The organism is Halochromatium glycolicum, from assembly GCF_016584085.1.
Lineage (GTDB): Bacteria > Pseudomonadota > Gammaproteobacteria > Chromatiales > Chromatiaceae > Lamprobacter > Lamprobacter glycolicus.
Genome location: NZ_NRSJ01000025.1, coordinates 1 through 57,500 on the forward strand (window position 1 = coordinate 1; position 57,500 = coordinate 57,500).

General features: G+C 65.5%; 49 protein-coding genes and 1 tRNA gene (1 of these 50 running past the window's edge). 22 read left to right on the forward strand and 28 right to left on the reverse strand.

The features are described 5' to 3' along the window. Positions 1-354: 354 nt before the first annotated feature. The 6 genes from CKO40_RS13850 to CKO40_RS13875 all read left to right on the forward strand — a co-directional run bounded on the left by CKO40_RS13850 (position 355) and on the right by CKO40_RS13875 (position 6,098). Complete coding sequence (locus CKO40_RS13850; RefSeq protein WP_200346822.1) at positions 355-840, forward strand: methylated-DNA--[protein]-cysteine S-methyltransferase; 486 nt, start codon at positions 355-357, stop codon at positions 838-840. Further along, positions 821-1,762, forward strand: a complete 942-nt coding sequence (gene xerD / locus CKO40_RS13855) for a site-specific tyrosine recombinase XerD (protein ID WP_200346823.1) — start codon at positions 821-823, stop codon at positions 1,760-1,762. Before CKO40_RS13850 ends, xerD begins: the two co-directional genes overlap by 20 nt. A 184-nt stretch (positions 1,763-1,946) precedes the next feature. Then, positions 1,947-2,663, forward strand: a complete 717-nt coding sequence (locus CKO40_RS13860; RefSeq protein WP_200346824.1) for a DsbC family protein — start codon at positions 1,947-1,949, stop codon at positions 2,661-2,663. A 15-nt stretch (positions 2,664-2,678) separates the two neighbouring features. Beyond that, positions 2,679-3,170 carry a disulfide bond formation protein B gene (locus CKO40_RS13865; protein WP_200346825.1) on the forward strand — a complete coding sequence of 164 codons (492 nt, stop codon included), beginning with the start codon at positions 2,679-2,681 and terminating at the stop codon, positions 3,168-3,170. 134 nt (positions 3,171-3,304) lie between these two features. Continuing rightward, positions 3,305-3,973: a thiol:disulfide interchange protein DsbA/DsbL gene (locus tag CKO40_RS13870; RefSeq protein WP_200346826.1), complete on the forward strand. Its 669-nt coding sequence runs from the start codon at positions 3,305-3,307 to the stop codon at positions 3,971-3,973. 58 nt (positions 3,974-4,031) lie between these two features. Continuing rightward, the gene (locus tag CKO40_RS13875) at positions 4,032-6,098 is read left to right on the forward strand and encodes a S9 family peptidase (protein ID WP_207173652.1); all 2,067 of its coding nucleotides are present in this window, start codon (positions 4,032-4,034) and stop codon (positions 6,096-6,098) included. 22 nt (positions 6,099-6,120) lie between these two features. Here CKO40_RS13875 and mutS read toward each other — a convergent pair whose 3' ends face one another. Further along, positions 6,121-8,850 (reverse strand): DNA mismatch repair protein MutS, encoded by a 2,730-nt coding sequence (gene mutS, locus CKO40_RS13880; protein WP_200346869.1) that lies wholly within the window; start codon positions 8,848-8,850, stop codon positions 6,121-6,123. A gap of 101 nt (positions 8,851-8,951) precedes the next feature. Between mutS and CKO40_RS13885 the strand changes: the two genes are divergently transcribed. Next, positions 8,952-9,515, forward strand: a complete 564-nt coding sequence (locus tag CKO40_RS13885) for a Uma2 family endonuclease (RefSeq protein ID WP_200346828.1) — start codon at positions 8,952-8,954, stop codon at positions 9,513-9,515. Positions 9,516-9,655: 140 nt separating this feature from the next. Beyond that, positions 9,656-13,240, forward strand: a complete 3,585-nt coding sequence (locus CKO40_RS13890; protein ID WP_200346829.1) for a DEAD/DEAH box helicase — start codon at positions 9,656-9,658, stop codon at positions 13,238-13,240. Between the two features lie 488 nt (positions 13,241-13,728). Here the strand turns inward: CKO40_RS13890 and CKO40_RS13895 are convergent, their stop codons facing one another. The 7 genes from CKO40_RS13895 to CKO40_RS13925 all read right to left on the reverse strand — a co-directional run bounded on the left by CKO40_RS13895 (position 13,729) and on the right by CKO40_RS13925 (position 21,156). Then, on the reverse strand, positions 13,729-14,421 hold the full coding sequence (locus CKO40_RS13895; protein ID WP_242477040.1) for a hypothetical protein: 693 nt from the start codon (positions 14,419-14,421) through the stop codon (positions 13,729-13,731). Positions 14,422-14,510: 89 nt separating this feature from the next. Continuing rightward, the gene (locus tag CKO40_RS13900) at positions 14,511-15,065 is read right to left on the reverse strand and encodes a cyclin-dependent kinase inhibitor 3 family protein (RefSeq protein ID WP_200346830.1); all 555 of its coding nucleotides are present in this window, start codon (positions 15,063-15,065) and stop codon (positions 14,511-14,513) included. 31 nt (positions 15,066-15,096) lie between these two features. Further along, entirely contained in the window at positions 15,097-15,534 is a 438-nt protein-coding gene (locus CKO40_RS13905; protein WP_200346831.1) for an ACT domain-containing protein, read from the reverse strand. 174 nt (positions 15,535-15,708) lie between these two features. Next, positions 15,709-17,043, reverse strand: a complete 1,335-nt coding sequence (locus CKO40_RS13910) for a phenylacetate--CoA ligase family protein (protein WP_200346832.1) — start codon at positions 17,041-17,043, stop codon at positions 15,709-15,711. Positions 17,044-17,274: 231 nt separating this feature from the next. Further along, on the reverse strand, positions 17,275-17,796 hold the full coding sequence (locus tag CKO40_RS13915; RefSeq protein ID WP_200346833.1) for a 2-oxoacid:acceptor oxidoreductase family protein: 522 nt from the start codon (positions 17,794-17,796) through the stop codon (positions 17,275-17,277). A gap of 161 nt (positions 17,797-17,957) precedes the next feature. After that, positions 17,958-19,679, reverse strand: a complete 1,722-nt coding sequence (locus CKO40_RS13920; RefSeq protein WP_200346834.1) for a thiamine pyrophosphate-dependent enzyme — start codon at positions 19,677-19,679, stop codon at positions 17,958-17,960. Positions 19,680-19,722: 43 nt separating this feature from the next. Continuing rightward, positions 19,723-21,156: an alginate export family protein gene (locus CKO40_RS13925; RefSeq protein WP_242477041.1), complete on the reverse strand. Its 1,434-nt coding sequence runs from the start codon at positions 21,154-21,156 to the stop codon at positions 19,723-19,725. 256 nt (positions 21,157-21,412) lie between these two features. Here CKO40_RS13925 and CKO40_RS13930 point away from each other — a divergent pair, with 256 nt between their 5' ends. Then, positions 21,413-22,492, forward strand: coding sequence for a glycoside hydrolase family protein (locus CKO40_RS13930; RefSeq protein ID WP_200346835.1), 1,080 nt, complete (start codon positions 21,413-21,415; stop codon positions 22,490-22,492). Here CKO40_RS13930 and CKO40_RS13935 read toward each other — a convergent pair. The 3 genes from CKO40_RS13935 to CKO40_RS13945 form a co-directional block, all read right to left on the reverse strand. After that, positions 22,437-25,304, reverse strand: a complete 2,868-nt coding sequence (locus tag CKO40_RS13935) for a UPF0182 family protein (protein ID WP_200346836.1) — start codon at positions 25,302-25,304, stop codon at positions 22,437-22,439. The genes CKO40_RS13930 and CKO40_RS13935 overlap by 56 nt on opposite strands. A 29-nt stretch (positions 25,305-25,333) precedes the next feature. Continuing rightward, entirely contained in the window at positions 25,334-27,076 is a 1,743-nt protein-coding gene (locus tag CKO40_RS13940) for a fused MFS/spermidine synthase (protein WP_200346837.1), read from the reverse strand. 153 nt (positions 27,077-27,229) lie between these two features. After that, positions 27,230-27,979 carry a TSUP family transporter gene (locus CKO40_RS13945; RefSeq protein ID WP_200346838.1) on the reverse strand — a complete coding sequence of 250 codons (750 nt, stop codon included), beginning with the start codon at positions 27,977-27,979 and terminating at the stop codon, positions 27,230-27,232. A 145-nt stretch (positions 27,980-28,124) separates the two neighbouring features. On the opposite strand from CKO40_RS13945, the gene CKO40_RS13950 reads away from it, so the two are divergent. Then, entirely contained in the window at positions 28,125-28,859 is a 735-nt protein-coding gene (locus CKO40_RS13950; RefSeq protein WP_200346839.1) for an HAD hydrolase-like protein, read from the forward strand. A 63-nt stretch (positions 28,860-28,922) separates the two neighbouring features. On the opposite strand, the gene lon is transcribed toward CKO40_RS13950, so the two are convergent. Further along, positions 28,923-31,316: an endopeptidase La gene (gene lon, locus CKO40_RS13955; protein WP_242477042.1), complete on the reverse strand. Its 2,394-nt coding sequence runs from the start codon at positions 31,314-31,316 to the stop codon at positions 28,923-28,925. A 43-nt stretch (positions 31,317-31,359) separates the two neighbouring features. Beyond that, on the reverse strand, positions 31,360-32,226 hold the full coding sequence (gene rsmA / locus CKO40_RS13960; RefSeq protein ID WP_200346841.1) for a 16S rRNA (adenine(1518)-N(6)/adenine(1519)-N(6))-dimethyltransferase RsmA: 867 nt from the start codon (positions 32,224-32,226) through the stop codon (positions 31,360-31,362). Positions 32,227-32,594: 368 nt separating this feature from the next. Between rsmA and CKO40_RS13970 the strand changes: the two genes are divergently transcribed. The 3 genes from CKO40_RS13970 to CKO40_RS13980 all read left to right on the forward strand — a co-directional run bounded on the left by CKO40_RS13970 (position 32,595) and on the right by CKO40_RS13980 (position 33,787). After that, positions 32,595-32,876, forward strand: a complete 282-nt coding sequence (locus tag CKO40_RS13970) for a type II toxin-antitoxin system ParD family antitoxin (RefSeq protein ID WP_242477043.1) — start codon at positions 32,595-32,597, stop codon at positions 32,874-32,876. Between the two features lie 41 nt (positions 32,877-32,917). Next, on the forward strand, positions 32,918-33,157 hold the full coding sequence (locus CKO40_RS25370) for a type II toxin-antitoxin system RelE/ParE family toxin (protein WP_420827382.1): 240 nt from the start codon (positions 32,918-32,920) through the stop codon (positions 33,155-33,157). A gap of 240 nt (positions 33,158-33,397) precedes the next feature. Then, complete coding sequence (locus CKO40_RS13980; RefSeq protein ID WP_200346844.1) at positions 33,398-33,787, forward strand: hypothetical protein; 390 nt, start codon at positions 33,398-33,400, stop codon at positions 33,785-33,787. Positions 33,788-33,911: 124 nt separating this feature from the next. Here the strand turns inward: CKO40_RS13980 and radA are convergent, their stop codons facing one another. From radA to CKO40_RS14000, 4 genes are all read right to left on the reverse strand, one after another. Beyond that, positions 33,912-35,318, reverse strand: coding sequence for a DNA repair protein RadA (gene radA, locus CKO40_RS13985; protein ID WP_200346845.1), 1,407 nt, complete (start codon positions 35,316-35,318; stop codon positions 33,912-33,914). Beyond that, positions 35,315-36,448 carry an alanine racemase gene (alr, locus tag CKO40_RS13990; protein WP_200346846.1) on the reverse strand — a complete coding sequence of 378 codons (1,134 nt, stop codon included), beginning with the start codon at positions 36,446-36,448 and terminating at the stop codon, positions 35,315-35,317. The genes radA and alr overlap by 4 nt, the downstream gene beginning before the upstream one ends. Continuing rightward, positions 36,445-39,075, reverse strand: a complete 2,631-nt coding sequence (locus CKO40_RS13995; protein WP_200346873.1) for a replicative DNA helicase — start codon at positions 39,073-39,075, stop codon at positions 36,445-36,447. Before CKO40_RS13995 ends, alr begins: the two co-directional genes overlap by 4 nt. 685 nt (positions 39,076-39,760) lie before the next feature. Continuing rightward, positions 39,761-40,303, reverse strand: coding sequence for a glutathione peroxidase (locus CKO40_RS14000; protein ID WP_200346847.1), 543 nt, complete (start codon positions 40,301-40,303; stop codon positions 39,761-39,763). 261 nt (positions 40,304-40,564) lie between these two features. Here CKO40_RS14000 and CKO40_RS14005 point away from each other — a divergent pair, with 261 nt between their 5' ends. The 7 genes from CKO40_RS14005 to CKO40_RS14035 all read left to right on the forward strand — a co-directional run bounded on the left by CKO40_RS14005 (position 40,565) and on the right by CKO40_RS14035 (position 48,004). Continuing rightward, the gene (locus CKO40_RS14005) at positions 40,565-41,308 is read left to right on the forward strand and encodes a ferredoxin--NADP reductase (RefSeq protein ID WP_200346848.1); all 744 of its coding nucleotides are present in this window, start codon (positions 40,565-40,567) and stop codon (positions 41,306-41,308) included. Between the two features lie 42 nt (positions 41,309-41,350). Further along, a complete protein-coding gene (locus CKO40_RS14010; RefSeq protein ID WP_200346849.1) occupies positions 41,351-42,913 on the forward strand; it encodes an ATP-dependent DNA ligase in 1,563 nt (520 codons plus the stop codon). Beyond that, entirely contained in the window at positions 42,910-44,466 is a 1,557-nt protein-coding gene (locus CKO40_RS14015) for a cryptochrome/photolyase family protein (protein ID WP_200346850.1), read from the forward strand. The genes CKO40_RS14010 and CKO40_RS14015 overlap by 4 nt, the downstream gene beginning before the upstream one ends. A gap of 67 nt (positions 44,467-44,533) precedes the next feature. After that, the gene (locus CKO40_RS14020; protein WP_200346851.1) at positions 44,534-45,808 is read left to right on the forward strand and encodes a protoporphyrinogen/coproporphyrinogen oxidase; all 1,275 of its coding nucleotides are present in this window, start codon (positions 44,534-44,536) and stop codon (positions 45,806-45,808) included. Further along, positions 45,805-46,560, forward strand: coding sequence for a DUF429 domain-containing protein (locus CKO40_RS14025; RefSeq protein WP_200346852.1), 756 nt, complete (start codon positions 45,805-45,807; stop codon positions 46,558-46,560). Before CKO40_RS14020 ends, CKO40_RS14025 begins: the two co-directional genes overlap by 4 nt. A 10-nt stretch (positions 46,561-46,570) precedes the next feature. Continuing rightward, positions 46,571-47,398: a c-type cytochrome gene (locus CKO40_RS14030; protein WP_200346853.1), complete on the forward strand. Its 828-nt coding sequence runs from the start codon at positions 46,571-46,573 to the stop codon at positions 47,396-47,398. 78 nt (positions 47,399-47,476) lie between these two features. After that, positions 47,477-48,004 (forward strand): DUF302 domain-containing protein, encoded by a 528-nt coding sequence (locus CKO40_RS14035; RefSeq protein ID WP_200346854.1) that lies wholly within the window; start codon positions 47,477-47,479, stop codon positions 48,002-48,004. A 132-nt stretch (positions 48,005-48,136) separates the two neighbouring features. Here CKO40_RS14035 and CKO40_RS14040 read toward each other — a convergent pair whose 3' ends face one another. The 6 genes from CKO40_RS14040 to CKO40_RS14065 form a co-directional block, all read right to left on the reverse strand. Further along, on the reverse strand, positions 48,137-48,646 hold the full coding sequence (locus tag CKO40_RS14040) for a GlcG/HbpS family heme-binding protein (RefSeq protein WP_242477044.1): 510 nt from the start codon (positions 48,644-48,646) through the stop codon (positions 48,137-48,139). A 238-nt stretch (positions 48,647-48,884) separates the two neighbouring features. Then, positions 48,885-50,114 carry a flavodoxin-dependent (E)-4-hydroxy-3-methylbut-2-enyl-diphosphate synthase gene (gene ispG / locus CKO40_RS14045; RefSeq protein WP_200346855.1) on the reverse strand — a complete coding sequence of 410 codons (1,230 nt, stop codon included), beginning with the start codon at positions 50,112-50,114 and terminating at the stop codon, positions 48,885-48,887. A gap of 54 nt (positions 50,115-50,168) precedes the next feature. Beyond that, positions 50,169-51,020 carry a DUF4743 domain-containing protein gene (locus CKO40_RS14050; RefSeq protein ID WP_200346856.1) on the reverse strand — a complete coding sequence of 284 codons (852 nt, stop codon included), beginning with the start codon at positions 51,018-51,020 and terminating at the stop codon, positions 50,169-50,171. A 102-nt stretch (positions 51,021-51,122) separates the two neighbouring features. Then, the gene (locus CKO40_RS14055; protein WP_200346857.1) at positions 51,123-51,536 is read right to left on the reverse strand and encodes a secondary thiamine-phosphate synthase enzyme YjbQ; all 414 of its coding nucleotides are present in this window, start codon (positions 51,534-51,536) and stop codon (positions 51,123-51,125) included. Continuing rightward, the gene (mazG, locus tag CKO40_RS14060) at positions 51,536-52,351 is read right to left on the reverse strand and encodes a nucleoside triphosphate pyrophosphohydrolase (protein ID WP_200346858.1); all 816 of its coding nucleotides are present in this window, start codon (positions 52,349-52,351) and stop codon (positions 51,536-51,538) included. Before mazG ends, CKO40_RS14055 begins: the two co-directional genes overlap by 1 nt. Before the next feature lie 57 nt (positions 52,352-52,408). Then, complete coding sequence (locus CKO40_RS14065; RefSeq protein ID WP_200346859.1) at positions 52,409-52,765, reverse strand: hypothetical protein; 357 nt, start codon at positions 52,763-52,765, stop codon at positions 52,409-52,411. A 189-nt stretch (positions 52,766-52,954) separates the two neighbouring features. Here CKO40_RS14065 and CKO40_RS14070 point away from each other — a divergent pair. After that, a tRNA-Arg gene (locus tag CKO40_RS14070) sits at positions 52,955-53,031 on the forward strand. A 412-nt stretch (positions 53,032-53,443) separates the two neighbouring features. Here the strand turns inward: CKO40_RS14070 and CKO40_RS14075 are convergent. From CKO40_RS14075 to CKO40_RS14090, 4 genes are all read right to left on the reverse strand, one after another. Further along, positions 53,444-53,665: a putative motility protein gene (locus CKO40_RS14075; protein ID WP_200346860.1), complete on the reverse strand. Its 222-nt coding sequence runs from the start codon at positions 53,663-53,665 to the stop codon at positions 53,444-53,446. Positions 53,666-53,954: 289 nt separating this feature from the next. Then, complete coding sequence (locus CKO40_RS14080; RefSeq protein ID WP_200346861.1) at positions 53,955-54,863, reverse strand: homocysteine S-methyltransferase family protein; 909 nt, start codon at positions 54,861-54,863, stop codon at positions 53,955-53,957. Between the two features lie 233 nt (positions 54,864-55,096). Further along, positions 55,097-55,423 carry a hypothetical protein gene (locus tag CKO40_RS14085; RefSeq protein WP_200346862.1) on the reverse strand — a complete coding sequence of 109 codons (327 nt, stop codon included), beginning with the start codon at positions 55,421-55,423 and terminating at the stop codon, positions 55,097-55,099. Continuing rightward, positions 55,420-55,839 carry a BLUF domain-containing protein gene (locus CKO40_RS14090; protein ID WP_200346863.1) on the reverse strand — a complete coding sequence of 140 codons (420 nt, stop codon included), beginning with the start codon at positions 55,837-55,839 and terminating at the stop codon, positions 55,420-55,422. The genes CKO40_RS14085 and CKO40_RS14090 overlap by 4 nt, the downstream gene beginning before the upstream one ends. Positions 55,840-56,425: 586 nt before the next feature. Between CKO40_RS14090 and CKO40_RS14095 the strand changes: the two genes are divergently transcribed. Beyond that, the gene (locus tag CKO40_RS14095) at positions 56,426-56,911 is read left to right on the forward strand and encodes a hypothetical protein (protein WP_200346864.1); all 486 of its coding nucleotides are present in this window, start codon (positions 56,426-56,428) and stop codon (positions 56,909-56,911) included. A gap of 173 nt (positions 56,912-57,084) precedes the next feature. On the opposite strand, the gene CKO40_RS14100 is transcribed toward CKO40_RS14095, so the two are convergent. Next, positions 57,085-57,500: the 3' portion of a hypothetical protein gene (locus CKO40_RS14100; RefSeq protein WP_200346865.1), read on the reverse strand. Its footprint extends 175 nt past the window's final position; only the last 416 of its 591 coding nucleotides appear in the window; its start codon lies beyond the right edge, outside the window; its stop codon occupies positions 57,085-57,087.

A 57,500-nucleotide genomic window follows, 5' to 3' on the forward strand; every position in this document is an offset into this window, starting at 1 on the left:
TCGGGGAGGGCATCTGGGGGTTGGCCATCATCGCAGGCTGGTCGATACTCGCAGGCTCGCTACCATAACCGGTTCCGCGGCATGAGTTACAGTGAAGTCGTGACCCCATTCGGCCCCATCGGCCTCCATTGGCAGGCAGAGCGATTGCTGCGCGTCCTGCTGACACCGCAGGCGGGCGCCGTCGCGCCCCGCGCCGAGAACGCTACCGCTGCTGCGGCTCCTGGCGCTATCGCCGCTGCTGCTGCGGCTCCTGGTGCTGCCGCTGCTACCGCCGCCGCTGCTGCTACGGCCACTACTAGCGCTGCCATCGCTACCGCCACTGCTGCCGACGCTGTCGCTGCCGAGCCGTCTCCGATGCCGACCCGACACCAGAACCCGACGCCGGCACCGCGCTGGATCAGCGAGGCGTTCGACGCCTACTTCGCCGATCCCGCGCAGCCGATCGACTGCCCGATCGAGCCGGCGGGCACCGCGTTCCAGCGCCGGGTCTGGGCGCGCATCGCGGTGATCCCGCCGGGCCAAACGGTTACCTACGGCGCGCTCGCCAGCGCGCTCGGCAGCTCGGCGCGCGCCGTCGGCAACGCCTGCCGGGCCAACCCGGTGCCGCTGCGCGTGCCGTGCCATCGGGTGGTCGCAGCAAACGGGCTCGGCGGCTTCGCCGGTGATCGCGACGGCCGGCTGCTCGCGATCAAGCGCTGGCTGCTGGCGCACGAGGGGACGCTCGGCACGGAGGGGACGTTCGGCACGGAGCGGGCGCTCGGCACGGAGGAGACCGGCGCGCGGCGCATGCGCCGTCCGGCAGCACAGGAGGACAGCGCTGATGACGCAAGCCGGCCCTGAGCATCAAGCCGACCCCGAGGGCGGTGATCGCAGGGGCCTGCGGATCATCGAGGCCTTCGCCGATGCGCTCTGGATGGAGCGCGGGCTGAGCGAGAACACGCTCGCGGCCTACCAATCCGACCTGCGCGCCTTCCAGCATTGGCTGAGCCATGAGCGTGGACGCGCCCTCGACGCCGCCGAGCGTGCCGATCTGCTCGACTATCTCGCGCTGCTCGCCCAGCAAGGGCGCAAGCCGCGCTCCTCGGCGCGGGTGCTGTCCTGCCTGCGGCAGTTCTACCGGCACCTGCTGCGCCAGGGGCTGGTTACCGAGGACCCGAGCGAGCGGGTCGATGCGCCGCGCCTCGGCCGGCCGCTGCCGAAGACGCTGACCGAGGCCGATGTCGAGGCCCTGCTGGCGGCACCGGACGCCGATGATCCACGCGGCCACCGTGATCGCACGATGCTCGAGGTGCTCTACGCCAGCGGTCTGCGGGTGACCGAGCTGGTGACCCTGCGCCCGGATGCGGTGAGTCTGACCCAGGGCGTGGTCCGGATCACCGGCAAGGGCGGCAAGGAGCGCTTGGTGCCGCTCGGCGAGGAGGCCACGAGCTGGATCGCGAGCTATGTGCGCGGCCCGCGTGCCGTCTTGCTCGGCAGCCGCGCCTGTGATTATCTGTTTCCGACCCAGCGCAGCGACTGCATGACGCGCCAGGCCTTCTGGCAGCTGATCAAACGCTATGCGGCCGAGGCCGGCATCCTGAAACCGCTGTCGCCGCATACGGTCCGCCATGCCTTCGCCACGCACCTGCTGAACCATGGCGCCGATCTGCGTGTCGTACAGATGCTGCTCGGCCACAGCGATCTCTCGACGACCCAGATCTACACCCATGTCGCGCGTGAGCGCCTGAAGCAGCTGCATGCGACGCACCATCCACGTGCCTGAATCCGGTCTCGAGCTCGCTGATGCACTATCGCCCCGTCACACGGCATGACGGGGATCTGTCTGGATCGTAACCGGCGGACTGTGGACCTGGTCGCCCGCATGCTCTATGTTGCCATCCCTCACATTCTGAGCCGTCTGATCGCGACAGGCTCAGTGTTATTGATACTGAAGCGAGGACAACAGGATGACAAAACCTATCGGAATCGGCCTCGTCGCCGCAGTGCTGCTCGCGGCGGGCGCGCTGGCCCATGCCAGTGAGGCGAAGACCATCCGCGAGGCACTGGCCAAGGTCTTGCCCGGCGAGAAGCCGACCAGCGTGCAGCCGACGCCGATCGACGGCCTGTATCAGGTCGAGATGGGCCCGCAGGTGATGTACATGACCGGCGATGGCCGGTATCTGTTCGACGGCGCGATCGTCGATCTCGAGACCCGGGAGAACCTCGCCGAGACCGCGCAGAACAAGGCCCGACTGCGCGCGATCGAGGCCGTCGGCGAAGACGAGATGATCGTCTTCGAGGCCCCGGATGCCGAGCACGAGATCACCGTCTTCACCGATATCGACTGCGGCTATTGCCGCAAGCTGCATCAGAACATCGATGCCTATGCGGAAGAGGGCATCAGCGTCCGTTACCTGTTCTATCCGCGCACCGGTGTCGACACGCCGTCATATCAGAAGGCCGTCGCGGTCTGGTGCGCGGACGATCAGCAGAAGGCGATGACCGCGGCCAAGAACGGCCAACCGGTCGAGAGCGAATCCTGCACCAATCCGGTCGAGCGGCACATGGAGCTCGGCGAGCTGATGGGCATCCGCGGCACGCCGGCGATCGTGCTCGATAACGGCCAGATGGTGCCGGGCTTCGTCGAGCCGAAGCGCCTCGCGCAGGTGCTGGAGCAGCAGTAGTCAAGCGTTTCATCCGTGAACCATTTGCTCTGGCTGACAGCGGCGGCCGTCTCGGCCGTCCTCGCGATCGCCAGCGTCTTGTTGACCGTCTGGTTGCAGCTGCAGCCCTGCCATCTGTGCATCTTCCAGCGGCTGCTCTTCATGATGATCGCGGTCTTCGCGCTCGTCGCGGCCTTCACGCCCGCGCTGCTGCGCCGGGTCGCCGGCGTCTCGGTCGGCCTGCTGGCGGCTGCCGGGGCCTGGACTGCGGCCTACCAGTCCTGGCTGCAGCAACAGCCGCCTGGCAGCGTCTCCTGCATCGGCGGCGAGCTCGGCCCGATCGAGCAATTGGTCGAATGGCTCGGCCAGCGCCTGCCGTCGTTGTTCCTGGCGACCGGCTTCTGTGAGGACGAGGCGCTGGTGATCCTGGGGCTCTCACTGGTCAATTGGTCCCTGATCTGTTTCCTGGCCGTGCTCGGGCTGGCGCTCTGGCTCACGGCTAATGCGGCACGTCGATCACACTGGTGAGTCAACCCCGGCTCGATGATCAACCGAAGCGCTTGCTCGCAAACGACTGGAACCGTCTGCACAGCAGCGGACCGGGGCGGCTTGGCGGACGCCCCCTCACCCCTCTCGAACTGATGATTCTCGGAGATTGAACAATGGATGCGATTCGCCGTCGCTCGACCGTCGTGATGCTGAGCCTGTTCGCGTTCCTGGCGCTCCCTTGGGCGCCGCTGCTCGCGGCCCCGTCGGAACTGATCGAGGGCCGCCACTGGCAACCGGTCAAGACGGGGCCGGCGCAGACCGATACCCCTGAGATCGAGGTCTTGGAATTCTTCTCCTACGGCTGCCCGCACTGCGGTGATCTGAACCCGCTGATCAAGGCTTGGGCCGCGGAGCTGCCGGAGGATGTCCGCTTCGAGCGGGTGCCGGTGACCTTCGGCCGTGCCGCTTGGGAGAGCTTGGCGCGACTGTTCTTCACCCTCGAACTCGCCGGCGAGCTCGAGCGGCTCGACCAGAACGTCTTCAATGCCGTCACCAAGCAGCGGGCCAATCTCTACACCAAGAAGGCGATCCTGGACTGGGTCGGGGAGCGAGAGGTCGAGCGAGCCAAGTTCGAGGGGCTCTTCGAGAGCTTTGCGGTCGAAGCGGCACTGGCGCGCGCCAGTACGCTCGCTGCGCGCTACCGGGTCAATGCCGTCCCGATGATCATCGTCGACGGGCGCTATCAGGTGCTCGGCGAGGGCGCCAAGACCCATCGCGAGCTGCTCGGGATTGCCGACCGCCTGATCGAGAAGGCGCGGGCCGCGCGGACCGCGGATCAATAACCGCCTGAGACCGCCGAGGCCCGTTCCAATGCCAAGGTTCATGCGCATGGGATTACTCATGCTCTGGAGTCTGCTGATGACCATCACCGCACTGGGATTCGCGACTGAGTCCTCGCCCGAGTCCGCCGATGGCGGCGGGCACGTCACCATCGGCTCGACGCCAGCGGACGCGTCATCCCGAGCGCAGGCCCGAGCGCAGGAGGCCCCCGCAGCCCGTGCGACCGGGCCCGCGGGGAGCAGCCAGGAGTTGCCGCCGCTGATCCCGCGCGAGGTCCTGTTCGGGAATCCGACCCGGACCCAGGCGCAGCTCTCGCCCGATGGCGCGCAGCTGAGCTGGCTCGCACCCTCGGCCGATGGGGTGCTCAACGTTTGGGTACAGCCGGCCGACCGCAGCCGCGAGCCGCGTCAGATCACCGATGATCGCAAGCGCGGTATCCGCCGCTACGGCTGGAGCGAGGACGGCTCCCAGGTGCTCTATCTGCAGGACGTCGGTGGCGACGAGAACTGGCACCTCTACGCCACACCGCTCGATGGCGGCAAGACGCGCGACCTGACGCCGTTCGAGGGCGTACGCGCGCAGAACCTGATGACCGATCCCGAGCATCCGAACGAGCTCTTGGTCGGCCTCAATCGTCGCGATCCGAGCGTGTTCGACCTCTACCGGATCAGGCTCGACAGTGGCGAGGTGACACTGGACACCGAGAACCCTGGCGATGTCGTCAGTTGGCTGACCGACCCGGACTTCCGCATCCGTGCCGCCGAGGCCATGGACCCGACCAGTGGGGACAGCATCGTGCGGGTGCGCGCGGACGAGGATCAGCCCTGGCGCGAGCTGGTGCGCTTCCCGTTCGGCGAGAACGGTGGCGCGTTGGATTTCGATGCCGACGGCGACAAGCTCTATCTGACCAGCTCGCTCGGTTCCGATACCACCCGGCTGCTGCTGATGGACATCGAAAGCGGTGAGGTCAGTGACACGCTTGCGGTGCATGACAAGGCCGATGTCGGCGCAGTGATGATGCACCCGACCGCGCATCGGGTGCAGGCGGTCGAGTTCGACTACCTGCAGCCCGAGTGGGAGGTGCTCGATCCGGCCATCGCCGACGATCTCGCCTTCTTGGAAGAACAGACCACCGGCAGCCTGTCGGTGGTCAGCCGCACCCTGGCCGATGAGCGCTGGATCATCGCCGATCAGCCCGACGACGGGCCGGTGACCTATTCGCTCTATGAGCGCGAGCCGCGCAGGCTCGAGACCCTGTTCGTCACCCGCCCCGAGCTGCTCGACTACGAATTGGCGGCGATGCAGCCGCGCCTGATCGAGGCCCGCGACGGCCTGACCCTGCCGGCCTACCTGACGCTGCCGCCGGGGATTGCGCCCGAGGCGCTGCCGATGGTGCTGCTGGTCCACGGCGGCCCCTGGGCACGCGATGACTGGGGCTACGACGCCCAGGCGCAATGGCTCGCCAACCGCGGCTATGCGGTCTTGCAGGTCAACTTCCGCGGCTCGACCGGCTTCGGCAAGGCCTTCCTGAACGCCGGCAACGGCGAGTGGGGCGTCGGCGCGATGCAGCATGACCTGACCGACGCGGTGCGCTGGGCCATCGAGCAGGGCCTCGCCGACCCGGAGCGGGTCTGCATCTACGGCGGCTCCTACGGCGGCTATGCGACGCTCGCCGGCCTGACCTTCACCCCCGAGCTCTATGCCTGCGGCGTCGATATCGTCGGCCCGTCCAACATCCAGACCCTGTTCGCATCGATCCCGCCGTATTGGGCGCCGATGAAGAGGCAGCTGGTCAAGCGCGTCGGCGATGTCGAGAACGATGCCGAGCTCAACCGCCGCATCTCGCCGCTGTTCCATGCCGAGCAGATCCAGGCACCGCTGATGGTGCTGCAGGGCGCCAATGATCCGCGGGTCAAGATCGCCGAGGCGGACCAGATCGTCAATGCAATGCGCGACAAGGATCTACCGGTGACCTACATCGTCTTCCCGGACGAGGGCCATGGCTTCGCCCGCCCCGAGAACCGGCTCGACGCCAATGCCCGGATCGAGCAGTTCCTCGCCGAACAGCTCGGCGGCCGCGCCGAGCCGCTCACGCCGATCGAGGGGAGCTCGGCCGAGGTGCGTTAGCGGAACTCTGGTTGATCGCTTGTCACCCGTTGCGGTCCAACGCCTGTAACCGATAGAGCGCCTCGAGCGCCTCGCGCGGGCTGAGGTCATCCGGGTCCAACGCGCGCAGTGCGTCGAGGGCCGGTTGTTCTGGCTTCTCGATGTGCTCGGGGCGCGTCGATTTCGAAGTGCGCTTCGAGGCCCGCTTCGAGGTGCGCTTCGGGGTTCGACCCGAGGCCGGCCTGGGCGAAGAGATCGCCGGCTCCGAGATCGATGCGTTCGAGCGCGCCGGGTCCGGCGCGGGTGGAAACAGCGAGAGCTGAACCGCGTCCGCCTGATTTGCCTTCGACTGCGCCTCGAGCCGCTGCAGATGCTCTCGCGCGCGGGCGATCACCGCCGCCGGCACCCCGGCCAGCGCGGCAACCTGCAGGCCGTAGCTCTGGCTCGCCGGACCGTCGCGCAGGCTGTGCAGGAAGACGATGCGCTCGCCGTGCTCGACCGCATCGAGATGGACATTGGCCACACCCTCATAGCGCTCCGGCAATGCGGTCAGCTCGAAGTAATGGGTCGCGAACAGGGTGAACGCGCGGAGCTGATCGGCGAGCGCCTCGGCGCAGGCCCAGGCCAGCGAGAGGCCGTCGAAGGTGCTGGTGCCGCGGCCGATCTCGTCCATCAGCACTAGGCTCTCGGCGGTGGCGTTGTTGAGGATGTTCGCGGTCTCCTCCATCTCGACCATGAAGGTCGAGCGCCCGCCGGCGAGGTCATCGGCGGCGCCGATGCGCGAGAAGATGCGGTCGATCGGGCCGAGCCGCGCCGCGCGCGCCGGGACGAAGCTGCCGGCATAGGCCATCACGACGATCAGCGCGGTCTGGCGCATGAAGGTCGATTTGCCGCCCATGTTGGGACCGGTGATCAGCAGCATCCGCCGCCCCTCGTCGAGTTCGAGCCCGTTCGGGACGAAGGGCTCGGCGCGCACCTGCTCGACCACCGGATGGCGGCCGTCCTCGATCGCGATGCCGGGCGCATCGCCGAGCTCCGGCCGGCTCCAGTCCAGTCGCTCGGCGCGCTCGGCCAGGTTGCAGAGCACATCGAGCTCGGCGATCGCGCCGGCGCTCGCCTGCAGGGGCTCGAGCTGTTGTTGGAGCTGGCCGATCAGGGCGTCGTAGAGTTGCTTCTCGCGCGCCAAGGCGCGCTCGCGGGCGCTCAGCACCTGCTCCTCGAAGCGCTTGAGCTCGGGGGTGATGTAGCGCTCGCTGCCCTTCAGGGTCTGGCGGCGCTGATAGTCGGCCGGCACCTGCTCGGCATGGCTGCGGCCGAGCTCGATGTAGTAGCCGTGTACCCGGTTGTAGCCGACCTTGAGGGTGCTGATCCCGGTGCGCGCGCGCTCGCGCTGCTCCAGATCGAGCAGGAATTGATCGCCGTGCTCGGCCAGGTCGCGCAGCTCGTCGAGCTCGGCATCATAGCCGCGCGCGAGCACGCCGCCGTCGCGGATCAGCATCGGCGGCTGCTCGATCAGCGCCCGCTGCAGCAGCGCGAGCACCTGCGGATGCTCGCCGAGCTGCGGGCGCAATGTGCGCAGACGCGCGCTGTCGGGACCGTCGAGCCCGCTGTGCAGCGCGGGCAGGCGCGCGAGGGCGTCACGCAGGGCGGCCAGATCGCGCGGGCGTGCCGAGCCCAGCGCGACGCGCGCCAGGATGCGCTCCAGGTCGCCGATCGCGGCCAGCTCTTCCTGAAGCACCTCGAAGGCCGCCGTGGACAGCAGCGCCGCGATCGCCTCATGGCGCTCGGCGACGGCCAAGCGGTCGCGCAACGGGCGATTGATCCAACGTCGCAGCAGGCGCGCCCCCATCGCGGTCGCGGTGCGATCCATGATCCCGGCGAGGGTGTGCTGATCGCGGGTGCCGCTCGCCTGGCCGGTGCTCGCGGCCGTGCTGAGCGCGTGGGTCAGCTCCAGGTTGCGACGGGTCGCGGCATCCAGGATCAACGCCTCGTCGCGGGTCTCGGTGCGCAATGCGCGCAGATGCGGCAGGGCGACGCGCTGGGTCTCCTTGACGTACTGCAGCAGGCAGCCGGCGGCGCCGATCGCCAGACGCAGCTCGGCGCAGCCGAAGCCGTTCAGGTCGCGGGTGCCGAACTGCTCGCACAGCAGGCGCTCGGCGCTCTCGGCATCGAAGGACCAGGGCGCGCGCCGGGTCAGGCCGGTGGCGAGCTCGCCCAGCCGCTCGGGCAGGGTGCTGGTCTCGCTGAGCAGCAACTCGGCCGGACGCAGGCGCTCGAGCTCGGCCAACAGGGCCTCGTCGTCGTCGAGCTCCAGCACCCGGAAGCGACCGCTGGCCAGCTCCAGGGTGGCGAGGCCGACGCGCTCGCCGGCGCCAGTCCCAGGCGTGGCCCCAGACTCGGCGAGCGCGCAGAGCAGGTTCTCCTGACGCTCCTCCAGCAGCGCCTCGTCGGTCAGGGTACCGGGGGTGACGATGCGCACCACCGCGCGCTCGACCGGCCCCTTGGACTTGGCCGGATCGCCCTTCTGCTCGCAGATCGCGACCGAGACGCCTTGGCGCACCAGCCGCGCCAGATAGGACTCGACCGAGTGGTAGGGCACCCCGGCCATCGGGATCGGCTGCCCGGCCGACTGGCCGCGCTTGGTCAGGGTGATGTCGAGCAGTTGCGCCGCGCGCTCGGCGTCGTCGAAGAACAGCTCGTAGAAGTCCCCCATGCGATAGAACAGCAGCATCTGCGGATACTCGGCCTTGATCCGCAGGTACTGCTGCATCATCGGGGTGTGTTGTTCAGTCAATGGTTTCGTGCCTGCGATACTTGTGGAATCTTTCAACACCGTGCAAAACAACCCAGAGTGGCCGAGGAGGACTCAATCAGATGTTCGCCAAGCAGTCTTCGTCCAGGCTCAGCGTCGAGGAGTATCTTGCCAGCGAGGAGGGCGGCGAAGTGCGTCACGAGTACATCGACGGTCAGATCTATGCCATGACCGGAGCGAGCGATCGGCATGGCTTGATCGTCTCCAATCTCGTCGCGGGGCTGAGGCCACTGATCCGTGGTCGCGGCTGCCAGCTCTTTGCCAATGACATGAAGGTCCGTTTGCAGATAGCCGAGCAGGACATCTTCTATTATCCGGATCTGTTGCTGAGCTGCGATCCAGACGATCGCGAGACCTACTTTCGCACCAAGCCCTGCATGGTCGTCGAGGTCTTGTCCGACTCGATCGAGCGGATCGATCGGCGCGAGAAGTTCCTGGCCTATACGACCTTGCCAAGCCTGCAGGACTATCTGCTGGTGAGCCAGACGCGGCGCGAGGTCTGGCACTATCGCCGCTCACTGGATTGGGCCACTGAGGTGCTGACCGAAGGGGATCTCGGGCTCGACTGTCTGGAGATCAGGCTGCCGCTCGAGTCGATCTACGAGGAGATCGAAGGGCTCGACTGAGCGGTAATGGATGTCCTGCTGGTGCCTAGCGCGTCGGGCAGCGGCGAGAGGACGTCTGCAAGGTCGGTCGCGATTGCCCTGCGACGGCAAGGCTCGTACTCTTTCGCGCTTTGCCCAGGCCAAAGCAAGTCTCTGCCGCCTTGATCTACGACTTCGAACAGCTTGCCGATCTCCTCCCGCCGGTCTATGTCCAGCGCGGGATGCGCTACCTCGCGACCGGGCATGTGCTCAGCGTCGATCCTCGACCCGAGGCCGGGATGGTCACGGGTCGGGTGCGCGGCTCGGGCTCGCGCATCTATCAGGTCAAGGTGCACATCGAGGAGGATGCGGGTCAAATCCCGATCATCCATGGACACTGCAGCTGCCCGGTGGGCTGGAACTGCAAGCATGTCGCCGCCGTGCTGCTGGCCGCGGGCCGTTCGGTGCAGGCGGCATCGAGCACCCCGGGTCAGCCCGTGAGCGGGCGGCGGCTCGCTCCCGCGAGTGGTGAGCTGCCGCATGCGCTCAGCAACTGGCTCTATGAAACCGAGCGGCTGACCGCGCGCCCGGATGATCCGCACTGCCTGCTCTATCTGCTGCGGCTGGAAACGCGCGCGATGGGATATCCGCGCGTGCGCGTCAGTGGCGTCAAGGTGCGTCGGCTCCAGAGCGGCGGCTACGGCAAGCCGGCACCGTTCAACCTGCGCAGCCATTCCCAGGCGCGCTTCATCCAGCCGGACGACCGGCGCATCATGGCGCTGGTGGCGGCGCAGCCGATGCGGGGCGAGGTCAACGGCACCGTCCTCGATGACGAGCTGGGGGTCGCGCTGCTGCAGGCGATCCTCGCCTGCGGACGCGGCCATTGGCAGGATCAGGACGGCCCGCGTCTGGTCCCGGGCGCGCCGGTGGCGGGAACCCTGAATTGGCGCTGGCAGGAGGATTCGAGGCTGCATCTGGTGTTCGAGCGCGAGCAGGAGCGGGAGCCGCAACCCGCGCTGGCGCCGGCGCCACAGCATGAGCCCGCTGCGCAGGAGCTGGAGCACGGGACCGACCACGAGCAAGAACACGCGCAGGAACACCCTCAGGAACCTGAGCAGGGTCTCGAGGGCGAGAGTGCGCCCAAGCGCGAGGCCGGCCCTGAGCCCGGGCACCGCTCCGAGCCGGAGGACGAGCCCACGCCCAGCCAGGGGGCTGGAGCGGAGAATCAGCATGCCGGCCTGGTGCTGCTGCCGCTGAGCCCGCCCTGGTATCTGGACCCGCGCTCGGGCGCCTGCGGCCCGATCGAGACGCCGTTCAGCGAGGCGCAGGCGACGGCGCTGGTGCGCGCGCCGGCGATCCCGCTTGCCGAGCTCGAGGCCTTCGAGCAGGCGACCCGCACGCGGTTGAAGGGGCTCGACCTGCCGCCGCCCCCGCGTCCTGAGCAGCGCACCCTCGAGGTCGAGGCGCCGACCCCCTGCCTGCGGCTGCTGAGCCGGGAGGTCCAATCGCAGCCCGTCTACGGCGGCTGGGGCGGCTATTACGGCAGCACGGCGCAGCCGAAATGGGAGGACGAGGCGCGGCTCGAATACGATTATGCCGGGGTGCGGATCGATCCGCACCAGCCCGGCGAGCGGGTCGAGTACATCGAAGACGAGATCATGGTGACCTGCGAACGCAATCCGGCAGCCGAGCGCCAGGCCGTCGATCAGCTCGATGCCCAGGGCCTGCTGAAGCTGACGGACAATCGCGATGAGCCGGGGCAGCCGTTCGCGCCCGCCGCGGTCGAGGATTGGCTGAGGTTCATGGATCAGGGCATGCCGGCGCTCGAGCAGGCCGGCTGGCGCATCGAGGTCGACCCGAGCTTCCGCTTCCCGGTCGGGCGGGTCGGCGACTGGGACCTGGACATCGAGGAAGGCGAGGGCGGTCGCTGGCTGGACCTGAGCCTCGGGATCGAGGTCGATGGCGAACGGCTGGACCTGCTGCCGATCCTGGTGAACCTGATTCAGAATCCGGAGGTGGACCTATCAGGGCCGGCGCTTGCCCGCATCAACGAGGACACCCGCTTCATCCTGCGGCTGGACGACGGCCGCTACATCTTCTTCCCGGCCGCGCGCCTGAAGCCGATCCTCGCAACCCTGATCGAGCTCTACGATCCGATGGCCCGCTTGCAGGGCGATGGCCGGATGCGCCTGTCGCGCCTACAGGCCACCGAGCTCGCCGAGCTCGAGCAGCAGGCGCCGGAGCTGCGCTGGCGCGGCGGCGAGCAGGCGCGCGCCTGGGGCCGACGCTTGCGTGAGTTCGAGCGCATCGAGCCGGTCGCGCCGCCCGCCGAGCTGCAGGCGGATCTGCGGCCCTATCAGCAGGACGGGCTAAACTGGCTGCAGTTCCTGCGCGATTTCGAGCTCGGCGGGGTACTCGCCGATGACATGGGCCTGGGCAAGACCATCCAGGCGCTAGCGCATCTGCTGCTCGAGAGGGCCGCGGGCCGCACCGATCGCCCGAGCCTGGTGGTCGCGCCGACCAGCCTGATGTTCAACTGGAAGCGCGAGGCCGAGCGCTTCGCGCCGTCGCTGCGGGTGGTGATCCTGCAGGGGCCGAAACGCCAGCAGCACTTCGACCATCTCGCCGAGCAGGATCTGGTGCTGACCACCTATGCCCTGCTGCCGCGCGATCTGGAGGTGCTGACCGCGCAGGCCTGGCATCTGCTGATCCTCGACGAGGCGCAGGCGATCAAGAACCCGCGCAGCAAGGGCGCGCAGGCGGCGCGCGCGTTGGACGCTCGACATCGGCTCTGCCTCACCGGCACGCCGCTGGAGAACCATCTCGGCGAGCTCTGGTCGCTGATGGATTTCCTGATGCCCGATCTGCTCGGCGACGAGCGCAGCTTCCGGCGCTTGTTTCGCAATCCGATCGAGCGCCATGGCGAGCACGAGCGCACCGAGCCCCTGCGCCGGCGGATCGCACCCTTCCTGCTGCGCCGCACCAAGGAGGACGTCGCCGCCGAGCTGCCGCCGAAGACCGAGATCCTGCGCGAGGTGGCCTTGGCCTCCGATCAGCGCGACCTCTACGAGACCCTGCGCCTGGCGCTGCACGAGAAGGTGCGCAAGGAGATCGCGCGCAAGGGCCTCGCGCAGAGCGGCATCATCATCCTCGATGCGCTGCTGAAATTGCGCCAATGCTGCTGCGACCCGCGCCTGGTCTCGCTCGAGAGCGCGCGCGGGGTCAGGGGCTCGGCGAAGCTCGACCTGCTGATGGAGCTATTGCCGGAGCTGCTGCAAGAAGGGCGGCGGGTGCTGCTGTTCTCGCAGTTCACCAGCATGCTGAGCCTGATCGAGGAGGCCCTGGCGCAGCGGTTGGATCAGAAGAAGGGCCGCGACTACGTCAAGCTGACCGGCCAGACCCGCGATCGTGAGACCCCGGTCAACCGCTTCCAGGCCGGCGAGGTGCCGTTGTTCCTGATCAGCCTCAAGGCCGGCGGCAGCGGCCTGAATCTGACCGCGGCCGATGCCGTGATCCACTACGACCCTTGGTGGAACCCGGCCGCCGAGCGCCAGGCGACCGACCGCGCGCACCGGATCGGCCAAGACAAGCCGGTATTCGTCTACAAGCTGCTGACCGAGGGGACCGTCGAGCAGCGCGTCGCCGAACTGCAGGCGCGCAAGCAGGCGCTGGCCGATGCGATGCTCGAGGGCGGCGGCACGGCGGCAAAGTCGCTCACGCCTGAGGATCTCGATCTGCTATTCGCGCCGCTCGAGGGTAGCGACTGAGACTCAGCCGATGCGCAACGCAAGCGGCACGCGCGCAACCGATTCGCCATTCGGCGTCCTGGGTGCCGGCGCGCTCTTAGATGCTGCGCCAGACAGCTCGTCGGCGATGGCCTAGAGGCTATTGCCCAGTTGGCTGAGTTGGTCTTGGGTCATCTGTAGCTCTCTCGCCGATGGAGAACCCGGCCCACCAGGATTGTCTCGTCGACGACATCGAACCTCGAGTTTGGCCATTTTCGCCGAGCGTGCTGGTCCCCGGAGAGTGGCCCCTGCGAGGGGCAGTCCTCGGCTGAGCGATTGGCGGCAGAGCGGAGCAGGCGGTCTCGTCTGATGTCGACCAAAACGCCAAATTGTGCCGCCCATGCCCGCTCTGCCGTTGACGATGGTACCCGTTTTAGAGCCGTTTGCCGTGCTGTTCGCGCGTCCGAGCTGGGCGCATGTGGAGGTGTTGGTGATCGGCACCCTGCTCGTGCAGGGGCCGCGCACGGTGATTACGGCGCTGCGCGTGATGGGGCTTTCCGATCCTTCGCCAAACGCCCAGCCAGATCCGCTTTGCGCGCAACCATCTTCTCGGCCAGCTTGCGGCTGCCGCCGGCCTCGACGATCACCTGGCGAATCCGCTCGCCGGGGATTCGCGCGACGACTTCGATGGCCGCCTTGATGTCATCGGGACACATGTCGGCGAAGAGTTTGACCGCATGCGGGTTGTCGGCGTCCGTTCGCATGACTTCGAGTTCGTTCACCTGGGTGCCGAAGGCCTTGCCCTTGGGATCGCCGTGGGCGCGAAAGGCCAGCGCGCCGCCCAGGTCGAGCGTCAGCACGCGACCGTCGACGACCCCCTGATTGTCGCCGGCGAAGCCGGCAGCGTCCCAGTTGGCGGTCCAGGCATGCACGCCGAGCCAGCGCTGGGCCTGCCGGCGCTCGCCCTCGTCGAGGTGCGCGACACAGCGCTTGTCGAGCTCGACCCACTCGGTGGCGATCCGCTCGGGCTCCGCCATGCGCACATAGGTCAAGGTCGGCGCGCCGGTCAATTGGTAGAGCCGCGCGGCGAGCATCTCGTTGCGGGCGTGCATCGGTGATTCCAGCATCTTGACGTAGTAGCGTTGTCCGCTGTCGTCCTGGAAGATGCCGGCAGGATTGGTGCCCAGCTGATTGCCGACTCGCTGCAGAGCGGCGGTATCCATCGGTGGCCGATTGGAGATCATCGCGATTATTGGCTCAGGCAAGGCGCTCGGATAACGAGATCAGGCAAGGAGCGCAGGCAACCAAGCGCTTAGGATAGCGCTCGGGTGCGACGCACCAGGCCGAGCTGCGCCGGCGTTTCGATCGCCCCCTTGCGCGCGCGGCGTACCGCGCGAATCGCGGCTGTGGGCTCCATGCCGAGCTCGACCAGCAGCCGCGCCGAGATCATGCCGGCCCGGCCAAGGCCGCCCTTGCAGTGCACCAGCACATCGTCGCCGTCGCGTAGCCGCTGGCGGATCACGGCACCCTCCGTGACCCACTGCTGCTCGAAGTGCGGGGAGGGCACCGAGAAGTCCGCGATGGGCAGATGGCACCAGGCCATGCCGCGCTCTCGGACCTCGCGACCGAGATCGGGCACCTTGAGTATCGACAGCTCCTCGGGCTCGACCAGCGTCAGCACCAGCGTCGCGCCCCAGGCGGCGATCGCGTCCAGATCGGTCGCGAGATCGCGTTCCCAGGCGCCGGTATAGGCAAAGGGGTCCTGCTTCCCGGGACAGAGGGTGATGCCGATCCGTCCATGCTCGGGGCGCGCGCGGACCTCGGCGATCTGCAGCGGATGGCTCTGGCTGGTTCGGGGTATCGACATCCAACCCTCGTTGGGCGCGGCTGGCCCTGTCTCAGCCGACCAATGCCGCCAGCCGCTCGGCGTCGACCACCTTGTGGCCGCTCGCCTCCAACACTGCGATCGCCTGATCGGGCTGCTGGAAGCGGAACACCAGGATCGCCCGGTCCTCGCGCCGCAGCGTGAAGGCATAGACGTACTCGACATTGAGCCCGGCCTGCTCGAACACCTCCAGCACCTCGGCGAGTCCGCCGGGCTGGTCCGGCACCTCGACCGCGACCACCTCGGTGAGGTTGACCGCCCAGCCGGCGTCGTTCAATACCTGCGCCGCCCGCTCCGGGTCCTGCACGATCAGCCGCAGGATGCCGAACTCGGCGGTGTCGGCGAGGCAGAGGGTCATCACATTGATGCCCTCGGCGGCGAGCAGCCGCGTCGGCTCGATCAGCCGGCCGGGGCGGTTCTCGAGGAAGAGAGAGAGCTGGTTGAGTTTCATGGGGTCCCCGTTGGAGGCTGCGAATCCGGTGTCAGGGCTAGGGCTACGCGTTGAATGGACGGCATCGGCTGAGACATCCAGGGCAGGCGTGCGGATCGGATCGATGATTCGCTGGGTCCATTTGGTTGATCCGTTCGTGCCAGTCCTGTCCTGTGGGCGCGGATCGAGCTCGGCTCAATCCCCGCGCTGATCGATCACGCGCTTGGCCTTGCCCTGGCTGCGCTCGATACTGTGCGGCTCGACCAGGCGCAGCCCGACGCGCACGCCGACGATACGCTCGATCGCCTGCGCGATGCGCCGGCGCACGTCCTCGAGCATCCGTACCTGGTCGCTCAGGACCTCGGGCGTGACCTCGACCTCGACCGTCATCTGATCCAGTCCCTGCTCGCGGGTCAGGATGATCCGGTAATGCGGCAAGGTGCCCTCGACCGCAAGCAGCGCCGCCTCGACCTGCGACGGGAAGATGTTGACACCGCGGATGATGATCATGTCGTCGGAGCGACGGCCGATGCGCTGGATGCGGCGCAGGCTGCGCCCGCAGCCGCAGCGCTCGGGGATGATCGCGGTGATGTCGCGGGTGCGGTAGCGGATCATCGGCATCGCCTTCTTGCTGAGCGTGGTCAGCACCAGCTCGCCTTCGCTCCCGTCCGGCAGCGGCTCGCCGGTCTCGGGGTCGATGATCTCGGGGAGGAAGTGATCCTCGAAGATGTGCAGGCCCTGCTGCTCACCGCACTCGACGCCGACGCCGGGGCCGATGATCTCGGAGAGGCCGTAGATGTCGTGGGCCTTGATGCCGGCGGTGGCCTCGACATGGGCGCGCATGCCGTCGGACCAGGGCTCGGCGCCGAACACGCCGACCCGCAATGGCAGCTCGCGCAGGTCGACCCCGAGCTCGCCGGCGCGTTCGACGAGGTGGATGAAATAGCTCGGGGTGCAGCAGATCGCCGACGAGGCGAAGTCGCGCATCAGCATGACCTGGCGGTCGGTATTGCCGCCGGAGATCGGGATCACGGTCGCGCCGAGCGCCTCGGCGCCGTAGTGCGCGCCGAGCCCGCCGGTGAACAGGCCGTAGCCGTAGGCGTTCTGGACGATGTCGCCGCGATGCAGGCCGCAGCAGGCGAGCGTGCGTGCCATGACCTCGGACCAGACCTCGATGTCCTCGCGGGTGTAGGCGACCACGATCGGCTTGCCGGTGGTGCCGCTGGAGGCGTGCAGGCGCACCACATCGCCCATCGGGCTCGCGAACAGGCCGAACGGATAGGTGTCGCGCAGATCGGCCTTGACCGTGAACGGGAGCTTGGCGACATCGTCGAGGGACTGGATCGATGCGGGCGTCAGGTCGCGCTCGGTCATGCGCTCGCGGAACAGCGCCACATTGTCGTAGGCGCGCGCGACGACCGCGCGCAGCCGCCGCAGCTGGACCGCCTTGAGATGCGCGTCAGGCAGGAAATCGGGCGCGCTCGCCGGATGGAAGCCACCTTCGGCGTCATTCCAGAGCTCTTTCAGCATGGTGGAGCCTCGTGGTTCATCTAGCGCCGGATCGCGGGCAGCGATCGCGGCGGTCGTCGTAAATCATCATTGCAGCCGTGGAGGCCCGAGCAGGGGCACGTCCAAAAGGCCCGAGCAGGGGCTCGCCCATGATGCGGATCGGAGCGCGTGCCGAGGCTGCAGTCGGGCCTCTGGCCGCTGCCGGGGGCGCTCGTTCGAGTGCCAGGATCGCAGCCCAAGCGCAGGCCCGGCCTAGCGCGCGCCTTGGCCCCGGCCCGAACCCGGCCCCGGGCCTGGCCCGCGGGCGCGGCCGATCGCGAACGCCTGCGCGTTGATCGCATGCAGCTTCTCGGCGAGATTGGCCTGGATCGCCTGCTGCCAGTTGTCCTCGCCGATCTCGAGCGCGGTCGACAGGGCGCCGAGCATCGCGACATTGAAGCTCTTCTTGTTCTTCAAGGCGCCGGGTTCGATGAGCTCGGGGCTGAGCAGACGACCCTCCGGGTGCAGCAGGGGCCGTGCGACCTCGACCTGGGTCGGCTCCAGCACCAGCAGCAGATGCGCCTCGCCGGCCGGGACCATCGGGCTCAGGACCGGGCTGTGAACGGGGTCGCCGAAACGCACGTCGCTGGTGACCGAGCCGCCGCGCTGGCTCATCCCGTGCAATTCGCTCTTCTTGACGTCGAAGCCGGCGGCGAGCGCGGCATCGGCGAGGATATCGGAGGCCTTGACGACGCCTTGGCCGCCGAGGCCGGCGATGACGATATTGGTGATCATCGAGAGTGGAGACTGGTTGGCAATGCTTGGAATGGTTGGCAGAAAGGGGCGCGGCACGAATGCGCTGTCAGCGGCTGGGCCGTGACACGCGCTCCAGCGCCGAGCCGGCGATGCCCTGCAGCAAGCGCACGCCGATGCGGCGCTGAAGACCGCTATGGGGCTCACTCATCAGTGACCGCAGCACAGGCTGTCGAGGCCTGCGTGCGCGCCTCGGCCGCGGCCTTCTCGTAGAGCCGGATCTTCGGCGCCGCGAGCACGCAGGGCTGGCGGGCGACGAGCAGCGAGGTCTCGTCGCGCGCGAGCAGCGCGCTGATGCGCTCCTTGAGCGAGAGATCCTTATCGGCCGCATCGACCACCTCGACGTTCTGCACCCCCATCGCCCGCGCGACCGCTTCGAAGTGCATCTTCGCGCTCGGCGCATGGTTGAGCGAACGGCCGGTGCCCGGATGCTCCTGCTGGCCGGTCATCGCGGTGGTCTCATTGTCGAGGATCAGCACCAGATGGCCGGTCTCGGGCGGGTTGTAGACCATCTCGGCGAGACCGGTCAGGCCCGAGTGGACGAAGGTCGAATCGCCGATCACGCTGACCACGCGCCGCGCCTCGGCGTCCGGCAGCGCGTGCCGCAGCCCGAGCCCGACGCCGATACTCGCGCCCATGCAGACGCAGGTGTCCATCGCCGAGAACGGCGGCAGCACGCCGAGGGTGTAGCAGCCGATGTCGCCGGCGACGATGCAGTCGAGATCGCGCAGCGCCTCGAATACGCCGCGGTGCGAGCAGCCCTGGCAGAGCTCGGGCGGCTTGCCCTTGGCCGGGGCGGGCTCGGTGGTGTCATCGCCGGCGATGATCCGGCGCGCGCGCGCGACATCGAGCTCGCCGAAGCGAAAGCGCTCGGGCTTGCCCTCGGCGGCAATCCCGGCTGCGCGCAGATCGTCGACCAGCACCGGATCGCCTTCCTCGATCACCAACAGGCGCTCGACCTCGGCGGCGAAGGCGCGAATCCGGGTGAGCGGCAGCGGATAGGTCAGGCCGATGTTGAGCTGGCGCACCCCAGGCGCGGCCTCGCGCGCATGCATCGCGGCGACGCCGGTGGCGATGATGCCGAGACGCGGCGCATCGTCAGACCCCACATCAGGCTTGCCGCTAGGGTCGCTGTTCGGCGCAGCGGGATGCTCGGTCACCGGCCCTTCGGCGTCGTTCCAGTCACTGATGGCCGCGAGCTTCTCGCGCAGCCGATGATGCGCCGGCTTGGCGAAGGCCGGGATCATCACCCGTGCCGGGATGTCGCGGCGGAAGTGGCGCTTGATCTGCGCGTCATCGGGTCGCGAACTGTCGTCGCGCGGGGCGTGCCGTTGCTCAAGCGGGCGCGGGCGCACCACCGTCTTGGCGTGGCAGATCCGCGTGGTCAGCCGCAGGATCACCGGGATCTTCCAACGCTCGCCGAGCTCGAGCGCGAGCCAGGTGTACTCATAGGCCTGCTGCGAGTCGACCGGCTCGAGCATTGGCGCGCCGGCGGCGCGGGCGAAATGGCGGTTGTCCTGTTCGTTCTGGCTCGAGGCCATGCCGGGGTCGTCGGCCGAGACGATCAGCAGGCCGCCGTCGACATCGGTGTAGGTCGCGGTGAACAGCGCATCGGCGGCGACATTGAGGCCGACGTGCTTCATCGTCACCAGGGTGCGGGCGCCGGCGAAGGCGCTGCCGATGCCGACCTCGAGCGCGACCTTTTCATTCGGCGCCCATTGCGCGCGGCCGCCGAGGCGGTCGAAGGTCTCGAGGATCTCGGTCGACGGGGTGCCGGGATAGCCGGTGCCGAGCGCGACCCCGGCGTGCAGGGCGGCGAGCGCGACGGCGTCATCGCCGGTGAGAAGGAGGCGTTCTTGGTTCATGCGTCTACCAACAGTCTCTCGGATCAGGGTCGAGCGGGCGGGGTCACCAGTTCAGCACCAGCTCGGCGCGGACGAAATAGGCATCATCGCGTCGATGCGCGGCGTAGAACTCACCGGGCGCCAGATACTCGGCGACGAGGTGGCCGGACAGATGCTCATGGAGCTTGGCCTTGAGCCAGGCGGTGAGCAGATGGCCGCGAAACCGGCCGTCGCCCGATAGGTTGACGAGTTGGGCGGGCGTCCGCGTGCTCTCTTCATTGGCGAACAAGGCGTGATAGTCGAATGTGAGCAGGGTGGTCGGATGCACCTGGGCGGCCCAGCCGAGGTTGAGCCGGAACAGGTTCGTCGCCTGCGCCACGCGGGTCTCGAGCGGCCATTGATAGATCATCAGCTCACTCCACTGCGGCCAGCGGCCCCAGAGCGGATCAAAGGCCTGATCGGTGGCGTCGTCGGGATCATCGCCCGAGAGATACTCGAGGTCCGCACGCAGGCGGTTCTGCAGCGGATCATCGAAGGCATAGGCGAGCTGCGCGTTGAGGCCGAAGGCGTTCACCGTGCGCTGGTTCAGCTCGCCCCATTGATAGGCGCCCTCGGCCCGGCCGCTCCAGCCCGGCGCAAGGTCCCCGTCGACGCGCAGCCCGATGGTGTAGAGGTCGCCGGCATCGCTCGAGGACGGGAAGGGGGCGCCGTTGTTGACGCGGATGCTGCGCGGGGTCGGGTGCGGGCGGTCATGCTGATAGATGAAATAGCCGTCGAGATCGCGGCCCGGGAGTAGCGCGCGGTTGCGCGCATAGGCGATGACGCCGGTCTCGTGCTGCTCGGTCTGGTCCTCGATCGCGTCGTTGAACGGCCGTGGGAAGCGGCCGGTGTCGGCATTCTGGTCGATGTAGACCAGGTCCAGCACCGTCTCGATCGCATCCAGATCCAGCGTGGCGCGCGCGGCGTCGAAGTAGATCGTCCGTGAGCCGTCCAGCGGCGTGCCCTCGAGCACGAGCCAGCCGTGGCCGAAGACCAGGTCCTGGCGGCCGAGCTTGAGACTGAACGGCAGGTCGGCAGGTTGGTCGAAGCTGAGCGCGAGGCGATCGAACAGCACGCCCCCCGAGTACCAGGTCTCGAAGCCGGGCACCGGCCAGTCGGCGGCCTCGGGCTTGTTGTAGTGCCGACCTTCCCAGATCAGGCGGGCGTCGGCGGCGAGCCAAGTGGTCGGCGCAGTGCGGCCCCAAAGCCGGCCGCGATAGCGCTGGAAGGTCCGGTCGGCGATGGCCGCGTCGTCATTCAGGCCGACGTTGCCGATGAAGACCTGGCGCAGGCGCAGATCGCCGCCCCAGTCGGTGTTCCAGTCGCTGTCCCAGTCGCGGTCCCGGCTCAGCGCGTCGCGGGACTGGGTGGACGAGGCTTCGGCTGCGCTCCAGGCCATGATGGGCGCGAGCAGGAATAAGGGGCCGCAGCGGCCGAGCCATCGAATACGTTGCGTCATGTCTCGATTGTCAAGGCGTTGTATCGTGCTCGGACGTCTGGGCTCACTGGTGTGGACTCACCGGTGTGGGCTCGTTGGCTTGGGTGCACTCGTCGCCGCGCCGGTCATCGCAATCCGACGCGGGACGAACGGTCCCGGTCGACCCGCCAACGGCAGGCGGGGAGCGTACACGGGTCGGCGTTCGGGATCATCGCCTTGGGGGCGTCAGCCGCGCCCGAGGTGACCGGTTTTTGATACAGATCAGCGAGGCTGCAGGATGACGACAACCGATCCGCATCACGCGCGGCATCCGGGATTGCTGCTCGGCCCCGGACCGAGCGGCCATTGGGACGACGAGCGCGTCTCGGGCCCCTGCGTCTTGCGCGAGCCCGACGGGCGCTGGCGCATGTGGTATTACGGCCGCGATCAGGGCTTCGACCCCGAGATCAACCTGCCGACCGGCCGCGTCGGGCTGGCCGAATCCGAGGATGGACTGCATTGGGAGCGGGTCTCGGGACCCTTGACCCAGGGGGCCGTGCTCGACGTGCATCCACACCCGGAGCGGTTCGATTCGACCCATCTCGGCTGCAGCCAGGTGGTGCGGCGCGACGGTCTCTATTGGATGTGGTATTTCGGCGGTGACCACAGCCGCTTTCGCATCGGACGCTTCGATGTCAAGGGGCTCAAGCTGCGCCCTGGCTGCGCGATCTCGCGCGACGGGGTGCATTGGCAGCGTCTGGACGGTCCGCATCAGGGCGCGCTGCTGGATTTCGGCGGCCACAGCGAGTTCGATGCCGCCACCTGTGGCTGGCCGCAGGTGGTGCAGGTCCGCACCGACCTCTGGCGGCTCTACTATCACAGCCTCGATCCGGCGCGGATGGTGTTCGGCGTCGGGCTGGCCGAATCAAGCGATGGCCTGCATTGGCACAAGCGCGGCCAGGTGCTTGGCCCCGGCGAGCCGGACGCCTTCGACGCGCTCGGCATCGGCACGCGCTGCGTGCTCCGGCACCAAGACCGCTGGCTGATGTTCTACGAGGGCGTCGCCGGCAATGGGCACTCGATCGGGCTGGCCGAATCCGAGGATGGCGTGCATTGGACGCGGCGGCCGGGGCCGGAACCGGACGGCTCGGTGTTCGCCCATGCGCCGAGCGGGTCCGGGGCCTGGGATGCGTTCGCGGTGGGCGCCCCCTGTGTCGTCGCGATGGATGATGGCTCCTGGCGGCTCTACTACGTCGGCAGCAACGAGACCGGCCTCGGCCACAGCGATGAGCTCAAGGCCAGGCAGCAGATCGGACTGGCGCTCAGCCAGGGCGCGGACCCGACCCGCTGGGCGCGTTGGGACGGCTCCCGCCGCTGAGCGCCTCAGCGGCGGTCGTTGCCGCTTCGCCCGATGCGGCAGCGTCTGCCTCGGTGCCCGAGTCGGGCTGCGGCGCCCGTTCCTGGACCCCCGGCGCCGCTCCTGCGCGCGCCCTGTCCCGGCGCTGCCGCTCGCGGAGCGCGGCGACCGCCTCTTCCAGCGAGGGCGCCATCGCCACCTTGCCGCGCTGACTGACGATCACCCGCTTGAGCTGAGGGATGGTCACACCCTGCGCGGCCTGCAGATAGACCGGCTGCACATAGGTGATGACCTCATCGAGCAGGATCAGGATCAGCTTGCCGCGCTCGATCTCGGCGCCGCCGCGTCCCCAGAGCGTGAATTGCTCAGCGATCGTGGAATCCTGCTCGATCAGCGCATCGATCTGCGACAGCCCCAGCACCAGCATCCCGGTGGGCAGGCTGTAGACGATGATGCGGCCATAGTTCTCCGCATCCGAGCTCACCACCGCAAAGGCGCGCATGTTGTCGCGTCCCTTGGGGTTCAGCGGCGCCAGCAGCAGGTGCTCGAAACGCGAGCGGTCGATCAGGTTCAGCGTGACGTAATAGGGCCAAAGCGTCTCGACGCTGTCTTCGCGCACAATGCGCGGAAACATCCAGCGGTCTTCCTGGGCATAGAAGACCGCCGGGTCCGTCTGATGATATTTGGCGTAGACCTGCATCTGGGTCGTGAACAGGTCCTGCGGGTAGCGGATATGCGCCCGCAAGGCCTCTGGAAACTGGTCCATCTCCTTGAGCAGGCCGGGATACATCCGCTGGTAGGCGCGTGCGATCGGGTCGCTCGGATCGGCGAGATAGTAGGTCATCTCCCCGGTGTAGGCATCGACCACGATCTTCACCGAGTTGCGGATATAGTTGAATTCCTTCGCGATCGGGCTTGCCATGCCATGATCGGGGTGGGCGCCGACATTGCGGTTCACCGGCTCGGCATAGGGATAGCGATCGGAGAGCGTATAGGCATCGAGGATCCAGTACAGGTGCTCCGGCGTCACCACCAGATAGGGATCATCGTCGAGTTCCAGGAACGGGGTGATCTGGCGAATGGTGCTCGGTACGTTGCGGCGGATGAGGATCTGGCTGTCGGCCTCGATGGCGGTGGTGAAGAACAGCCGGTAATCGCGGTAATGGAGCGCGAACACGGCGCGTCGGAACCAGCCATCGATCGGGATCGCGGTGTCGGCGCGATAATCGTCCTGCACCACGCCGGTGGCGCCGGGATAGGAGATCTCCCCGAGCGCATTGGGGGCGATCACATCATGGAGATCCTGCATGCCGTAATAGATGCCGGGCTCTTCGATCGTCAAGCCATGGTCGGAGCGCGGCGGCAGGTCCTTCAGGTACCATTCCATGGCCTCCTCGCCGACCTGGGCCGCGGGGGACATCACGGCGCCGTAGCCGTGGGTATAGCGGAACCAGCGATTGACCCAGTTCTGCGAGTCCTGCGGCAACTGCTCGAAATCCAGTTCCCGCGCGGCGAGGAAGACCTGCTGATACCGCCCGTCGATGGTATAGCGATCGGTGTTCACCGAGAGGAAGCTGTAATAGCTGCGGATCTCCTGCAGTTCGCGATAGACATCGATCAGCATCTCGCGATCCCACACCGGAACATTGCGCAGCGCGGCCGGATCGATGTCGTTGGGGTCGGCATCTTCGGCAGCTTCCGCCTCGATCGCCACCCGATAGGGGCGCATCTCGACCTCGTCCAAAGCGAACGAATCCAGGGTGGCGGCGATATTGTGCTCGATGTAGGGCTGTTGCCGTGCCAGCTCATCCGGCTCGACCAGATAGTCCTGGATCGTTTCGGGAAGGGCCTCCCAGTATCGCAGGCCGAGGGTTCCTGTCAGCAGCACTGCGAAGACCACTACGGCCGACAGCCCGCGCTTGCTGTTGAGATAGACAATGCTGCTGACGCCGAGGGCGAGCAGCATCAACATCGACGCCCAGATCAGCGGCAGCACGATCGTCATCTCGGTGTAGCCGGGCCCGAAGAAGAGCGGAGTATGGCGATCGCCATAGAGCAGCATGTAGCGCTGGAACAGCAATTCCGTGATGCCGACAGCGAACATCAGTGCAACGATCATGCTGAGGTGCCGCCTGGCGCCGGCTGCGATATTCAGGCCGCGCTTCTTGAGCTCCTGGTGCTGCAGGTAATAGATCAGGCCGAGGATCACCAGCAGCACGGCCAGCGCAAAGAACACCTCTAGCAGGATGTCACGAAAGAGCGGTAATGCGAACAGATAAAAGCTGATGTCCTGACCATAGACCGGATCAACGACCCCGGCCTCTGGAGCGAAGAGGAACAACAACGTCTCTTCCCACTGAGAATACAGCGGATAGGCGAGCACGATCGCCAACAGCAGGGACACCAGGATCGCCAGCTTGTGCAGCCCAAGGATGAGCCAATTCAGCGGGCTGAGGCGGTCGCGCTGCCGCTCGCTTTGGGTAGTCAGCACCAGCGCATTCTTCGGTGTCGCGCGCTTCCTTTTGCGTCGCAGTCGCAGCCGCAGCAGGAGCTTGGCCGGGCCGAGCCGTTTGGCCCGCATATAGCGCGCCGCAATGCGGAAATTAGAATAGAAGAAGAGGAAGAACAGCGCGGTGAAGACGGCGAACACGACATAGCTGTAGAGCAGTCGTTGCCAGAAATAGAACCCTAGGTCGAGTGACTGGTACCACCAGATGTCGACAACCACATCGGCATACACCAGTGCACTGATCGGCAATGCGATCAAGACCAACAGCGGGATGGCGACGAGCGAGATCAGCTTGACCCGGCGCCAGGGATGCTTGCTTGCCATCAGTAAACTCTCGCTGGTTCAGTGCGCACTCAGCCGTCCTGACCGATCAGCAGATCGGCGATCAGCCGCTCGACCGGCGCGTAGTCATCGGTCAGCACCGGCAGCCGTTCAGGATCGCTACCATAGCCGAGGATCGCCTCGGTCATCCGGCTCCAGGCCCGCGGCGGGCCGGTACGGGCGGTCACGGTCTTCGGTAGGCGTTGCCCATTGCTGGCGGTGACGACGAAGGTCACACGCGGGTCCTTGGGCACACCCTCCATCCAGAGGTCGACCGCGCGAAATTCGGTCGCCAGGGTCTTGGCGATGCTCTTGATCAGGCGCGGGTCCGGGAAGGCGTCGACCACGTTCATGACGTAGAGTCCATCGGGCCTCAGCCGCGATTTGACCAAGGCCGCGAACTCGCGGGTAACCAGATGCTGTGGGATCGCGACATCGTGGAAGACGTCGCCGACGATCACATCGAAGCGCAGCGGGGCGCGATCCGATGCCCGGTCGGATGCCCGGTCGGATGCCCGGCTGGGCGCTCCGTCAGGCGCCGGATCAGGTGCTCGGTCAAGTGTCCGATTATGCGCGCGATCGGGTGTCCGGCCAGGTGCCTGGTCGGCGGCTCGGTCAGATGCCCGACCCGACGAGGGATCAGCGAACCGCTCAGTGAACACGCGGCCTGCATCGCGCAACGCGAGGCGGGCATCGCGATGGACGATGTGCAGCGCGGACGGGTCGAGGAACAGGCGCTCCTCGGCCAGCCGCGTCACCCGCGGGTCGAGCTCGGCGACCAGGATCTCGGAGCTCGGGCTCAGCACCCCGAGCGCGCGCGGCAGGCTATAGGCACCACCGCCGGCGAAGAACCAGCGCAGGCCGGCGTCATAGTCCTCCCCAAAGTGGGCATAGGCCAGCTCATCGATCGCATGGACATAGGGGGCGATCAGCAATGCCGGGTCTTGGCGATGGTTGATGCCGTGGAGCAGATGATCCAACACCAGCCCGCGCGCCTCGCCGAACGGTGCCAGCGGGGACTGATCGACGACCCGCATGCAGAAATAGCGGCTCTCGCGATCGCAGCTCGCAGCCAGCGCCGAGCGCAACCCGAGGCCGGCCGCGAGCAGGGTCGCTGCCGCGAGCACCCACCAGCGCCAGCGCGCGATCCCGCGCAGGAACGGCAGCCCGAGCGCGAGCAACAGCAGGCCTGAGACCAAGACGACGAGGCGCGAGCCCAGGAACTGCACGAGCAGCCAGCCGGCAGCAAAGGTGCCGAGGATGCTGCCGATCGCCGCGAGCGCGTGCATCCGCCCGACCACATGGCCAGCGCGCGGATCGAGCCGCAGCGCCAGGGTCGTCAGCAACGGGGTAACGACGCCGATCAGCGCGGCCGGTATGAAGAACAGACCGGCCGCGAACGCGAAGCTTGCGCCCAGCAGACTCACCCCGGCGCCTTGCAAGGCGGCACCGAGCGGATCGATCACGAGCAAGGCGAGGATGCAATAGAGGCCCGCGGCGCCGAGCACGAGACCCGCGCTGCCTGCGCCGGCGCCGCGATCGGCCCAGCGTCCGCCGAGCCAGTTGCCGAGCGACAGCCCAGCGAGGATGACGCCGATGATCGCGGTCCAGGTGTAGAGCGAGACGCCGACGTAGGGCGCCGCGAGCCGGCCGGCAACGATCTCGAGCACCAGCAGCAGCCCCGAGCTCAGGAAGACCGTGGCGCCGTAGCCGATCAGCAGCAGCCGGCGGTGTCGATCGGCGGACGGGGTAGTTGTGAACAGGGTTGAGCGCATCGATTGATTTCGGCAGGATCAAGGCTGAATTGTCGCCGTTGGCCTGATGGCAGACGAGCCAGAGCGATCATGACCCAAACAGCGCCTTACGACCAGGACGTGATCGCCTGGGCCAACGAACCCGACTGGAAACCGGGTGAATGACCAACGGGTTCAGCCACTCAGCAGCAGCTTCAACGAGACCGCGATCGACGCGATCACCAAGACCGGCCGGACCAGCCGCGCGCCGTGCCGGAGCACCAGATGCGCCCCCAGCCAGCCGCCGATGAGCTGCCCGACTGCCATCACCAGCGCCAACGCCCAGACGATATGGCCGCCAGCGAGGAAGAAGAGCAGGGCGGCGAGGTTGCTGGTGAAGTTCAGCAGCTTCGCATGCGCGGTCGCGCGCCGCATTCCGAAGCCGAGCAGGGCGACATAGCCCATCGCGAAGAAGGTCCCGGTTCCGGGCCCGAAGAAGCCATCGTAGAAACCGACGCCAAATCCAACGGTCAGTGCATAGGCAGGAACGCGGATACGCTGGTGCGAATCGAGGTCAGAGACCCGCGGCGAGACCAGAAAGTACAGCGCGAAGCCGATCAGCAGGATCGGCACCAACTGCTCGAGCAGCTCGGTGCTGAGATGTTGAACCGATAGGGCACCAAGCGCCGCGCCGACGAAGGTGCAAACGACCGTGAACACGACCGGGCGCAGCGCGATGGCACCCTGACGCACGAAGTGAGCGGTCGCCGCGAACGAGCCCCAGACCGCCTGCGCCTTGTTGGTCGCGAGCGCACCGACCGGCGGCAGCCCAGCCCAAAGCAAGGCCGGTACCGTGATCAGGCCACCACCGCCGGCGATGGCATCGATCAGGCCGGCGGCGAGCGCGAGCGTGAACATGAGCGGAGCGATCTCGAGGACTTCCATCGGCGGGGTCTCGGGGCGGAGGGCCTTTTTCTGGTTGCATCTCGGTCGTTGCGCTGAGACCGGTTCCGCCTGACCGTCAGCCGCAAGACGTCGAAAGCGACAGGCTCAGTGTCGAGGGGAGCGGCATGTCCGAGGGTGAGTACGAATGGCGATTTTCAGGTCGAGCAAGGCGAACGACGCGGAGCGCAGAGGACCAGACTGGGTCCAACCCCAGCTGATCGTGTTCGATTTCGACGGCACCCTTGCCGATAGCTTCCCCTGGTTTGCGGCCGAGCTCAATGCGGTTGCCCGTGACTGGGGCTTCCGTCAGGTGACGGACGAGGAGGCGGCGCGGCTGCGGCGCCTGAGCGCCGACGCGATCTTTCGCCAGCTGCAGGTGCCGCGTTGGAAGATCCCCTGGATCGCACGCGACCTGCGCCGTCGGATGACCCGCGACATCGCTCGAATCGCGCTCTTCGAGGGAATTGCGCCGCTGCTCAGTCGGCTCGCGGCGAGCGATCGGCGCGTCGCGATCATCAGCTCGAACGCGCGTGAAAACATCCGCGCCGTGCTAGGCCCCGAGCTTTGTGCCGGCATCGATGCCTTCGAATGCGGGGCCGCGCTCAACGGCAAGGCGCAACGCCTCAAACGTCTGAGCCGGCGCACCGGCGTCCCGACCGCCGCGATGATCTATATCGGTGACGAGGTCCGCGATATCGAGGCCGCCCGCCGCGCGGGTGCCACCGCCGGCGCCGTGGCCTGGGGCTACAATTGCGAATCCGTGTTATGCGCACGGGCCCCGGATCGGCTGTTTCAAGCCGTCACCGAGCTCAGCGAGCAGCTCTTGGGAGAACCCGTTCCCGATCAACCCACCGAGGGCGGCGACGCGGCTCGCCGCTGAGTCGAGACAAGCCAGCGACAAGCTCGTCCGGCGCGCGTTTGAAGCGCGCGGTCGCATCGGCGATCACTGGAACAGCAGTTCGACCACCTCCTCGAAGCGGCTGACGAAGTGGACCTTCAGGCCCTTCTTGACGTGGTCGGGCACCTCGTCGAACTCGCCGCGGTTGTCCTCGGGAAGCAGGATCTCCTTGATCCCGGCGCGACGCGAGGCGATCAGCTTCTCGCGCACGCCGCCGATCGGGAACACCTCGCCGGTCAGGGTCAGCTCGCCGGTCATCGCGATGCGCCGGGCCGGTTCGTTCCGCGCCAGCGAGAGCAGGGCGGAGGCCATCGTGATGCCGGCCGAGGGGCCGTCCTTCGGTGTTGCGCCGGCCGGCACATGCAGATGGATGAATGCCTTCTCGAAGAAGCTGGCGTCGGTGCCGAATTCGGCGGCGTGACTGACGACATAGCCGTAGGCGATATCGGCCGATTCCTTCATCACGTCGCCGAGCTGACCGGTCAGCTTGAAGCCGCGGCTGTACTCGTGCGTGCGCACCGCCTCGATCGATAAGGTCGCGCCGCCCATCGCAGTCCAGGCGAGCCCAGTGACGACACCGGGGCCGGAGAGCTTGCGCTCGTCGCGGAACACCGGACTGCCGAGATAATCCTTGAGCTCGTCGGCGCCGACGTCGACCGGCGTCTCGGCGCCCTCGAGCATCTTCACCGCGACCTTGCGCACGATCTTGCCGATCTGCTTCTCAAGCCGGCGCACGCCGGCATCGCGCGCATAACCCTCGATCAGTGCGCGCAGGGTCTTGGTCTTGAGCTTGACCGTGTTCTTCGGCAGCCCGGCGCGTTCGATCTGGCGTGGCAATAGGTATTTCTTCGCGATCGCGAGCTTCTCATCGGCGATGTAGCCGGCGAGCTGGATCACCTCCATGCGATCGAGCAGCGGGCCGGGGATGCTGTCGGTCTGGTTGGCGGTGCAGACGAACAAGACCTTCGAGAGATCGAAGCGTAGGTCGAGATAGTGGTCGAGGAAATCGACGTTCTGCTCCGGGTCGAGCACCTCGAGCAGGGCCGAGGCCGGATCGCCATGATAGCTAGCGCCGATCTTGTCGATCTCATCGAGCATGATCACCGGGTTCGCGGTGCCGGCATCCTTGACCGCCTGCAGGAACTTGCCGGGCATCGCGCCGATGTAGGTGCGGCGGTGGCCCTTGATCTCGGCCTCGTCGCGGATGCCGCCCACCGAGAAGCGGTAGAAACGCCGGCCGAGGGTATCGGCGATCGAGCGCCCGATCGAGGTCTTGCCGACACCGGGCGGGCCGACCAGCAGGATGATCGAGCCGGCGATCTCGCTCTTGTGAATCCCGACCGCCAAGAACTCGAGGATGCGCTGCTTGACGTCGTCGAGCCCGTAGTGGTCGCGGTCGAGCACGCGGCGCGCGCGCTTGAGATCGAGCTTGTCCTTGGAGTGCTGGCCCCAGGGCAAGAGCGTGATCCAGTCCAGATAGTTGCGCGTGACCGAGTACTCGGGTGAGCCGGTCTCGAGCATCGCGAGCTTCTCCATCTCCTCGTCGACGCGCTTCTGCGCCTCCTCGGTCAGCGTCAGCTTCGCGAGGCGCTCCTTGAACTTGTCCACCTCGGCGGTGCGGTCGTCCTTGGCGATGCCGAGCTCCTTTTGGATCGCCTTCAGCTGCTCCTTGAGGAAGAACTCGCGCTGCTGCTTCTGCATTCGTTCCTCGACCGACTGCCTGATCGAGTGCTGTGCCTTGGCCAGCTCGAGCTCGTTGTTGAGCAGCACCAGCACCTTCTCCATCCGTTTCATCAACGGCACGGCCTCGAGCACCTCCTGCAACTGCTCCTTGCTCGAGGTGGTCAGGCTGGCGGCGAAGTCGGCCAGATGCGACGGATCATCCGGGCCGAAGCGGTCGAGGAACATGCGCAGTTCCTCGACATAGAGTGGATTCAGCGGCAGCAGCTCCTTGATGGTGTTGATCACGGCCATCGCGTAGGCCTTGATCTGGTCCTCCGGCTCGGGAGACGGTTCCGGCATGTACTCCACGCGCGCTGAGAATGGCCGCTTACGGTTGGCGAAGGACTCGATCCGAAAACGCTGCAGGCATTCCACCAGGACCTGGAGCTTGCCTTCCTCGCTGTGCACGCGATGGACACGACAAGCGGTTCCGACGTCTTCGAAATCGCCGGTCTTGGCCTCTTCTGAGGTCTCGCTCGCGACCAGCACGACGCCCAGCACCTTGTGCTCGGTCTCGCCGACCGCCTTCATCGTCGGCAGCCAGTGCTCGGCATCCATCAAGAGCGGCACCGCCTGCCCAGGGAAGAACGGCCGCGAGGCGACTGGCAGCAGATGGATCAACGACGGCAGGACATCACGCGCGCGGGCCAGTTTGATCTCGTCATCCTGAGTGGACGCGTCATCCGGATTCTGGGGCTCGGAAACCTCGTCGTTCATCATCTGCTCCTCATCAGTCTTGGCGTCAAAACGCTTTCTAACCTCAGGGTATTTCCTGCCCAATGCAAGCGGTCGAGGCATTCGCAAGGCTGGCGAAGTCGGCGATCGAAAGTCTCTCGGCGCGCGTGCCGGGGTCGGTCCCGACGGCGGCCATCTGATCCGCGGTCATCAGGTTGGACAGGCTGTTGCGCAGCGTCTTACGGCGTTGCCCAAAGGCTGCCGCCACGATCTGTGCATGCCAGATGGGATCGACGATCGGGTAGGGCAGCGGGCGGTGAGGGCGAAGCCGAACAACGGCCGAGCTGACCTTCGGGGCCGGCCGAAAGGCACCTGGCGCGACAGTGAAAAGACGCTCGGCGCTACAATAACTCTGCACCATGACCGAGAGCCGGCCGTAGACCCTGGTGCCAGGCGCCGCCACGATCCGATCGACGACCTCCTTCTGTAACATGAGATGCATATCCTCGATGCAGTCCGCTTGCTCCAGGAACCGGAACAGCAATGGTGTCGAGATGTTGTACGGCAGGTTACCGACGAGGCGCAGCTTCGATTCGGACGGAGGCGACTGCAACGAGCAAAGATCGAAGGTTAGGGCATCCACATTGTGGATGCGAAAACCTGAGCCCTGACCGGCGGATGCGATGGCTGCTTCTGCAGACGGATCGAGGTCGAGATCGTTATCGCTCCCAAACCGCCTAGTGAGTGGCCCAATCAGATCCCGGTCGATCTCGATGGCATCAAGCCTATCGGCCAACGCGGACAATCCATCGGTCAGCGCTCCTTGCCCTGGACCGATCTCGACGAGATGTTGATTTGGCTGAACTGCAATTGCGTTGAGGATACGGTGGATAACGCTGGGATCATGGAGGAAGTTCTGGCCGAAGCGCTTGCGGGGATGATGTTCAGTCACGGCGCGAGGTACCAGCGAGGTACCAGTAGGAAAGCCAGCATGCTAGCACGACCATGCTGAGCGCTCAGTGGACCGAGATGGTTTATTTTACATAATATACATTATGCGCAATTCAGGAAGGGGGTCAGGATGGCCAGAACCCGCGTCCTGACTGGCCGTGACGCGTCTTCGTGTTTCCCGACCAAGAAGATGCTGAGCGCCGTCGACGAGCTGGGCGGCACCCAGCCTGGCTGCGATTCTTCGCCGACCATCCGCTGGCCCTGGGGAGCCTCGACCAGATGGGCGCGCTGCCCGAGAACGTCCTGTGCATCGCCGTTCCCACGGGCGTACATCGCCGACCGTATGATATGTTCATACGTATGAACACTATGGAACGCATCACCATCACCCTCACACCCGAGATGGCCCAGACCGTGCGCGGCGCCGTCGAGGCGGGCGAGTACGCTTCCAGCAGCGAGATCATCCGCGAGGCCCTGCGCGACTGGCGTCACAAGCGCGCGCTGCAAGCGCAAGAGCTCGCCGACCTGCTTGCCGCGGTCCAGGAGGGCCTCGACGACATCGAGGCCGGGCGCGTGCGCGACTTCGACGCCGAGCGCATCATTCGACGGGGAGAAGAGCGATTGCAGAGCCGCGCCGCCGGCTCCGACTGACCGAGAGCGCCGAGCAGGACCTTACCGAGATCTGGAGCTTCATCGCCGCCGATAACCGCACGGCGGCATCGAAGCTGGTCCGGGAGATCGAGGCGCGCTTCGAGACCGTCCGGGACCGTCCCGAGATCGGTTCGCGCCGAGATCGACTGGCCGCAGGCCTGCGCATCCACTTCCATCGCGACTACGCGCTGTACTACCGCTTCACCGACATCGAGGTCATCATCGTGCGCGTCATGCACGGTGCTCGCGACGCGCGGGCGCTGCGGTTCGGCGAGCCATGACCTGCGGTCTGCCGCCGGCACCCGTCAGCTCGCGGTGCTGACGACCGCGAGCAGGTTCCCGACACCAGCGGCGCAGACCGTCGATATCGAGCCCTACGCCTCTCCGGTTGGAACGCCGAAATCTGCAGCGGGTCGCAGAATTCGATTGAACCTGCTCTCTGCCCCCCGTTTTTCGCGGCTTGGCACTCGGAACCGGCTCGTTCTTGCCGATATACCAAGCAAGGCAAGAGGAGCACGGCAATGTACGACGAGCAACTGCAGACCCAAGTCTTCGATCACGAGTCCCCGATCACCGAGCGCGAGCGCCGGTTGCGTGGCGCCCTCAACGAGCTGACGCTGCGCAATGAGAATCGCCGCTATGCCAGCACTGCGGGTATCAGCCAATGCAACCGCGGTCTCGGCTTTCGCCCCGGCTATCTCAACCGCGCCACCGGCGAGCTCTCGCTGTCGCGTTTTGGCGACGGCCGCGCGGCGCCCATCCACCTTCTCGATGGGCTTCCCGAGTCCTGGGTCGAGCAGCGTGATGAGCACGGGCATGTCACCGCGATCGACCCGGACGTGGTCTCTGGGTTTATTCGCGACGGCCGCTTCTACACCCGCGAGCAAGCCGCACGCGCAACGGCCCACTGACGTAGAAGGAGTTCTAACGCGCTTCCAGCTCGGAGCGCCGCACCGGATCAGCCCGTCGATGCTCGATGACGTGGCGCTGGGGCTTGGCGGGCTGGTCTAGGCGCGCTCAGAACGGCTTGCAGTCCTACAGCGCATCCACGGCCTCGCGCAAGCTCAGGACTGCGCGGATCTGCAAGCCCTCCACGCCGCCCTTGGGGACGTTGCCTTTCGGCACGATAGCCTGCTTGAAGCCATGCTTGGCGGCCTCGCGCAGCCGGTCCGGGCCGCTCGCGACCGGCCGGATCTCACCGGCGAGCCCGACCTCGCCGAACACCGCCAGATCGACCGGCAACGCCCGATCACGATGGCTCGAGAGCACGGCCAGCAGCACCGCCAGATCGGCCGCGGTCTCGGTGACGCGCACGCCGCCGACGACATTGACGAAGACATCCTGATCGAACATCGCGATGCCGCCATGGCGATGCAGCACCGCGAGCAGCATTGCCAGGCGGTTCTGCTCCAGACCCACCGCCAGCCGGCGTGGATTGGCGAGCGGGCTCTGGTCGACCAGCGCCTGCACCTCGACCAGCATCGGTCGCGTTCCCTCGCGCGTCACCAGCACGATCGAGCCCGGTGCAGCCTCGCTATGCCGTGACAGGAAGATCGCCGACGGGTTCGAGACCTGGCGCAGGCCGCGGTCGGTCATCGCGAACACACCGAGCTCGTTGACCGCGCCGAAGCGGTTCTTGACCGCGCGCACCAGACGATGCGCGTTGCCGGCCTCGCCCTCGAAATAGAGCACGGTGTCGACCATGTGCTCGAGCACGCGCGGCCCGGCCAGCGCGCCCTCCTTGGTCACATGGCCGACCAGGAACACGGTGGTGTCGGTGAGCTTGGCGTAGCGCACCAGCTGGGCGGCGGTCTCGCGCACCTGCGAGACCGAGCCCGGCGCCGAGGTCAGCGCCTCGGTGAATAGGGTCTGGATCGAGTCGATCACCAGCACCCGCGGCGTCTCGGCCGCCGCCGTGGCGAGGATCTGCTCGATGCAGGTCTCAGCGACGAGATTGAGCTTGCCGGGCGCAAGGCCGAGCCGCTGGGCGCGCAGGCTCACCTGCTCTGGCGATTCCTCGCCGGTGACGTAGAGCACCGCGCCGCGCGCGGCCGCGAACTCTGGGCTGGCATCGATCGCGGCGCTGGCCTGCAGCAGCAGGGTCGATTTGCCGATGCCGGGGTCACCGCCGATCAGCACCACCGAGCCCTGCACCAGCCCGCCGCCGAGCACGCGGTCGAGCTCGGCGATGCCGCAGGAGCGGCGCACCTCGTGCTCGGGCGCGACCTCGGCGAGACGATGCACGGTCGCGGCCTCGGCCTGCGCCGCAGCACCGGCGTACCCCGCAGCGCCCGTCCGCGACGCCGTCTTCGGCGGCTGCACGACCTGCTCGATGCTGTTCCAGGCACCACAATCGGCACAGCGGCCGCTCCATTTCGGCGACTGTCCGCCGCAGTTGTTGCAGACGTAGAGGGTCCGGCCCTTCTTCGCGGTCTGGCTCAAGCGCCCCCCTCCTGTTCATGCGCCCGTTCAGTCGTCTGGCCGCGCTGGTGAACAACCCGCACGCGCGGCGACAACCGGCACAAGAGCTCATAGTTGATGGTGCCGACCTGGGCAGCGACCTCCTCTACCGCAAGCCCTTGGCCCCAGAGGGTCACCGGATCGCCGACGGCCGCGTCCGGTATGTTGCGCAGATCGATGCTGATCATGTCCATCGAGACGCGACCGATCAACGCTGCGCGTCGGTCGCGCACGAGCACCGGCGTGCCGGTCGGCGCATGGCGCGGATAGCCATCGCCATAGCCGATCGCGACCACGCCGACCGGCATCGCTTCGGGACAATGATAGGTGCTACCGTAGCCCACTGGCGTGCCGCGTGCGAGCTGACGCACCGCGATCAGCTGGCTCGATAGGGTCATCACTGGCTGCAGCCCGAGACCTTCAGCAGACCGGCCAAGCAGCGGCGAGCCCCCGTAGAGCATGATACCTGGGCGAACCCAATCGGTACGAGCAGCCGGGTGGGCAAGCATACCAGCCGAGTTGCCGATCGACAGCGGCAGCCCGAACCGATCTGCGAGCGCCCTCGCCTGCTCACACTGCCGCTCGGTCATCGGGAGCGATGGATCATCGGCATTCGCAAGATGGGTCATCAAACCGGCCAGTTCGAGCGCCGATCCGAGCCGCTGCAGTTGCCGGATCAACACCTCGACCTGCTCCGGCAGTAGGCCGAGCCGGCCCATGCCGGTATCCACCTTGATCCAAACCCGCAACGGGCGCGGATGGGAATGGGCACTGAGCTGGGCGTCGATCAACTCGGCTTGCCATTGGGAATGGATGACAAGCTCCAATCCCATCGAAAAAGCGCTGCTCAGCTCCGCAGCGTCCATGATCCCTTCCATGACCAGGATCGGCTTATCGATGCCGAGCACACCCAGGCCAAGCGCCTCCTGCACCCTGGCGACCGCGTAGCCATCGGCGTTCTGCAGCGCCTGTGCACAGTGACCGATCCCATGACCATAGGCATCGGCCTTGATCACGGCCCAGATGCGGCTGCCCGGTGCGGCGCGGCGGCAGATCGCGAGGTTGGCGCGCAGGGCATCGAGGTCGATACGCGCCCAAGGCCCGGGCTTCATTGGTAATCGAGGTCGCCGTAGAGGTCGTCGGCGAGGTTCTCGAACTTCGTGTACTGACCGAGGAAGGCGAGCTTCACAGTGCCGATCGGGCCATTGCGCTGCTTGCCGATGATGATCTCGGCGACGCCCTTGTCAGGGCTGTCCTCATTGTAGACCTCGTCGCGATAGATGAACACGATCACGTCTGCATCCTGTTCAATCGCGCCCGAGTTATGACTCACGATCCCATCAGCCAGCCAAGAAGCTGGTCCCGGGACCGTCAAATCATAGACATCTTCTTCGCCGTCGGGCTCGACGGCAACCACCGTGTCCCAAAACAAGCCGCTATTCGCTGTGACGCGCAATTCATCGTCGCCAAGCAAAGCAGCGTAGCTCATCAGGGTCTTGCGCGATGGCGAAAATCGAAAATGGGCTGAGCCGCCATAAGAAGTACCGCGCAAACTTGCCATTTGTCGCTGTGAGATCCCCCGCGCCTGCATCGATTGGCGGACCTGCGCGAACACTTCATCCGGAAGTGTGTCGACATTCGGGTTTGCCAAAACCCCTTCGAGACGTAACCGCAACGCACTAGCAGCAGCCTGACGAGGTCCAAAGGCTCCGATTTCATCCAAGAAAAGACGCTGAGCCGTGACGCCTCGGACCCAAACCATGTAGGTCGTGCGGTATTGAGCCATGTCGACCGATTGAATCTTGGCAACGATACCGAAACGCAGCAACAGTGCCGCCACATCCTCGGCCAAGCCGCGGCTATTGGTGCTCAAGTGAATCGCGTGGCTGCCACGCTGACCTGGTTTACGAACCGAAATCGTGCCATCGGTGGCCCAAAGATGCTGGAGAAAAAGTGCAATCTGACGCAGATCGAGACCGAAGATTGCTTGGGGGATACGCTTTTCGTACGATCGCTGGCCAAATACGCCAAGCCCACGCAGCCACCTATTTACACCGGCCGGATGCCAACGGTTTCCATTCCCACTGAAAACCAACTGATGCCAGGCGCCCCGTCCTTGATACCTATTGACACGGACACCGAAATTGGATGCGCAGTCGCTTACGATGCGGCTATTGTCCTCTGACGCCGTGGTGTATCGCAATGGCTGTCCGCTGAGGTAGCTGCCGTCACCAATCAGGTGCGCAAGCAAAATCACTTGGTGGTCGGGCCAAGCCTCGATCGCTGCTTGGCTCGCGAGCGCGCGCGCGATCGCGAGCCGATCGCCTTGAGCGATTGTCTCCACTGTTTTCCAGCCACGACCGGTTAGCAGACGATGCTGCGCGGTCGCCCGGAGACACCGGCCGCTCGCCAGCTTGATCGAGAATACCGGCTTGCGCCCCGTATACCAGACCTGCTCCGCTCTCGCGGTGACGAGCTGGTGGTTGTCATCCACAGCAATCACGTCAGGCGTGGAGCCCACAAGTTCCGCGATGGGTAGCCAGCGTCCATCAGCGAGAATGACACGGGTTTCGCCCGTTACGCACTCACGCAGATCCGACATCACCGGACGCTTGTTCGGACGCTGCTCGAGACTGCGGTTGAGCTGCGACAGGGCGACGACCGGCACATTGAGCTCCTTTGCCAACGATTTCAGCGAGCGCGAGATCGTCGAGATCTCGGTGGCGCGGTTCTCGCCCTCTTGCGGCGCCTGCATCAGCTGCAGGTAATCGACTACGATCAGCGCGAGCTCCTTCTCCTCGCGCTTGAGGTCGCGCTGCAGTCGGCGCACCCGGGCGCGCAGATCGGTCGGCGACAGCGCCGGCGTGTCGTCGATGTAGATCGGTGCCTGGGACAACATGGTGACTGCCGAGGTCAGTCGTGGCCAGTCCTCTTCGCTCAACTTGCCGGTGCGCACCCGATGCTGGTCGATCTGCCCGAGCGACGACATCATGCGCATCGCCAACGCATCGCCGGGCATCTCCATGCTGAAGACGGCCACGCCCTTGCTCGTCTTGATCGCAGCATTCTCAGCTAAGTTCATAGCAAAGCTCGTTTTTCCCATCGACGGCCTACCCGCGCAGATGATCAAATCCGACGGCTGCAGGCCCGAGGTCTTCATGTCGAAATCGATGAAGCCGGTGGGCAGGCCGGTGATGGGCTCATCGCGGTGATAGAGCTCATCGATCTTGTTGACCGCGATGGTCAGCAGGTCCTCGATCGACTTGAAGCCGCCCCCGCGGGTGAGCTGCTCGGCGATCTCGAACACCTTGGCCTCGGCGGCGTCGAGGATCTCGGCCTCGCTGCGGCCCTTGGTGTCGAACGCGAGATCGGCGATGCCGGTGCCGGCACGCACGAGCTGCCGCAGCACCGAGTTGAAGCGCACGATGCGCGCGTAATGTGCGGCATTGGCGGCCGAGGCGGTGTTCCGGTCGATCTCGGCGAGGTAGGCCATGCCGCCGACATCATCGAGCAGCTTGCGCTTCTCGAGGGCCTCCGAGAGCGTGATCACATCGAACGGCTGGTCCTGCTCGGCGAGGATCGCCACCGCGCGAAAGATCAGCTGATGCTCTTGGCGATAGAAGTCACCCTCACGCACCCGGTCCGCAACCTGCTCCCAGACGCTGTTCTCGAGCATCAGCGCGCCGAGCAGCGACTGCTCGGCCTGCAGGTTGTGCGGCGGTACCCGCATCCCCGGCATCGCGTCGGCGAGCTCCGAGACGGCGTCCGTCGGCGAATGAGGAAGCTCAGCGCCGAAGTCCTCGGGCAGGGCCGGTGGCGGGTCCTCGCCCAACCCGGTTTCAGGCTGTTCGCTGTGCGCTTCAGAATTCGAACGATGATCGGGCAACGCGGCTTCCTCACTCGGCGACGACTCAGACAGACGTCATTGTCGCGGTTGGCCCGCTCCCGGGCAAACCAGGTGCGGACCCCGCTCCCGACGTGCGGCGGACCGGCTCCGGCCGCACGGCGAGTCGGCTTTCACTAGTGCGCTTACCGTGAAATAACGCCTGTGAGCGTTTCATTCTCAGGGGTGGCGCGCTGGCGCGCCGCCATGAACGTTAACCGAGGCTTGCTCAGAGTTTGCTTAGGCTGCGGCTGTCACATTCGCCGGGCCTCCCAAGGCGACCCTATTCACTCGAGTTTTCAGCCATTTCGGTGGCTCATTGATTGCGCCGATTGCTCCCAGCTGGAGCACTTGTTGTCGAGCGGGACTTTTGTTCACTCGGCAAGGCTTGCCTTGGATGGCATGCATTGAAGACAGGTGTTGCGCTGCGAAAGCAACACTTGGAATGATCGGAATCAATGGCTTGTGCCAACTTCGAGAGCCAGTTTCTGAAGACGCTCACGCTAGTGTCCAGCTAGCGTCTGCCGTATCAGCCGGAGGATCAGAGTAGTTTTTCAATCGCTTTCAGGAACTTCTTGCTCTGTGGTGAAGTAATGCTCGAGTAGTAGTCAACCACGTTTCCTTCACGGTCTATCAGATACTTGTAGAAGTTCCATTTCGGGTAGGCTCCAGTCTGCTCGGCAAGGTACTGATATAGCGGAGCAGCCTGCCCTTTCTTCACGTGGATCTTCTCGAACATCGGGAATTGAATCGAGTAGGTCAGCCGGCAGAACTTCTGGATCTGCTCCTCCGAGCCGGGCTCCTGATTGCCGAAGTCGTTGGACGGGAAGCCTAAGACCACCAGGCCGCGATCCTTGTACCGGTCGTACAACGCCTCGAGGCCGTCGTACTGGCCAGTAAAGCCGCATTTGCTGGCGGTATTGACCATTAACACGACCTTGCCTTGGTAGGCATCACAGAGCCGAACAGTCTCATCGCCGGCCAACCGGCGGAGCTCGAAATCGAGCGCGGGAGCGCAAGCGGCGGCAGCAGGATCAGCCATCGTCATTCCTCCGATCAAGGTGAGCAGCGCCAGATGTCGCATCGTAGGACCTCATCGCGGTTGTGCAAATCATCGACAGGCCCAAGATGGGTGGACGCGATGGAAACACAACTTGCGGTCGTCGTAATTGTCTTCGATCGCACAGCAAGGCCGGATCTGGGAAGGCAGCGGGGCTTCAGATCCCGCTCGATCCTACCGTATCAAGTCGCCGAGCAGACATGAACATTCTCTGGACATGGTTTGAAACTGCGCTTCCGAGGCCAACTAACCGGGATTCCAGATGCAGACAGAGGTAATAGTCGAATGGCTGATTGGATCGAAGGCCGGATAACCGGGAAGCGGCATTGGTCTCAGGCGCTCTACAGCTTACAGATCGATGCGCCACTCCCCTCGTTCCGAGCGGGACAGTACATCAAGGTCGCGCTCGACCTCGACGGCGAGCGCGTCGGTCGACCCTACTCGCTCGTCAATGCCCCTCACGAGAGCCCGCTCGAGATCTATTTCAACGAGATCCCGGAAGGTCCACTGACGCCGAAGCTCTCCGACCTTGAGGTTGGTGATCGGGTCTGGGTCTCGGCCAAGGCAAGCGGCGTCTTCACGATGGATAACGTCGTCTCCCGGCGCCACCTTTGGATGTTAGCGACAGGCACCGCGCTTGGCGTCTACCTCTCGATGCTCAAGACCATGGAGCCTTGGGAGCGTTTCGAGCGCATCATCCTCGTGCACGGCGCCCGCAATACCGGCGAGCTCGCCTACGGCGAGACCATCGCCGAGCTGCAGGCCGCGCATGAGGAGAGTTTTACCTTCATCACTGCCCTGACCCGCGATTCGAGCGAAACAGCGCTACAGGGCCGCATCACCAACCTCCTCGAGAACGGTGTGCTCGAGGACACCGCCGGCGCCAAGATCACCGCCGACGACAGCCACCTGATGTTGTGCGGGAACTCGGAGATGATCAAGGACGTCCGCGCCTGGCTGGAGGCCCACGGATTGCACCGCCACAGACGGCTCGAGCCGGGCCACTACACAACCGAGCAATACCACTGACCTGAGCGGGCAGACGTTGGACCCATCCGTGCCGAGTCGACGATGACCGCGCTTCGGGAGCTGGCCGAGGCGTCGCGAGAGCTGGGCGCACTGCATGGTCGGCGACAGAAGATCGAGCGCATCGCGGCCCTGCTGCGCGCTTGCTCCGATGCAGAGGCCGCGACAGTTGCGCGCTGGATGACGGGCGAGCCTGCCCAAGCCAGGCTCGGGGTTGGGCCGGCCCAGGTCCATACCGCCTGCACCACGCAGCCGGCATCAAGCCCTCGGCTTACGGTGGACGATGTCGCCGCCTGGTTCCAGGAGATCGGGGCAATCAAAGGAGGCGGCAGCAAGGCGGCTCGGGCCGATCGACTCGCCCGCCTCTTCGCGGCCGCCACGGAACAGGAGCAGCAGTTTCTCGCGCACCTGCTGCTTGGCGAGCTGCGTCAGGGCGCTCTCTTGGGCCTGGTGATCGAGGCGATCGCCTCGGCGTTCGTGCTTCCGCTTGGCAGCATTCAGCGAGCGCACATGCTCACCGGCGAGGTCGGTGAGGTCGCGGCCGTCGCCCGTACACAGGGTCGCGCCGGTGTCGATGCGCTCGAGCTGCGGTTGTTTCACCCGGTCCAACCGATGCTGGCTCAGCCGGCGGAGGATCTCGGCGCGGCAATCGCGACGCTCGGCGAGCCGCTGCTCGAGTACAAACTGGACGGCGCTCGGGTCCAGGTCCACAAGCAGGAGACCGAGGTCCGCGTCTTCAGCCGCCAGGGGAACGAGGTGACCGAAGCAGTCCCGGATATCGTCGAACCAGTCCGGCGACTACCAGTCTCCGACCTGGTGCTCGACGGCGAGGCCCTCGCGTTTGGGGACGACGGTACACCGCGGCCGTTTCAGACCAGCATGCGGCGCTTCGGCCGACGCAGTGACGACGCTGCCCTCCGCGCCCAGCTGCCACTGCAAAGCTTCTATTTCGACTGCCTGCGCCTGAATGGGGAGACCCTGATCGACGCCGATACGCTGAGCCGTCAAGCGGCGCTGCGCGATGTGGTCCCGGCGAGCCTGCGAATGCCCTCGCTTCGCACCACCTCGGCTTCAGAGGCCAAGGCCTTTCTCGAGCAGGCCCTCGCCGCCGGACATGAAGGATTGATGGCCAAGGCCCCGCAAGCGCCCTATGCCGCCGGCGGTCGCGGCAGCCACTGGCTCAAGATCAAGCAGGTCCAGACGTTGGACCTCGTGGTCCTGGCTGCCGAATGGGGCAGCGGCCGACGGCAGGGATGGCTTTCCAACCTCCACCTGGGCGCGCGCAGCAATGGCGGCTTCGTGATGCTCGGTAAGACCTTCAAGGGACTGACCCACCAGCTCCTGACCTGGCAGACCGAGCAGTTGCTCGCCCGCGAGATCGCCCGCGACGGGATCATCGTCCAGGTCCGACCCGAGCTCGTCGTCGAGATCGCGTTCAACGAGCTCCAGCGCAGCCGTCAGTATCCGGCCGGGCTCGCCCTGCGCTTCGCCCGCGTGCGGCGCTACCGCGATGACAAGCCGGCCGCCGAGGCCGACGACATCGAGACGGTCTCTGCCCTCTTTGCCCGTCAGGTCGCCTACCGCGACGTCCTCAGCGATCACCGATGAGCGACACGAACGCGATGACGCGGGTCCGTAGGCTAAGCATCGTGCTCGGCGACCAGCTCAACGAGGACAACCCGGCGCTCAGACAATTGGACCCGAGCCTGGACCTGATCTGGCTCTGCGAGGCGTCTGAGGAGGCAACCAAGGTGCCCTCGCACAAGGCACGCATCGTGCTTTTCCTCTCGGCAATGCGCCACTTTGCCGAACGCCTGCGAGCACGCGGCCTCCCGGTGCGCTACCTGGCGCTGGATCAGCACCCCTACAGCAGCCTCGCCGCGGCACTGAGCGCTGATCTGCAGCGCCTGAAGCCGCAGTCGGCCCGGATCACGCATCCCGGCGAGCACCGGCTGCTCATCGCGCTACGCGATGCCTGTGCGACGCAGCACGTGCCAGTCGAGGTGCTCGATGATGACCACTTCCTCTGCTCGACCGCCGACTTCGAGCGTTGGGCCCGAGGCCGCAAGACCATCCGGCAGGAGCACTTCTATCGCTGGATGCGCAAGCGCGAACAGGTGCTGATGAGCGGCGCCGCGCCGATCGGAGGCGCCTGGAACTTCGACAAATCCAACCGCAGCTCATTCGGGAAGCAGGGACCGGGACGGTTGCCTGAGCCGGTTGGCTTCCCGCCGGATGAGACCACGCAGGCCGTGATCGATCTCGTCTCGGAACGCTTTCCCGAGGCCCCAGGCGATCTGAGTCGGTTCGATTGGCCCGTCACCAGCGAGCAGGCCGCAACGGCGCTCGAGGATTTCCTTGCCAATCGGCTGCCGGCGTTCGGCGCCTATCAGGACGCGATGTGGACCGAGCAGCCGTTCCTCTATCATGCCCGGCTGTCGGCGGCATTGAATCTGAAGCTGCTCGATCCGCGAGCCCTGATCGATGCGGCGGTTGCTGCTCATACCGAGCGACGCGCCCCGCTGGAGTCGGTGGAAGGATTCGTCCGGCAGGTGCTCGGCTGGCGTGAATACGTGCGCGGCCTCTACTGGCGGGAGATGCCCGGCTATCTGGAGCGTAATGCCCTCAGGGCACAACAGCCGCTGCCGGCGTTCTACTGGGATGGCGAGACCGATGCGGCATGCCTGCGCGCCGCCATCGGCCAAGTCATCGAATACGGCTATGGCCACCATATCCAGCGCCTGATGGTGACCGGACTGTTCGCGCTACTGCTGGGTGTGCAGCCGCGAGCTGTGCACCAATGGTATCTGGCGATGTTCGTCGACGCTGTGGAATGGGTCGAAGCGCCGAACACACTCGGTATGAGCCAGTTCGCCGATGGTGGGCTGCTGGCGTCCAAGCCCTATGTTGCCAGTGGCGCCTACATCCAGCGCATGAGCAACTACTGTAGGCACTGCCGCTTCGACCCGAAGCAGTCAACCGGCGACCGCGCCTGCCCGTTCACGACCCTATTCTGGGATTTCCTCGCCGCGCATCGCGATCGCTTCGCGCAGCACCCCCGTACGGCGCTGATGTGGCGGAACCTCGAGCGGCTCGATCAGGCCGAATTGGCCGCGATCCGGGCTCAGGCGGGCGCGCTGCGCGAGTCCCTGCTGGCTTGACCCATGGGCCTGGGCATACGCAATCAAACGGGTCCGTGCCAACCGGCCTCCGCACTTGGAGAAAGAGATGAACCACGACGTGATCGTGATCGGCGCAGGCCTCAGCGGGCTCGCTTGCGCCATTGCACTGCAGCGCGCCGGGATCAGCAGTCTGATCCTCGAGGCCGGTGATCGGATCGGGGGGCGCATTGCCACCGATCAGGTCGACGGCTTCCTGCTCGATCGCGGCTTCCAGGTACTGCAGACCTGGTATCCCGAGGCCGAACGCCAGCTCGACTATGCTGCACTCGATCTGCGCCCCTTCTATCCCGGCGCCCAGGTCCGCATCGGTGACAGGTTCCACCGCGTCAGCGACATCTGGCGCCACCCCACCCGCTTGCCCGAGATGCTGCTGTCGCCGGTCGGCTCAATGGCCGACAAGGTACGCCTGCTGCGTCTGCGGCAGCGCGCGCTGCAGGGTGACCTGAAGGCACTCTATGCGCGTCCCGAGACCACAGCGCTTGCCCATCTCAAGCAACTGGGCTTTTCGGAGCGCATCATCGAGCGCTTCTTCAAGCCGTTCTTCGCCGGTGTCTTCTTCGAGCCGGAGCTGGCTGTCTCCAGCCGTGCCTTCGAGTTCGTGTTTCGCGCCTTCGCCCTCGGCGATACCGCCTTGCCGGCCCAGGGTATCGCGCAGATCCCGCTGCAGCTGGCCGCTCAGCTGCCGTCCGATAGCCTCGAGCTCCGGCAGCCCGTGGAACGATTGGAGGCATCCGGGGTGGTGTTGCGTGGCGGCGAGCACCATGCCGCCAAGGCCGTCGTGGTCGCAACCGATGGGCCGGCAGCCGCGCGTCTGCTCGGTCGCGAGCCACCTGAGACACGTGCTACCACCTGCTTCTATTTCAGTGCCGATGCGCCGCCGATCAGCGGGCCCTACCTGGTGCTGGACGGCAACCGAGAACGACCGATCAACAGCTTGCTGTGTCCGAGCAACCTGTCATCCGCCTACGCACCGCCGGAGCAACACCTGATCACGGTGAACTGTTTCGGGTACGCCCATGATCCGGATACGCTCGAGCGGGCGGTGCGGCGCCAACTGCGGCAGTGGTTCGGCGCATCGGTCGACGCCTGGAAACGGCTAGCGGTCTATCGCATCGCCGATGCATTGCCGGTGCAGGCCCCGCCCGTCAGCGCACCGACGGAGGGCGCCAGCGGCACGAGCCAACCTGTGTCGGACCATGTCTGGCTCTGCGGCGAGCTCAGTGCGCCGCCCTCGATCCACTGGGCATTGGGTAGCGGCCGCCGTACCGGCGAGGCCGTTGCTGCTTGGCTGGGGCACTCATTGGGGCACGCATCCGATTGACCCAACAAGACGGCGCGCTGAGCCCGCAAGCACTGGGCATCGACGGCTGCAGGGGCGGCTGGGTCTGGATCGGCAATCAGGACGAGCGCTGGTGCGGCGGGGTTGTCGGTCGGCTCGAGCAGCTCCGCCCGCTGCTCGCGGAAGCGCGCTTGACCCTGATCGACATGCCGATCGGTCTGCTCGATGGCGGCCGCTCCGAGCGCCCGTGCGACCGCGAGGCACGCGCGCTCCTCGGACGCCCGCGCGCCAGCAGCGTGTTTCGACCGCCATGCCGTGCGACACTGGCGGTCGCAGACCAAGGCTATTCGCGGGCCTGCGAGGTCAATCGTGAGGCGACTGGCGTGGCGCTCTCGCAGCAGACCTTCAACATCCTGCCGAAGATGCAGGAGGTCGATGCGCTGTTGCAGCACCATCCCGGGCTGCGCGAGCAGGTCCGCGAGAGCCACCCGGAGGTCTGTCTCTGGTGGCTGAATGGCCGACAACCGATGCGCTTCAATAAGCGCGCCAGCGCCGGAGAGCGCGAGCGACGCCAAGTGCTCCGAACCCATAGCAGACAGCTCGAGGCGACCGTCGACCGGATGATGACAGAGTACCTTCGCCGGGAGCTGGCGCTCGATGATGCCATCGATGCCGCTGTCCTCGCGTTCGCAGCCCGCCGGATTCTGCAATGCGGCACCGCTGGATCGCTGCCGAGGCAGGCTCCCACCGACAGTCTGGGGCTGCCAATGGCCATCCTGCTGCCGCCCGGCTGATCTGTGCCTAATGAGGAATCTCATTGCCGGGCGCACGGTTGCAGTGCCTAGGGCAATCGCCTATGTTAGGCGCGCTGAAAACAACGACGAGCGCGCGGCCCTGATCCGTCGCGATGCTCGAGCCCTTCGCGCAAGGCGAAGTTCCAACAAAGAGAGAATGGAGCAAGTTTCGATGTCGCTGTCGCGTTCGCTTCTCGCCGCGCTTTTTGCGGCTACCGTCGCGCTCGGATTATCGCTTTCTAGCCAGGCCCGTGATGACTACGAGGCTCGTAACGAGGCGCTGGACGACTACGAGCCAGACCTCGAGGCTGGGGAAGTGATGTTCCGCCAGTGTGCGCTCTGCCATGGCAAACACGGTCAAGGTATCCTCGGCGGTAAGTATCCGCGCATTGCCGGCCTCCCCGAGTACTACCTGATGAACGCGTTACGCGATTATCAAACCGGCAAGCGCGGCTATGACGCGATGCTGGTCGTCGGCGGGCTCAAGACATACGACGACCGCGACCTGATGGACCTGGCCGGTTACATCGCGGACATCGAAATCGACCTCGACGTACCCGGGCCCGAGGAAGGCAGCGCCCGTTCCGGGCGGCGTCTCTACAAATACGATTGCAAGACCTGCCATGGACGCAAGGCGGAAGGCAAATCGCGCAAGGACTCACCGCCACTGCGTGGCCAATACCATGAGTATCTTGAGCGTCAGATCCAGCTCTTCATCAACAAGGAACGCATCCACGCCGATGATCCCGAGGACAAGACCTTCGTCGCTTACGAGCCCGACGAGCTGACCGATATCCTCGCCTACATCGCCTCGCTCGACGATAAAGACGACGACTAATACGAACGAAGACCGGCGAGCCTAGGCCCGATCGCTGCGGGTCTCGCACAGGTCATTGCCACCCAAGGAGTTGCTGAGATGCTCAAACCCACCACTGCGCTTGCAGCTGCGCTGCTCGCTACGCTGCCTTTTGCAGCACCCGTCGTTACCGCCTCCGACGCGTTGGACAATGCGCCGGAAGTGAACATGTATGAGATCGGGCAGACGGTCCTCAAGATTGGCCTTGTCGATGGGGTGAGCCCGGATGACGCGGTCGACGCGATGAACTCGAAGGCTGTCGAGCTCAATATGAAATTGGTCGGTCATCAGAATGTCGGTGCCGAGCTCGAGGCTCGCGGCATCGAATCCCCACGACTCGAGATCTTCCAGTTCTGCCGGCCCGAGGACGCGATCAAGATGGTCAAGTTCAACACCATCTATGCGGCCTATATGCCCTGCACCATCTCGTTGGTCGAAGACAGTGACGGACGCTTCTGGCTGGAGATGCTCAACCTCGACATGATCATCAATGCCTACGAGCTGCCGCCCGAGCTACAGGCCATCGCGATCACCGTCAATGGTGAGATGCTGTCGATCATCACTGCCGGAGCAACTGGCAATTTCTAGAAGGCTCCCAAGACGCCTCTCAACAAGGCTCCCAGTAAGGCTCCCAGTAAGGCGCTCCCAGTGGCGCAGTGACAAGGCGTCAAATCGTTTCGCCTGACCGCAAGCGTGCTCGCGGCCAGGCGTTCGCTCCTGTTACATTGCCATATCGAGATCGAGCTGTACCGCGTCGACGCCGGCCTGGGCGCACTCTTCATCGGTCTCACCCGAGGGTGCGCCACTGACGCCGACACCGCCGATCAGCGAACCGCCAACCTCGACTGTCACACCACCGGCCGACATGACCAAGAAGTCCTGACGGCCGACGGCGGTATCGGCGCGTTCCTCGAGTGCTGAGGTCGCCGCGTTGAAATTGACCGCGGTATAGGCCTTCTTGTAGCTAATCGGGATGGTAATCGGTGCGGCGATCGTGTCGCGCAACTGGGTCTGGACGACGCCGTCGCGGTCGACGACGGTGACGCCGATCTGAATCCCCTTCTCGCGGCAGGCGTCGACGGTGGCCTGAGCGATCCGTTGCGCCGTCTGCAACGACATCCGTTTCACCGACACCATCATCGGCTCGTCGGCCGCACTGGCCGTGCCGATCGTAAACGCGCTGGAGAATAGGGTTGCGCCCATCGCAACGGCAATGGCCTGACTTTTCATTGTTTTGATCTCCGCAATTGGGTTGGTGGTGGTCAGACGCCGCGGTGGAACCACGGCAAGGTCTACTGAGGTCGCAGCGGGCGGCTCTTCGCAGCTTACAGATGACCAGCGGAACGGCGGCTGCGGCTCCGCAGCCGAGCCGGAGACGCGCCTGACTGCGCAACTGCCCTTGGGCAGGGATCGATGGACCCGTGATCAGGTTCATCGCCACTCCGGTCCTGAACGCGATGGGCTGCACTCACTGGTGTCCAAAACGCTGGACGATGTAATCGTTGACCATGGTCTTGAATCGTTCGGCAATGTCGGCGCCCTTCAGCGTCGTGACCTTCTCGCCATCGATGTAGACTGGCGCCGAGGGCTGCTCTCCTGTTCCGGGAAGGCTGATACCGATGTTGGCGTGCTTACTCTCCCCGGGGCCGTTGACGACACATCCCATCACGGCCACCTGCAGGGTTTCGACGCCCGGATAGGTCTCACGCCAGACCGGCATCTGATCTCGGAGATAGTCTTGGATATCCTCGGCAAGCTCTTGAAAAACCGTGCTGGTCGTCCGCCCGCAGCCTGGGCACGCCGTGACCATGGGGGCGAACGAGCGCATTCCCATGGTTTGCAGGATCTCCTGCGCGACGACAACCTCCCGGGTTCGTGATTCCCCGGGCGACGGCGTCAACGAAACGCGGATCGTGTCCCCGATTCCCTCTTGCAGTAGCACCGAGAGTGCAGCCGTGGAGGCAACGATGCCCTTCGATCCCATTCCGGCCTCGGTAAGACCGAGATGCAGGGCATGGTCGGTGCGCGCAGCAAGCATCCGATAGACGGCGATCAGGTCCTGCACGCCGCTCATCTTGCAAGAGAGGATGATGTGATCGCGTCCGAGACCGAGCTCCTCGGCGCGCAGCGCACTACTGACTGCAGACTCGACCATCGCCTCGCGCATCACCTCGTCGGCAGGTTTAGGGCTCGGCGACTTGGCGTTGTCGTCCATCATCCGCACCACCAGTTCCGGGTCGAGGCTGCCCCAGTTGACCCCGATGCGCACGGGGCGATCATAGCGGCAGGCGATCTCGATCATGGTCGCGAACTGGGCGTCCCGCTTCTCACCACGACCGACATTGCCTGGGTTGATCCGATACTTGGCCAGCGCTTCGGCGCAGGCTGGGTAGTCGCTCAGCAGCCGGTGTCCGTTGAAGTGGAAGTCACCGATCAGCGGCACCGGCACGCCCATCGAATCGAGACGCTCGCGAATCCGCGGTACAGCCGCGGCGGCGGTCTCGTTGTTCACGGTGATGCGCACGAACTCAGAGCCGGCACGCGCCAGCTCTGCGCATTGGGTCACTGTCGATTCGATGTCCGCGGTATCGGTATTGGTCATCGACTGCACCCGCACGGGCGCATTGCCTCCGACATTCAGATTACCGATGACGACAGGAACCGTTTGACGACGCTGGATCAAGGTCTGATTGCTCATAAACCCCTCAAAGATGAAGCCGCAAGTGCTCAGCCTGGTATCGACATCGCTGGATCAGGCAAGTGACCGCAGCCGCTGAACGATCTCAAGATAATCGGGATGGTCAGGCGTCAACAGCCCATGCCGAACAAGGAAGTCGATGATGACCAAGTTACAGTTGAGCTTGAACGCATCACTGTCGCGGACGATCTCAGCGACCTGCTCGACCGGCCAGAGATGGAAGCCGGCGACCTCGCCATCATGGCAGCGCGGCTCGAAATCCGCCGGCAGCTCCAGGTCGTAGCAGTACATCACGTCCGGTTTGAGGCCGCGCTTAGACGCCCGGCAGTAGGTAATGGCGCCAACCGAGGTCGCGCGTTCGGCGAGCGCCTTCGGCATCCCCGCCTCTTCCGCGCACTCCTTGGCCAGGTTCTCCCGCAGCGTCAGCCCCCAGGGCAACCCGCCTGCCACCATGTTGTCGAGCCGGTTCGGGTACACCCGTCGGTCCGCCGAGCGTCGCGCGATCCACATATGGAGCCCATCAGGGCGGCGCACAAAACCGTTGATATGCTGGCCGAACGCTCGGACCCCAAAGTAGGGGGCGCAGGCACGATCGATCAGAAAGCGCGCGTCCTCCCGCCGGCCTGGTGTGACCGGATACGACTCGCCGTGCTGGTGATCGATCAGTCCGCGCTCGAAGAGCTCGGCGCAGACGCCCTGCATTGCGGTCGTGCGCGCCTCGAATCCGGCCGGCGCGTCGAACCAATGCAGGCCATCCGGGTTCAGCACGAATCCGCAGGGCAGCTCTACGAGGCGCTCGGCGAAGACCCGATGAACCATTCCAAGACGTTCGCCGCTGACGACAAAGGCGACGAACTCGCCCGGCGCCCAGCGGTTACATTCATCGATGCGCGCGAGAAAGCTCATACAGGGATCAGTGCAGACGCCAGGGAAGGTTCAGTGACGCGCATTCGGATGGTGTCGGCTCGGAACGCTCGGCATCGCTGATCGAAACGGCGCGGGCCCGGCTCAGCCTGCCGAATCGGCCAGCACGGTGCAGACCGCACGCCTGTCACCACGCGGACCATCGAACTCACAAAAGAAGATGTTTTGCCAGGTCGAGAGACCAAGCTGGCCGTCGATCAACGGGATCGTCTCGGAGGGACCGACCAGACCAGCCTTGAGGTGCGAATCACCATTGCCATCCTGTGCATCATGCCGCCAGACCCCGTTCGGGATCAGCTTGCGCAGCAGATCGACGACATCGCTCTGGACGCTGTCATCCCAGTTCTCCTGGATCATCACAGCGGCGGTCGCACCTTGCGCGTAGACATTGACCAACCCGTTGCGAACGCCGCTGCGGCTGACCACGTCGCGCACTTGCGGGGTGATATCCACAAGCACCTCGCGGCTGCGCGTCACAAGCCGAATCGTCTCTTTCATCAATGCTCCTCTGCCTTGACGATCTCCCACAGCCGGTCCATCTCGGCGTGCTGCGACCTCGAGGGCACCTGACCGGCGGCCCGCAAACAGACCTCGACCCGTTGGAAGCGGCGCTCGAAGCGGTGGCTGGCTGCGCGCAGCGCCTGCTCGGCATCGACCCCAAGATGGCGGGCGAGATTGACACAGGAGAACAGCAGGTCGCCGACCTCGTGGACGCGTTCGGTCGGATCTGCATGCTCGGCAAAGGTTTCCTCGCACTCGTGCAATTCTTCGCGGATCTTCTCGACGACATGGTCCAAGCCATCGAGGTCAAAGCCAACGTTCGCCGCCCGCTTCTGTAGCTTCTCGGCTCGGACCAACGCCGGCAGGGCCTGGGCAACGCCATCGAGCACACTGATATGAGGCCGCTCGTGCTTGGTCTCACGCTCATCGGCCTTCATCCGCTCCCAGTTTGCGCGTACCTCCTCTTCGGACTCGACCCGCACATCGCCGAAGACATGCGGATGACGCCGGATCATCTTGTCGCAGATCGCCTCGACGACATCGGCGAAATCGAAGGCATCTCGCTCTTCCGCCATACGGGCGTAGATCGCCACCTGGAACAGTAGATCACCCAGCTCCTCACGCAGCTCGGGCATATCATCGTTCTCGATCGCCTCGGCGACCTCATAGGCCTCTTCCAGCGTGAACGGAAGGATGCTGCGCGGCGTCTGCTTCAGGTCCCAAGGACAGCCGCGCTCCGGATCACGCAGCCGCGCGACGATCTGCAACAAGGCGTCGATCTGACGAATCTCTTCGGGAGGCTGGTTGCTCATTGCGGGTCCTGCGATTGCCATTGCGCGCTCGATCTTGGATGCCAGAAAAGGGCTAGCTCAGGGCCTCACCAGCACATCGAACAGCACCCCAAGCAGTACGGCAGCGATTCCACCCCACTTCCAATAGCCGACCGGTATCCCCGCCACTTCGCCGGGCTTGATCCGGCCTGGGTCCTTCAGGATCGACCATAGGTGCGGGCCGGCCAGGAACCAGGGGATGAACCCAAAAAAGACCGGGATCGACACCCACAGCGGCACCGGCTGGTTGATGTACATCAAGACCAGTAGCGCCGGCCAGAGCACAAGATACCCGGCGCTCAACTTCGCATCGAGGGGGCGCTCGCGTGTCTGCAGGAACGCAACCAGAGCACCAGCCGCCCACAGCGTCGCGAGCGCGATCAATACAAGCCGCATCTCAAATCCCGGGGCCGATCGATTAGTATGGATGCCAACGGCTAGCCGGCTAGCCTTGGCTCGAGCGCGAAGGATACACGATCAGGCCTTTCACCTGTTGCGGCGAGCGTTCTGGACAACGAGCCACAGGATTCGCAACATCCGAGTATTGACAGCAGCGCCACCGAGCGCGACAATGCTTCGCTCGACGCGCCAGTAGCTCAGCTGGATAGAGTACCTGGCTACGAACCAGGTGGTCGGAGGTTCGAATCCTTCCTGGCGCGCCATACTTTTCAGCGTATTGCGCTGACCTCTCCCTCTCTGATTGGGACGACATAACCTGATCGGTGACGTCGCATCGGGCGGTTGACTTTGTGCAGACCCTCGCGCAAAGCGCATCGCCTCCGATGCGAGCTGTGCGTACCGCTCCCTGATCACGACCGATGCCTGGCCCAAGATGTTACGGACCGCGGCCAGCGGCACGCCCGCGTGCAGCCGCCAGCTGGCGCAGGTGTCGCGCAGATTCTAGAATGGGATATCGCGCCTCAAGCAGCGGCGCTGCGACAGCCGCCCTGCGTCAAGCCCAATCCCTCACGAAAGACCCCATCCTAATCGCGCCTGTGACGGCGCCCGCTCAGCGGTCGATTGGGCAAGAGCGGATTCAGCAAGATGGGGATCGCTCTTCAGGCGGGATGGCAGTCAGGCATAGGTATTGATTTGGGTACCAAGGTGGCCCTCAGATGCGAGGTTGGAACCCGATCCCGCGCCCGTACCGGCCATTGAGGACTCCATCAGCGCAGTCACCTGCTGCTTTTGCATATCGAGCGCTTCCCGCAGGATCTGCATCTGAGCCTGTTGCGCGGTCTGAGCTTGGCTCATGCCCAGCGATGCACTGACGGCCGTGTTGACGGAAGCATCCATGATGAGACCCTCTGTAGTCTGCAATGTACGCCTAAAGAGGGTAGCAGACGGTCACGACACCAGCAAAACGCGAGGCACTCGGACGCGAACCCGGTCACAGTCTCTCGTAGCGCCCGGTTCGGGCACGCGTTCTGCGTGCTGGCGCGCCGGCACCGACTTGCTGAGCGGATAGCGACCCTGCTGAGCGGATAGCGATGAGGCGGGCGTCGGATTCGCGTCGACGAGCGCTCAAAGGATCGCCACTTCCGGGCATCTGCTGCTGCTCAGGGCGACCTGAGCGCGCGCAAGATCACCGCGACGATGGGCGGACAACGGTATGGCCTGCGGCCTCCAGGCGCTCGCGCAGGTGGCGGATGTGTGACGGCCCAACCTCGCAGCAGCCCCCGACGATCGAGGCCCCGTGCCCTACCCACCCCATCGCGAAGTCGGCGTAGGCCTCCGGTGAGAGGTCGCGTCGGGCCTCGAGCGCATCAACCGTCCCGCCGGGCTTCAGGCCATCGATCGACGTGAAGCCGTTGGCGTAGGCGCCGGTCACGCCGCCACTGGCAGCAAAGACATCCCAAGCGGCGGTGATCGCCTCGGGGCGGGAACAATTGAGCAGCCGGGCATCGATACCGAGCTCGCGCAGCGCCGCCACGGCCTCGGCGAGCGGTTCGCCGTTGCGCAGCGTGATGCTGTCGTCGTCCGTGATCGTCAGACTGATCCAAACCGGCAGGTCGCTCTCGAGCGCGGCGCGGGCGGCCGCGCTCGCCTCAGCCGTGCTCGCGAGGGTCTCGCCGAGGAAGAGATCCACATGTTCGGCCTGCGCGGCGACGATCCGGCGGTAGGCAGCGAGCGCCGCCTCGTCGCTCGGCGACACCTCGGGATGATAGCTGGCGACCAACGGCGGCAGGCAGCCGGCGATGGCCACATCCCGCCCACTCTCATCGCGCGCCCTGGTGACGATCTCGCAGGCCTGCGCCTGCAGCCTCTCGAACAGCTCCTCACTACCCTGCGCGGCCAGCCTCTGCGGGGTCACCGCATAGCTGTTGAGGGTGAGCACCGTCGCCCCCGCGTCGATATAATCACGGTGGACGGCGGCAACGAGCTCCGGCTCATCAAGCAATATCTTCGCCGACCACAGCGGTGAGGCGGGCTGGCTTGAGCGAGCGATCAGTTCCTGCCCCATGCCGCCGTCGAGAAGGACAATCTCGTTCATGTTGAGGGCTCCGGTTCCAGTCTCGGATCGCGTGATACGCTGCCTCGCCGCCGGGACGGGCACGATAGCCTAGCAGGCTAATCATCCCATCGGGATGCAACAGCCGGCAAGCCGCCTCTAGGGTGAGAACAGTGGTATAGCCACTTACGCTGGCTTCCGGACAGGCTGAGCCCCTCGGTGCTGACTGTCCCGGGGCTTTCTGTCCGGCGATCAGGCGGAATGGCTATATTCGCCTATCCATCGGATTCATCATCTGTCGTCGCTGCCAATCGCTCCAGCACTTCGGCATCGAGCGGCTTCAGGCCGATCAGCGCGCCAAGCCCGTTTCCGAGCTCGAACTGACCGTGCATCAGCAGCATCGCCGATAGCGCGGCGACAAATGCACGGGCGCGCTCGTCGGCGCTCGCCTCCTCCCCAGCCTCGGCCAGCGCCTTCTGGATCAGTTCGAGGTCGATCAGCTCGATCAGGCTGTCTTCGTCTGAGGCCAAGGGGTCTGAGGCCAAGGGGTTCGAACGGGTACCGAGCTCGTTCAGTTGTTCGCCGTCGTCTCGATCCCTCACCTTGTCGAACCCTGGATCAGCGACTGCATGATCTGGATCAGCTCCGGACCATTACTCGCATGCTGGTCGTACAGGCAGTCGATCAGCGATTTACGCCGTTCCAGCATCCGCTCAGGTGCCACATCGACATGCCCCATGGCCCAGTCCTTGAAGACCCTGTTCCTCAACGGCGTGATGCCGATCAACTGGCAATCCTTATGTCGGCGGTCGTCGAGGATACACAAGTAGCTCTTCAGGACCTCTCTTTGCGGACCTTCCAAGACCTGGATAAAGTGACCACCGCCTGAGCACAGAACACCGGTGATGCCGTTTTGCCTGTTATTGGTCCGGGAACTTTGCAAGATATCGTTCAGATCACCTTCGGTGAGCGAATCGGCGGCCGAGCTCAGATACAGCAAAGCAATCAGGTCGATCATCATTAGACTCAAGCGGTCAGCGTCTACGGACTTTCAGTTCGGCCGAGTCTAAGCCCCGGCACTGGATAGGTGCCAGGCCACGACAACGCCCGTTTGTTACCGGTCAATCCCAGGGATGCGATAGGTAACGACGTGCGGCCGGACCTCTTGGACTGCTCCCGTGCCGCCTCCTGGACCCGGGTTACCGTGACACAGTGGCTGTTAACGCCTCATTCCCCGACATGGTTGGCCGCCATCGTCGTGAGACCGCTCTCGCTCAGAGACCGGATCAGCCTGCTCAGCGCGGCGAGATGGATGCGCTCGTTCGGTCCCAGCCGATCGCAGATCGATAGCAGGGGGCCCCTCAGCTGACCGGGAAGCTTGAGCCAGGGCAAGACTGGAGGACGAAGCCGTCCGGTAACGCTTGAACGGCGATCATTGATCCCTGTGGTGGACATCGGAACGGATCAGCGCGGAGGATCGGTGGTCTTTCGCTTTTGTACGGAGACCGTCAATGCGCCCAACTTGGTCCGTTCGGTGTGCCCTGATCGCGGCACTTGTTTGGGTGCAGTGTCCATCAGCGCTAGCCGAGGGGGGTTGGACGAGTATGCACCTGTACGACGAGGTCGAGGACGTGGGCGTCCGAATCGCATCAGCAAGCAGCTCGGACGCCCATCAATTCAAGGTTCACGCGCCAAGCCACGAGACGCGGATCTGGGCCACCTTCCTGCTGCCTGCGGATTCAGCAATCCCGCTGGACACCGACTGGGGGCTGCGCTGGACGCTTGACGACAACGACGACAACAACCAGGATTTTTCACTCGCTGAGGTCACCCAGGCCGTCAGCGTCTACTGCGATGATCCCCCAGCCGCCCTTTCCCACGCCGGCCCTCGCTACATCACGTTCGCGATTGCGGCGGTCGACAATCTCGGCAATCCGGCCTCAGCGCTTACGGCACTGCATTCAGCCCATGGCCAGCTTCGCGTGACCTATCGCCTTGAGGACGGCGGTTACCGAGAAGTGGCTTTTAGCCTGGCAGGAGCCGCAGCGGCGATCGATAAGGTACTGGCGCTCTATGAAGCATCGCAATGAGTAATCATCGAGGCCCTGAGCAGCCGATTCTGGAGGTATTGGGGGCTTCACCGCCCCCACCTGCCATAGAGCAGCTATCGCGCCAACGCGGAGTGAAGGTGCTGCTAAGTTTTCCGATACAAGCACCTAGTCGGCCCGGTTCCTCAGGACCAGACGATTGACGCCATTGGGGCTCAAACAGCCTTTCTACGCCACCCGATGCCGGCCAGACCGATCACAGCCGAGCCGAACAGCCAAGCAGCCGCCGGTAGGGGGACGACTGTGATGCTGCCCGGGTTCAGTTCGTCGACCGCAATTTCGCTGGCGAATGCATCGGCACCGATTAGAAACACATTGCTGAAATCAATGTCGCTTGTCCCCTGAGCGACCCCCTCGAAATAGAGGGTCGCGAGCAAGAAGGCATCCGGCTGCAGGTTGTCGAGAAACTCGGTAGATTCCAGCGACACCTCATATAAGCTGCCGCTGCCAGCCGCTGTGTCGTCCCACTCCGGGGGAAACGAGGGATCAGGCCCGCCCAGCCAAGTGCTGAAGCTCACGTCGGTCAGCGAAACGACACTATCATCGTAGGAAACCCTCAAGTCAAAGCCCC

Coding starts and splice junctions, on each gene's coding strand:
- CKO40_RS13850 (WP_200346822.1), top strand. CDS start 355: ATGCCGACCCGACACCAGAACCCGACGCCGGCACCGCGCTGGATCAGC.
- xerD (WP_200346823.1), top strand. CDS start 821: ATGACGCAAGCCGGCCCTGAGCATCAAGCCGACCCCGAGGGCGGTGAT.
- CKO40_RS13860 (WP_200346824.1), top strand. CDS start 1,947: ATGACAAAACCTATCGGAATCGGCCTCGTCGCCGCAGTGCTGCTCGCG.
- CKO40_RS13870 (WP_200346826.1), top strand. CDS start 3,305: ATGGATGCGATTCGCCGTCGCTCGACCGTCGTGATGCTGAGCCTGTTC.
- CKO40_RS13875 (WP_207173652.1), top strand. CDS start 4,032: ATGCTCTGGAGTCTGCTGATGACCATCACCGCACTGGGATTCGCGACT.
- mutS (WP_200346869.1), bottom strand. CDS start 8,850: ATGATGCAGCAGTACCTGCGGATCAAGGCCGAGTATCCGCAGATGCTG.
- CKO40_RS13885 (WP_200346828.1), top strand. CDS start 8,952: ATGTTCGCCAAGCAGTCTTCGTCCAGGCTCAGCGTCGAGGAGTATCTT.
- CKO40_RS13895 (WP_242477040.1), bottom strand. CDS start 14,421: ATGGATACCGCCGCTCTGCAGCGAGTCGGCAATCAGCTGGGCACCAAT.
- CKO40_RS13900 (WP_200346830.1), bottom strand. CDS start 15,065: ATGTCGATACCCCGAACCAGCCAGAGCCATCCGCTGCAGATCGCCGAG.
- CKO40_RS13905 (WP_200346831.1), bottom strand. CDS start 15,534: ATGAAACTCAACCAGCTCTCTCTCTTCCTCGAGAACCGCCCCGGCCGG.
- CKO40_RS13910 (WP_200346832.1), bottom strand. CDS start 17,043: ATGCTGAAAGAGCTCTGGAATGACGCCGAAGGTGGCTTCCATCCGGCG.
- CKO40_RS13915 (WP_200346833.1), bottom strand. CDS start 17,796: ATGATCACCAATATCGTCATCGCCGGCCTCGGCGGCCAAGGCGTCGTC.
- CKO40_RS13920 (WP_200346834.1), bottom strand. CDS start 19,679: ATGAACCAAGAACGCCTCCTTCTCACCGGCGATGACGCCGTCGCGCTC.
- CKO40_RS13925 (WP_242477041.1), bottom strand. CDS start 21,156: ATGACGCAACGTATTCGATGGCTCGGCCGCTGCGGCCCCTTATTCCTG.
- CKO40_RS13930 (WP_200346835.1), top strand. CDS start 21,413: ATGACGACAACCGATCCGCATCACGCGCGGCATCCGGGATTGCTGCTC.
- CKO40_RS13935 (WP_200346836.1), bottom strand. CDS start 25,304: ATGGCAAGCAAGCATCCCTGGCGCCGGGTCAAGCTGATCTCGCTCGTC.
- CKO40_RS13940 (WP_200346837.1), bottom strand. CDS start 27,076: ATGCGCTCAACCCTGTTCACAACTACCCCGTCCGCCGATCGACACCGC.
- CKO40_RS13945 (WP_200346838.1), bottom strand. CDS start 27,979: ATGGAAGTCCTCGAGATCGCTCCGCTCATGTTCACGCTCGCGCTCGCC.
- CKO40_RS13950 (WP_200346839.1), top strand. CDS start 28,125: ATGGCGATTTTCAGGTCGAGCAAGGCGAACGACGCGGAGCGCAGAGGA.
- lon (WP_242477042.1), bottom strand. CDS start 31,316: ATGAACGACGAGGTTTCCGAGCCCCAGAATCCGGATGACGCGTCCACT.
- CKO40_RS13970 (WP_242477043.1), top strand. CDS start 32,595: ATGGAACGCATCACCATCACCCTCACACCCGAGATGGCCCAGACCGTG.
- CKO40_RS13980 (WP_200346844.1), top strand. CDS start 33,398: ATGTACGACGAGCAACTGCAGACCCAAGTCTTCGATCACGAGTCCCCG.
- alr (WP_200346846.1), bottom strand. CDS start 36,448: ATGAAGCCCGGGCCTTGGGCGCGTATCGACCTCGATGCCCTGCGCGCC.
- CKO40_RS13995 (WP_200346873.1), bottom strand. CDS start 39,075: ATGCCGGGGATGCGGGTACCGCCGCACAACCTGCAGGCCGAGCAGTCG.
- CKO40_RS14000 (WP_200346847.1), bottom strand. CDS start 40,303: ATGCGACATCTGGCGCTGCTCACCTTGATCGGAGGAATGACGATGGCT.
- CKO40_RS14005 (WP_200346848.1), top strand. CDS start 40,565: ATGGCTGATTGGATCGAAGGCCGGATAACCGGGAAGCGGCATTGGTCT.
- CKO40_RS14010 (WP_200346849.1), top strand. CDS start 41,351: ATGACCGCGCTTCGGGAGCTGGCCGAGGCGTCGCGAGAGCTGGGCGCA.
- CKO40_RS14015 (WP_200346850.1), top strand. CDS start 42,910: ATGAGCGACACGAACGCGATGACGCGGGTCCGTAGGCTAAGCATCGTG.
- CKO40_RS14020 (WP_200346851.1), top strand. CDS start 44,534: ATGAACCACGACGTGATCGTGATCGGCGCAGGCCTCAGCGGGCTCGCT.
- CKO40_RS14030 (WP_200346853.1), top strand. CDS start 46,571: ATGAGGAATCTCATTGCCGGGCGCACGGTTGCAGTGCCTAGGGCAATC.
- CKO40_RS14035 (WP_200346854.1), top strand. CDS start 47,477: ATGCTCAAACCCACCACTGCGCTTGCAGCTGCGCTGCTCGCTACGCTG.
- CKO40_RS14040 (WP_242477044.1), bottom strand. CDS start 48,646: ATGAAAAGTCAGGCCATTGCCGTTGCGATGGGCGCAACCCTATTCTCC.
- ispG (WP_200346855.1), bottom strand. CDS start 50,114: ATGAGCAATCAGACCTTGATCCAGCGTCGTCAAACGGTTCCTGTCGTC.
- CKO40_RS14050 (WP_200346856.1), bottom strand. CDS start 51,020: ATGAGCTTTCTCGCGCGCATCGATGAATGTAACCGCTGGGCGCCGGGC.
- CKO40_RS14055 (WP_200346857.1), bottom strand. CDS start 51,536: ATGAAAGAGACGATTCGGCTTGTGACGCGCAGCCGCGAGGTGCTTGTG.
- mazG (WP_200346858.1), bottom strand. CDS start 52,351: ATGAGCAACCAGCCTCCCGAAGAGATTCGTCAGATCGACGCCTTGTTG.
- CKO40_RS14065 (WP_200346859.1), bottom strand. CDS start 52,765: ATGCGGCTTGTATTGATCGCGCTCGCGACGCTGTGGGCGGCTGGTGCT.
- CKO40_RS14075 (WP_200346860.1), bottom strand. CDS start 53,665: ATGGATGCTTCCGTCAACACGGCCGTCAGTGCATCGCTGGGCATGAGC.
- CKO40_RS14080 (WP_200346861.1), bottom strand. CDS start 54,863: ATGAACGAGATTGTCCTTCTCGACGGCGGCATGGGGCAGGAACTGATC.
- CKO40_RS14090 (WP_200346863.1), bottom strand. CDS start 55,839: ATGATCGACCTGATTGCTTTGCTGTATCTGAGCTCGGCCGCCGATTCG.
- CKO40_RS14095 (WP_200346864.1), top strand. CDS start 56,426: ATGCACCTGTACGACGAGGTCGAGGACGTGGGCGTCCGAATCGCATCA.